The sequence below is a fragment of the Epibacterium sp. MM17-32 genome (genome assembly GCF_022348205.1).
Taxonomy (GTDB): Bacteria; Pseudomonadota; Alphaproteobacteria; order Rhodobacterales; family Rhodobacteraceae; genus Epibacterium.
The window spans coordinates 333514-388952 of the sequence record NZ_JAKRFC010000003.1; the positions used below are offsets into that span (position 1 = coordinate 333514).

58 protein-coding genes, 1 pseudogene and 1 riboswitch (2 of these 60 only partly in view) are annotated in these 55439 nt (G+C 66.1%); of the genes and pseudogenes, 29 read left to right on the forward strand and 30 right to left on the reverse strand.

Features of this window, described 5'->3' with window-relative positions; all coding sequences use genetic code 11:
- The 3 genes in view from MHM88_RS07355 to MHM88_RS07365 are tightly spaced (at most 10 nt apart) and all read right to left on the reverse strand, a layout consistent with a single transcriptional unit that may run on beyond the window.
- A protein-coding gene (locus MHM88_RS07355; protein ID WP_239362007.1) for an efflux RND transporter permease subunit crosses the window boundary here: on the reverse strand, positions 1-318 show its 5' portion. Its footprint begins 2733 nt before the window's first position; the window shows 318 of its 3051 coding nt (coding positions 1-318); the start codon lies at positions 316-318; its stop codon lies beyond the left edge, outside the window.
- 10 nt (positions 319-328) lie between these two features.
- Positions 329-1390 carry an efflux RND transporter periplasmic adaptor subunit gene (locus MHM88_RS07360; RefSeq protein ID WP_239362018.1) on the reverse strand — a complete coding sequence of 354 codons (1062 nt, stop codon included), beginning with the start codon at positions 1388-1390 and terminating at the stop codon, positions 329-331.
- Entirely contained in the window at positions 1387-1869 is a 483-nt protein-coding gene (locus MHM88_RS07365) for a MarR family winged helix-turn-helix transcriptional regulator (protein ID WP_239320570.1), read from the reverse strand. The genes MHM88_RS07360 and MHM88_RS07365 overlap by 4 nt, the downstream gene beginning before the upstream one ends.
- 196 nt (positions 1870-2065) lie before the next feature.
- Between MHM88_RS07365 and MHM88_RS07370 the strand changes: the two genes are divergently transcribed.
- The gene (locus tag MHM88_RS07370) at positions 2066-3205 is read left to right on the forward strand and encodes a beta-ketoacyl-ACP synthase III (RefSeq protein ID WP_239362020.1); all 1140 of its coding nucleotides are present in this window, start codon (positions 2066-2068) and stop codon (positions 3203-3205) included.
- A 453-nt stretch (positions 3206-3658) separates the two neighbouring features.
- Here the strand turns inward: MHM88_RS07370 and MHM88_RS07375 are convergent, their stop codons facing one another.
- Positions 3659-4117 carry a hypothetical protein gene (locus MHM88_RS07375; RefSeq protein ID WP_239320565.1) on the reverse strand — a complete coding sequence of 153 codons (459 nt, stop codon included), beginning with the start codon at positions 4115-4117 and terminating at the stop codon, positions 3659-3661.
- A gap of 580 nt (positions 4118-4697) precedes the next feature.
- Between MHM88_RS07375 and MHM88_RS07380 the strand changes: the two genes are divergently transcribed.
- Positions 4698-5288: a thymidine kinase gene (locus MHM88_RS07380; protein WP_239362022.1), complete on the forward strand. Its 591-nt coding sequence runs from the start codon at positions 4698-4700 to the stop codon at positions 5286-5288.
- Between the two features lie 391 nt (positions 5289-5679).
- On the opposite strand, the gene MHM88_RS07385 is transcribed toward MHM88_RS07380, so the two are convergent.
- The 5 genes from MHM88_RS07385 to MHM88_RS07405 all read right to left on the reverse strand — a co-directional run bounded on the left by MHM88_RS07385 (position 5680) and on the right by MHM88_RS07405 (position 9164).
- Positions 5680-6630 (reverse strand): 2-hydroxyacid dehydrogenase, encoded by a 951-nt coding sequence (locus MHM88_RS07385; RefSeq protein ID WP_370687468.1) that lies wholly within the window; start codon positions 6628-6630, stop codon positions 5680-5682.
- A 17-nt stretch (positions 6631-6647) separates the two neighbouring features.
- Positions 6648-6998 (reverse strand): tRNA-binding protein, encoded by a 351-nt coding sequence (locus MHM88_RS07390; RefSeq protein ID WP_239362027.1) that lies wholly within the window; start codon positions 6996-6998, stop codon positions 6648-6650.
- Positions 6991-7806, reverse strand: coding sequence for a pyrroline-5-carboxylate reductase (gene proC, locus MHM88_RS07395; protein ID WP_239362030.1), 816 nt, complete (start codon positions 7804-7806; stop codon positions 6991-6993). The genes MHM88_RS07390 and proC overlap by 8 nt, the downstream gene beginning before the upstream one ends.
- Before the next feature lie 61 nt (positions 7807-7867).
- Positions 7868-8368, reverse strand: a complete 501-nt coding sequence (locus tag MHM88_RS07400) for a YbjN domain-containing protein (protein ID WP_239320555.1) — start codon at positions 8366-8368, stop codon at positions 7868-7870.
- Positions 8369-8918: 550 nt separating this feature from the next.
- Complete coding sequence (locus MHM88_RS07405; RefSeq protein WP_239320553.1) at positions 8919-9164, reverse strand: accessory factor UbiK family protein; 246 nt, start codon at positions 9162-9164, stop codon at positions 8919-8921.
- A gap of 114 nt (positions 9165-9278) precedes the next feature.
- Between MHM88_RS07405 and lgt the strand changes: the two genes are divergently transcribed.
- The 5 genes from lgt (at position 9279) to MHM88_RS07430 (ending at position 13484) form a co-directional block, all read left to right on the forward strand.
- A complete protein-coding gene (gene lgt, locus MHM88_RS07410) occupies positions 9279-10187 on the forward strand; it encodes a prolipoprotein diacylglyceryl transferase (RefSeq protein ID WP_239362049.1) in 909 nt (302 codons plus the stop codon).
- Complete coding sequence (locus MHM88_RS07415; RefSeq protein WP_239320549.1) at positions 10184-11272, forward strand: class I SAM-dependent methyltransferase; 1089 nt, start codon at positions 10184-10186, stop codon at positions 11270-11272. The genes lgt and MHM88_RS07415 overlap by 4 nt, the downstream gene beginning before the upstream one ends.
- Positions 11269-12036, forward strand: coding sequence for a peptidoglycan editing factor PgeF (pgeF, locus tag MHM88_RS07420; RefSeq protein ID WP_239362072.1), 768 nt, complete (start codon positions 11269-11271; stop codon positions 12034-12036). The genes MHM88_RS07415 and pgeF overlap by 4 nt, the downstream gene beginning before the upstream one ends.
- A 264-nt stretch (positions 12037-12300) precedes the next feature.
- Complete coding sequence (locus MHM88_RS07425; RefSeq protein WP_239362075.1) at positions 12301-12471, forward strand: hypothetical protein; 171 nt, start codon at positions 12301-12303, stop codon at positions 12469-12471.
- Positions 12472-12713: 242 nt separating this feature from the next.
- Complete coding sequence (locus tag MHM88_RS07430) at positions 12714-13484, forward strand: Hint domain-containing protein (RefSeq protein ID WP_239320542.1); 771 nt, start codon at positions 12714-12716, stop codon at positions 13482-13484.
- A 147-nt stretch (positions 13485-13631) separates the two neighbouring features.
- Here MHM88_RS07430 and MHM88_RS07435 read toward each other — a convergent pair whose 3' ends face one another.
- Complete coding sequence (locus MHM88_RS07435) at positions 13632-14132, reverse strand: Lrp/AsnC family transcriptional regulator (RefSeq protein ID WP_239320539.1); 501 nt, start codon at positions 14130-14132, stop codon at positions 13632-13634.
- A gap of 243 nt (positions 14133-14375) precedes the next feature.
- On the opposite strand from MHM88_RS07435, the gene trxB reads away from it, so the two are divergent.
- On the forward strand, positions 14376-15317 hold the full coding sequence (trxB, locus tag MHM88_RS07440) for a thioredoxin-disulfide reductase (protein ID WP_239362077.1): 942 nt from the start codon (positions 14376-14378) through the stop codon (positions 15315-15317).
- Between the two features lie 143 nt (positions 15318-15460).
- Here the strand turns inward: trxB and MHM88_RS07445 are convergent, their stop codons facing one another.
- Positions 15461-16465 (reverse strand): endonuclease/exonuclease/phosphatase family protein, encoded by a 1005-nt coding sequence (locus MHM88_RS07445; protein ID WP_239362078.1) that lies wholly within the window; start codon positions 16463-16465, stop codon positions 15461-15463.
- Between the two features lie 282 nt (positions 16466-16747).
- Here MHM88_RS07445 and MHM88_RS23175 point away from each other — a divergent pair.
- The 6 genes and pseudogenes from MHM88_RS23175 to MHM88_RS07470 form a co-directional block, all read left to right on the forward strand.
- A pseudogene (locus MHM88_RS23175) lies at positions 16748-16819 on the forward strand (hypothetical protein); the annotation flags it as partial.
- 160 nt (positions 16820-16979) lie between these two features.
- Positions 16980-17477: an SDR family NAD(P)-dependent oxidoreductase gene (locus tag MHM88_RS07450; protein WP_305037628.1), complete on the forward strand. Its 498-nt coding sequence runs from the start codon at positions 16980-16982 to the stop codon at positions 17475-17477.
- A 114-nt stretch (positions 17478-17591) separates the two neighbouring features.
- On the forward strand, positions 17592-19274 hold the full coding sequence (locus tag MHM88_RS07455; protein WP_239362079.1) for an adenylate/guanylate cyclase domain-containing protein: 1683 nt from the start codon (positions 17592-17594) through the stop codon (positions 19272-19274).
- 226 nt (positions 19275-19500) lie between these two features.
- Complete coding sequence (locus tag MHM88_RS07460) at positions 19501-21219, forward strand: bifunctional sulfate adenylyltransferase/adenylylsulfate kinase (protein WP_239362081.1); 1719 nt, start codon at positions 19501-19503, stop codon at positions 21217-21219.
- A 130-nt stretch (positions 21220-21349) separates the two neighbouring features.
- A riboswitch (cobalamin riboswitch) is annotated at positions 21350-21556 on the forward strand.
- Positions 21557-21678: 122 nt separating this feature from the next.
- Entirely contained in the window at positions 21679-21990 is a 312-nt protein-coding gene (locus MHM88_RS07465) for a hypothetical protein (protein ID WP_239362101.1), read from the forward strand.
- A gap of 321 nt (positions 21991-22311) precedes the next feature.
- Entirely contained in the window at positions 22312-23796 is a 1485-nt protein-coding gene (locus MHM88_RS07470; protein WP_239320521.1) for an inorganic phosphate transporter, read from the forward strand.
- Between the two features lie 137 nt (positions 23797-23933).
- Here MHM88_RS07470 and MHM88_RS07475 read toward each other — a convergent pair whose 3' ends face one another.
- From MHM88_RS07475 to MHM88_RS07490, 4 genes are all read right to left on the reverse strand, one after another.
- On the reverse strand, positions 23934-24290 hold the full coding sequence (locus tag MHM88_RS07475; RefSeq protein WP_239362103.1) for a GFA family protein: 357 nt from the start codon (positions 24288-24290) through the stop codon (positions 23934-23936).
- A gap of 323 nt (positions 24291-24613) precedes the next feature.
- On the reverse strand, positions 24614-25504 hold the full coding sequence (locus MHM88_RS07480; protein ID WP_239362114.1) for a PhzF family phenazine biosynthesis protein: 891 nt from the start codon (positions 25502-25504) through the stop codon (positions 24614-24616).
- 268 nt (positions 25505-25772) lie between these two features.
- Positions 25773-25997 (reverse strand): DUF1150 family protein, encoded by a 225-nt coding sequence (locus MHM88_RS07485; protein WP_239320514.1) that lies wholly within the window; start codon positions 25995-25997, stop codon positions 25773-25775.
- 3 nt (positions 25998-26000) lie between these two features.
- Positions 26001-26414, reverse strand: coding sequence for an Hsp20 family protein (locus MHM88_RS07490; protein WP_239320512.1), 414 nt, complete (start codon positions 26412-26414; stop codon positions 26001-26003).
- Between the two features lie 241 nt (positions 26415-26655).
- Between MHM88_RS07490 and MHM88_RS07495 the strand changes: the two genes are divergently transcribed.
- Positions 26656-26880 carry a YdcH family protein gene (locus MHM88_RS07495; protein ID WP_239320510.1) on the forward strand — a complete coding sequence of 75 codons (225 nt, stop codon included), beginning with the start codon at positions 26656-26658 and terminating at the stop codon, positions 26878-26880.
- 123 nt (positions 26881-27003) lie between these two features.
- Here MHM88_RS07495 and MHM88_RS07500 read toward each other — a convergent pair whose 3' ends face one another.
- The gene (locus tag MHM88_RS07500) at positions 27004-28206 is read right to left on the reverse strand and encodes a hypothetical protein (protein ID WP_239362117.1); all 1203 of its coding nucleotides are present in this window, start codon (positions 28204-28206) and stop codon (positions 27004-27006) included.
- A gap of 310 nt (positions 28207-28516) precedes the next feature.
- Here MHM88_RS07500 and purE point away from each other — a divergent pair, with 310 nt between their 5' ends.
- Both purE and MHM88_RS07510 read left to right on the forward strand, forming a co-directional pair.
- Entirely contained in the window at positions 28517-29005 is a 489-nt protein-coding gene (purE, locus tag MHM88_RS07505; RefSeq protein WP_239362130.1) for a 5-(carboxyamino)imidazole ribonucleotide mutase, read from the forward strand.
- Positions 28998-30095, forward strand: a complete 1098-nt coding sequence (locus tag MHM88_RS07510) for a 5-(carboxyamino)imidazole ribonucleotide synthase (protein WP_239362135.1) — start codon at positions 28998-29000, stop codon at positions 30093-30095. Before purE ends, MHM88_RS07510 begins: the two co-directional genes overlap by 8 nt.
- Positions 30096-30283: 188 nt before the next feature.
- Here the strand turns inward: MHM88_RS07510 and MHM88_RS07515 are convergent, their stop codons facing one another.
- The 8 genes from MHM88_RS07515 to MHM88_RS07550 form a co-directional block, all read right to left on the reverse strand.
- Positions 30284-31447, reverse strand: coding sequence for an alpha-D-ribose 1-methylphosphonate 5-triphosphate diphosphatase (locus tag MHM88_RS07515; protein ID WP_239362138.1), 1164 nt, complete (start codon positions 31445-31447; stop codon positions 30284-30286).
- Positions 31448-31450: 3 nt separating this feature from the next.
- Complete coding sequence (locus tag MHM88_RS07520; protein WP_239321404.1) at positions 31451-32182, reverse strand: alpha/beta fold hydrolase; 732 nt, start codon at positions 32180-32182, stop codon at positions 31451-31453.
- 85 nt (positions 32183-32267) lie between these two features.
- Complete coding sequence (locus MHM88_RS07525) at positions 32268-33125, reverse strand: DMT family transporter (RefSeq protein ID WP_239362141.1); 858 nt, start codon at positions 33123-33125, stop codon at positions 32268-32270.
- A 380-nt stretch (positions 33126-33505) separates the two neighbouring features.
- Positions 33506-33769 carry a hypothetical protein gene (locus MHM88_RS07530; protein ID WP_239362143.1) on the reverse strand — a complete coding sequence of 88 codons (264 nt, stop codon included), beginning with the start codon at positions 33767-33769 and terminating at the stop codon, positions 33506-33508.
- Positions 33770-34373: 604 nt separating this feature from the next.
- Positions 34374-35243 carry a hypothetical protein gene (locus MHM88_RS07535; RefSeq protein WP_239362145.1) on the reverse strand — a complete coding sequence of 290 codons (870 nt, stop codon included), beginning with the start codon at positions 35241-35243 and terminating at the stop codon, positions 34374-34376.
- Between the two features lie 182 nt (positions 35244-35425).
- Positions 35426-37072 (reverse strand): chaperonin GroEL, encoded by a 1647-nt coding sequence (groL, locus tag MHM88_RS07540; RefSeq protein WP_239320494.1) that lies wholly within the window; start codon positions 37070-37072, stop codon positions 35426-35428.
- Positions 37073-37132: 60 nt separating this feature from the next.
- Complete coding sequence (locus MHM88_RS07545) at positions 37133-37420, reverse strand: co-chaperone GroES (RefSeq protein ID WP_239320493.1); 288 nt, start codon at positions 37418-37420, stop codon at positions 37133-37135.
- 275 nt (positions 37421-37695) lie between these two features.
- Positions 37696-38400, reverse strand: a complete 705-nt coding sequence (locus MHM88_RS07550) for a DUF2161 domain-containing phosphodiesterase (protein WP_239362156.1) — start codon at positions 38398-38400, stop codon at positions 37696-37698.
- 116 nt (positions 38401-38516) lie between these two features.
- Here MHM88_RS07550 and MHM88_RS07555 point away from each other — a divergent pair, with 116 nt between their 5' ends.
- The 4 genes from MHM88_RS07555 (at position 38517) to MHM88_RS07570 (ending at position 42127) form a co-directional block, all read left to right on the forward strand.
- On the forward strand, positions 38517-39560 hold the full coding sequence (locus MHM88_RS07555; RefSeq protein ID WP_239362167.1) for a TraB/GumN family protein: 1044 nt from the start codon (positions 38517-38519) through the stop codon (positions 39558-39560).
- Complete coding sequence (locus MHM88_RS07560) at positions 39557-40579, forward strand: TraB/GumN family protein (protein ID WP_239362170.1); 1023 nt, start codon at positions 39557-39559, stop codon at positions 40577-40579. Before MHM88_RS07555 ends, MHM88_RS07560 begins: the two co-directional genes overlap by 4 nt.
- A gap of 215 nt (positions 40580-40794) precedes the next feature.
- On the forward strand, positions 40795-41715 hold the full coding sequence (locus tag MHM88_RS07565; RefSeq protein ID WP_239362173.1) for a manganese-dependent inorganic pyrophosphatase: 921 nt from the start codon (positions 40795-40797) through the stop codon (positions 41713-41715).
- Between the two features lie 175 nt (positions 41716-41890).
- Complete coding sequence (locus MHM88_RS07570; RefSeq protein ID WP_239320482.1) at positions 41891-42127, forward strand: hypothetical protein; 237 nt, start codon at positions 41891-41893, stop codon at positions 42125-42127.
- A gap of 76 nt (positions 42128-42203) precedes the next feature.
- Here MHM88_RS07570 and MHM88_RS07575 read toward each other — a convergent pair whose 3' ends face one another.
- Both MHM88_RS07575 and MHM88_RS07580 read right to left on the reverse strand, forming a co-directional pair.
- Positions 42204-43037 carry a M48 family metallopeptidase gene (locus MHM88_RS07575; protein WP_239362184.1) on the reverse strand — a complete coding sequence of 278 codons (834 nt, stop codon included), beginning with the start codon at positions 43035-43037 and terminating at the stop codon, positions 42204-42206.
- 126 nt (positions 43038-43163) lie between these two features.
- Positions 43164-43496 carry a DUF1801 domain-containing protein gene (locus MHM88_RS07580; RefSeq protein WP_239362186.1) on the reverse strand — a complete coding sequence of 111 codons (333 nt, stop codon included), beginning with the start codon at positions 43494-43496 and terminating at the stop codon, positions 43164-43166.
- A gap of 233 nt (positions 43497-43729) precedes the next feature.
- Here MHM88_RS07580 and MHM88_RS07585 point away from each other — a divergent pair, with 233 nt between their 5' ends.
- The 5 genes from MHM88_RS07585 to MHM88_RS07605 all read left to right on the forward strand — a co-directional run bounded on the left by MHM88_RS07585 (position 43730) and on the right by MHM88_RS07605 (position 49368).
- The gene (locus MHM88_RS07585) at positions 43730-45724 is read left to right on the forward strand and encodes a DEAD/DEAH box helicase (protein ID WP_239362197.1); all 1995 of its coding nucleotides are present in this window, start codon (positions 43730-43732) and stop codon (positions 45722-45724) included.
- 179 nt (positions 45725-45903) lie between these two features.
- The gene (locus tag MHM88_RS07590; RefSeq protein WP_239362199.1) at positions 45904-46779 is read left to right on the forward strand and encodes a TIGR01459 family HAD-type hydrolase; all 876 of its coding nucleotides are present in this window, start codon (positions 45904-45906) and stop codon (positions 46777-46779) included.
- 210 nt (positions 46780-46989) lie between these two features.
- Positions 46990-47433 (forward strand): MaoC family dehydratase, encoded by a 444-nt coding sequence (locus tag MHM88_RS07595; RefSeq protein ID WP_239320470.1) that lies wholly within the window; start codon positions 46990-46992, stop codon positions 47431-47433.
- Positions 47434-47954: 521 nt separating this feature from the next.
- Entirely contained in the window at positions 47955-48887 is a 933-nt protein-coding gene (locus MHM88_RS07600; RefSeq protein WP_239362201.1) for a bifunctional riboflavin kinase/FAD synthetase, read from the forward strand.
- Positions 48888-48897: 10 nt separating this feature from the next.
- Positions 48898-49368 (forward strand): YcgN family cysteine cluster protein, encoded by a 471-nt coding sequence (locus MHM88_RS07605; RefSeq protein WP_239362212.1) that lies wholly within the window; start codon positions 48898-48900, stop codon positions 49366-49368.
- A gap of 35 nt (positions 49369-49403) precedes the next feature.
- Here MHM88_RS07605 and MHM88_RS07610 read toward each other — a convergent pair whose 3' ends face one another.
- Positions 49404-50240: an alpha/beta fold hydrolase gene (locus tag MHM88_RS07610; protein ID WP_239362221.1), complete on the reverse strand. Its 837-nt coding sequence runs from the start codon at positions 50238-50240 to the stop codon at positions 49404-49406.
- Entirely contained in the window at positions 50237-50851 is a 615-nt protein-coding gene (locus MHM88_RS07615; protein ID WP_239362224.1) for a 2-hydroxychromene-2-carboxylate isomerase, read from the reverse strand. Before MHM88_RS07615 ends, MHM88_RS07610 begins: the two co-directional genes overlap by 4 nt.
- A 104-nt stretch (positions 50852-50955) precedes the next feature.
- Between MHM88_RS07615 and MHM88_RS07620 the strand changes: the two genes are divergently transcribed.
- On the forward strand, positions 50956-51978 hold the full coding sequence (locus MHM88_RS07620; RefSeq protein ID WP_011539399.1) for a ribose-phosphate pyrophosphokinase: 1023 nt from the start codon (positions 50956-50958) through the stop codon (positions 51976-51978).
- Between the two features lie 143 nt (positions 51979-52121).
- Here MHM88_RS07620 and MHM88_RS07625 read toward each other — a convergent pair whose 3' ends face one another.
- Positions 52122-52568, reverse strand: a complete 447-nt coding sequence (locus MHM88_RS07625) for a hypothetical protein (protein WP_239362228.1) — start codon at positions 52566-52568, stop codon at positions 52122-52124.
- 275 nt (positions 52569-52843) lie between these two features.
- On the opposite strand from MHM88_RS07625, the gene MHM88_RS07630 reads away from it, so the two are divergent.
- Positions 52844-52981 (forward strand): hypothetical protein, encoded by a 138-nt coding sequence (locus tag MHM88_RS07630; protein ID WP_239362230.1) that lies wholly within the window; start codon positions 52844-52846, stop codon positions 52979-52981.
- A gap of 190 nt (positions 52982-53171) precedes the next feature.
- Positions 53172-53756 (forward strand): hypothetical protein, encoded by a 585-nt coding sequence (locus tag MHM88_RS07635; protein ID WP_239362232.1) that lies wholly within the window; start codon positions 53172-53174, stop codon positions 53754-53756.
- Between the two features lie 21 nt (positions 53757-53777).
- On the opposite strand, the gene MHM88_RS07640 is transcribed toward MHM88_RS07635, so the two are convergent.
- Positions 53778-55439: the 3' portion of a heavy metal translocating P-type ATPase gene (locus tag MHM88_RS07640; RefSeq protein ID WP_239362234.1), read on the reverse strand. It continues 786 nt past the right edge of the window; the window shows 1662 of its 2448 coding nt (coding positions 787-2448); its start codon lies beyond the right edge, outside the window; it ends in the stop codon at positions 53778-53780.

A 55439-nucleotide genomic window follows, 5' to 3' on the forward strand; every position in this document is an offset into this window, starting at 1 on the left:
CGCCGGCAGTTCGTTGCCGTCATAGGTGTCCTGCATCTCCACCTCGATCACCGACACGCCGGGCCGGTTCATCGAGCTGATTTCCTTCACTTCCTCCATCTTCTGGATGGCGGATTCCAGCGGCTCCGACACCTCCAGCGCCACCTGCTCGGCGGTGGCACCGGGATAGGTGGTTTGGATCACCGCGTTCTTGATGGTAAAGGCCGGGTCTTCCAGCCGTCCCAGGTTGAGAAACCCCCAGATGCCCCCGAACAGGGCAAAGAGCATGATCAGCCACGTGTAAAGAGGCCGTTGAATCGATCCGCGTGCAATATCCATGTCGCGGGCCTCAGTTGCTGAAACCGGTAAAGCGGCGCACCGCCTGACCGTCTTCCAGCGCAGCACCGCCGGTCAGGACAACCTCGTCGCCATCGGCAATCCCCGACAGCACGTCAAACGTGCCAAACTGGTTCGGCTCGATCTCCACCTCGGTCCAGCGCACCGAGCCCTGATCGGCGCCGGTGGGGGTGAAGATCATCACCCCGGTTTCGCCCGCCGGCGTGGTCACGATCGCCGTCGCCGGCAGCGCGATCCGGTGGCGCCCGGTCATCACCCGTACCTTCACCGTGGTCGACGCCCCGGGCAGGATCTGGCGATCTTCCGGCGGGTCCATCCGCAGGGTCACCCGATAGGTCTGCCCCACCGCAGAGGCCTCGGCGGCATATTCCAGGATCTCGGCCGGGTATTCGGTGCTCGACCCCGGAAAGGTTGCCACGATGTCAAATGTGTCGCTCTCGCTGGCGCGCTGGAACAGCAGCTCCGGCACGTCGATTTCCACATGCAGCTCCGACATGTCATGCAGCCGGGCGATCGGCGTTCCGGCCGAAACCGTGGAAAACAGCGCCACCTCGCGGCGGGCCACCAGCGCATCAAAGGGCGCATAAAGCGTCGCATGATCCAGATTGGTCTGGGCGGTGCGCAGGGCCACCTCGGCCAGGCCCGCGGCTGTCTCCGCATCCTCGATCGCCACCTGGCTCACCGTTCCGGCCAGGCGTTCGTTGCGCTCCTTGGCGCGGTCCGCCTGCTGCTTGTTCAGGACCGCCTGCTCCAGCTGCAATTGAAACGTCTCAAGATCCAGCTGTGCGATCAGCTCCCCCTCGGGCACCACATCGCCCTCGGTCACCGGCAGCCGCAGCACCTGGCCGCCGACCTGAAACGCCAGGTCCACGGTCTCCTTCGCCGCCACCTGGCCGAAAAACTGCCGCTCCAGCGGCGATGCGCCCCCGTTTGCGGTCATCAGCTTCACCGGCTTCAGCACCGCCGCCGGTTCGGCCTCCTCCTGCGCGCCGACAGTCTGCGGCAATGCAAGAACCGCCCCCAGCAACACCGCCCGGATTGATCTCAATGTCATGTCTCGTCTCCTTCACAGGGTCCCACAGCGCCCGACTGAACGGCCTTGTTATGTATCTTTTGCGCCAACCCGGCGAGAAGCTTGGCTTCCTCCTCGCTCAGGCCCGATGTCTCGTAGAAGACCGCAGAGGCCCGGGCGACAAGCTGTTGTCGGCGGTTCTGACCGTCTTCCGTCAATTCCAGCAGCCAGGCCCGCCCGTCACGCGCATCCCGCACGCGCCGGATCAACCCCTGCGCCTCCAGCGTCGCCGCCGCAGCGGTCACCACCGAGGGCGCCTTCAACGCCAGCCGCGCCAGTTCCCCCATGCGGCGGGGCCGCGCGAGAATCAGCAGCAGCTGGCATTCGGACCGTCCCAGCTGTTCCCCCAGACTTGCATCAATCAGCCGTTGCTCCAATTGCCAATGCAGCGCAAAGACCCCCATCATGGCCTGCACTTCGGGCGTAAAGAGATCCCAGCTGTCGGAAAAATCTGCATGCATGTCCTGTCTCCTGACCGCGAGATAGTTCAGACCGTGAAGTATTTAAAGGGGAGCTTTCCCGCTTTTTGCTGCAACCTGACCCAAGGGCATGCGCTCCCCCGCCCGCTGCCGCCCTTGACCTTGCACCTTGAAACGGTCCCTATATGCGCCACCTCGAGACAGGAGCCGTCACGGATCCGCCACCTGGGACACAGACATGCATACACCCGCCATCACCGGCACCGGGGTCTTCACCCCCTCCGAGCGCATCACCAATGCGGAACTGGTCACCGCCTTCAACGCCTATGTGGACCTCTACAACGCCGAACACGCCGCAGAGATCGCCGCCGGGGATCGCGCCCCGTTGCAGTATTCCTCGGAGGAGTTCATCGAGAAGGCCTCCGGCATCCAGAGCCGCTACGTGATGGACAAGACCGGCGTGCTCGACCCGGCGGTGATGCATCCACGGCTGCGCCAGCGCAGCGATGACGAACCGGGCATCATGGCGGAAATGGCGCTGGACGCGGCCAGACAGGCGCTTGCCCAGGCCGGGCGCACTGCCGCGGATGTGGATCTGGTGATCTGCGCCGCCTCCAACCTGGAACGCGCCTACCCCGCCGTCGCCATCGAAGTGCAACAGCTGCTGGGCTGCGGCGGCTTTGCCTTCGACATGAATGTCGCCTGCTCCTCGGCCACCTTTGCCATCCAGGCCGCCGCCGACATGGTGCGCGCGGGCTCGATCCGCACCGCGCTGGTGGTCAACCCGGAGATCTGCTCCGGCCATCTGGAATGGCGCGACCGCGATTGCCACTTCATCTTTGGCGATGTGGCCACCGCCACCCTGATCGAGCGGCAGGCCGATGCCACCGGCGCCCATTTCGAGATCCTCTCGACCCGCTGCGCCACGGAGTTTTCCAACAATATCCGCAACAACAACGGTTTCCTGCGCCGCTCCCGCCCCGACGGGGTCACCGACCGCCGCGACATGCAGTTCATGCAGAACGGCCGCAAGGTGTTCAAGGAGGTGCTGCCGATGGTCAGCCAGCACATCGCCGACCACATGGCCGCCGAAGGGGTGGAGGCCGCCGCGCTCAAGCGCCTCTGGCTGCATCAGGCCAACAAGACGATGAATGATTTCATCGGCAAGAAAGTCCTCGGTCGCACCCCCGAGCCGGGCGAACAGCCCAATATTCTGCAGGACTACGCCAATACCTCCTCCGCCGGTTCGATCATCGCCTTTTCCAAATATTCCGACGATCTCGCCCCCGGCGACACCGGCCTGATCTGCTCCTTCGGGGCGGGCTATTCCGTCGGCTCGGTGATCCTGCGCCGCCACGCGGCCGCTGTCTGCGCCTGACGCCACCGCTGCTGCTTCGGAGCCATCCCCGCCTGCGCCCCGACAGCCGGACGTATCAGCGCCGAGGGCACGGCAAATCGCCGAGGCTCCGCGCCCGGCCCCGCCTGCGGGCGACGGGCGTGGATACGGCTATTTTCCTTGCGCCCAAGCGGCGTCCGGCAGACCGGGGGCATGGCCGGGATGGATCTGAAGCTGCTGCTTTGGTGGATCCTTGCCTGCCCATCGCCCCGATTAACACACAAAAAAGCGCGCGCCCGGTCAGGGCGCGCACCGTTTGAAACCCGAAATTTTCAGCCAAAAAAACCGATCCCGGCCCCATCCACCTGGTGCCATGAAACAGTCCCCAATTCCGCAGGATCGCGCCGGATCACGTCCCAAAAATCCACCTCCCGGCACGCCCGCGGGGCCCAACCCCTTGCGCACAACCACCAATGGATCAGCGGGGCTGGCGCGTCAGGTGCTTTCCTCTTCCAGGTGCAGCTTCATATCCAGCAGCACCTGTTGCAGCAGCACCGTTTCCTTCAGCAGGCGCTTGGCCTCGTTCACGGTGATGATGCCATCGGCGATCGCGTCCTGATACTCGCTCATCAACTGCGCAAAACGCCGGCTTAACGCGATCACATCGGTGTTGACCCCACCCGGGCGCGACACGGTACCGGGCTCGCCGGAATAGGACAGCGTGATGTTCTTAAGATCCGCCAGCGCCGAGGTCACATGCGGAAAGGACGACGCCCCTTCCAGCTTTGCAACCGCATCCACGGGAATGAAACGATCCGCATGTTCCACATTGTCGGAATAATAGCGTCCCAATGTGGCCTTCGACTTGCCGGTGATCTGGCAGGCGGCTTCGATCCCCACGTCCTTCACCAGTGCTTCTGTGTGTTTTTTCAGATACGTCCCGATATCCGCCATAATGCTCTTTCACCCAAATCGATGTCCCCGCCTCACTCTGGCGGGGGAACCTCGAGATTAATTTCCCATTAAGTTTGCTTAACTGAATTGGCATACCTTTGCCATACCTGCCGTGACAGCTCAACGTGACGAGTGGCGTGTGTGACCATTGGTGTCCCGGCAGGTGAGAGGGTCGTGCTTGTGAGTGAGGTTTCGATCCTTGTTGCGGTAATTGGTCTGCCCGTTTGGATGCCCCCTCGGTCCGGGTGCGGTTCAGAATAAGGCACTGGGTGCCCTGAGCCCACGCTCTTGCTCTGGGGGCATCGCCACATCCGTCGTGACAGGCCTTTCGCGACAGGCCTCCACCCTGCCCGCCAGTCTCCGCAAGACAAGCGGCGCGCCGGCGCCAGTGCAAGTCCCGGTTCCGCCCCTCTGGCCCGATACCTGCCCAACCTGCGACCACCCCGTTACCTGCGACTTACCTGCGACCAAGAGGTCCCGCCCCGCACAAGGTGGGGGCTGTTGCCACGGCCGGCGCCGGGGAGCATCGACGGCGCATTTTCAGCTTTTCCGAACCCGCGCGACGGGGTAAGCCCGCGCCATGGCCAAGCTCTACTTCAATTACTCCACGATGAATGCCGGCAAATCGACCGTGCTGCTGCAGGCATCCTACAACTATCGCGAGAACAACATGCAGACCTATCTGCTGACCGCGCGCATCGATGATCGCGCCGGCACCGGTCGCATTGCCTCGCGCATCGGCATCAGTGCCGAGGCGGATGTTTTCCTGCCCGAAGACGACCTCTTCGCCCGCGTCTCCCGGCGGCTGGAGGACGGACCGGTGGCCGCGATCTTTGTGGATGAGGCGCAGTTCCTGACCCCCGATCAGGTCTGGCAGCTGGCCCGGGTGGTCGATGACCTGCGGGTGCCGGTGCTGGCCTACGGCCTGCGGGTGGATTTCCAGGGCAAGCTGTTCCCCGGCTCGGCGACGCTGCTGGCGCTTGCGGATGAGATGCGCGAAGTGCGCACTATCTGCCACTGCGGTAAAAAAGCAACCATGGTGGTGCGCCAGGACGATCAGGGCAATGTCCTGACCCAAGGCGATCAGGTGCAGATCGGCGGCAATGAAAGCTATGTGTCGCTCTGCCGCCGCCACTGGCGCGAGGCGATGGGGGATGCGCCGGAGCGCTGACCTCCCGGACCCCGCCCCTGCAGCCCCCTCGAAACACATCGCGTGAGCCCGCTGCACTCCACATAGTCTGATCGCACCGCCGCCGCTCTGCGCACCCCGTGCCCCGGCAAAACGAGATGTCAGGACCAAACAGGGGCTGCTCCCGCCCAAACAGGGATGTGCCGATGGCACTCCCGGTTCGGTTGGGCCTGGCACGCAAGGTGCCAAGGGCACCTTGCGTGCCGCAGCCAGCCCGTTGGGCTGGCTGCCCGGCCCAAGGCCGCCAAGGGGGTGCGGCCCGACGGGCCAAACCACCTGCGGGCGCGGGAGCCTCCCCGTCTTCCCAGGCACAGCTGCCACGCCCCCTTGCCGCAGGGGGCGGCGCACCGCGCTGGATGAGGGGAGCTAGCGCCTAGACCGGATTGGGCAGCGACAGCCCGGCCAGATGTGCCGCCACATTGTCCAGTGCCATATGGCCCATGTCACTGCGCACCTCCTCGGTGGCGGTGCCCAGATGCGGCAGCAAGGTCACAGTGTCCAGCGCGCGCAACGCCTGCGGCACCTCGGGCTCGAACTCGTAAACATCCAGCCCTGCACCGGCGATCCGCTCCGCCTGCAAGGCCGCGATCAGCGCCGCCTCGTCGACGACCTCGCCGCGGGCGATATTGACCAGATGCGCATGGCGCGGCATCGCCGCCAGCACCTGCGCATCAATCAGGTGACGGCTCTCCGCGCCGCCCGGCACCGCAACCACCAGCATGTCAACGGCGGCTGCCAACTCCGGCAGGGACGCGGCACGTCGGGCCGGGTAGTCCGTCGCCTTGTCGCTGCGCGCCACATAGGAAATCTGCATGCCAAAGCCAAAATGCGCCCGCCGCGCGATCGCATCCCCGATCCGCCCGAGCCCGACAACCCCCAGCCGCTTGCCGGTCAGATGCAGCCCCAGCATCTGGGTCGGGTGCCAGCCCGCCCATTGGCCGGAGCGCACCAGCCGCTCGCCCTCCGCCGCGCGCCGCGCACTCATCAGCATCAGCGTCAGCGCAATCTCCGCCGTGGCATCGGTCACCGCCCCGGGCGTATTGGTCACCGCCACCCCCGCAGACCGAGCCGCTGCCACATCGATGTGATTGAACCCAACGCCGAAATTCGCCAGCAACCGGCAGCGCGGCGCGGCTGCGGCGGTAAAGATCTCCGCCCCATAGGCATCCCCCAGGGTCGGCACCACCACATCAAAATCGCGCAGGCTGGCGATCATCTCGTCGCGCCCCATCGGCGTGGTCTGCGTCCGGATCTCCACGTCGAATTCCGCCTGCGCCCGCGCCGTGACCTCCGCCGTCATCGGACGCGTCACCAGCACCCGCATCGCATCCCTGCCCGCCATCAGTGCATCCGTCCCCCGGTCGGCACCTCGGCGGACACGTCGCCATCGGGGCCGATCAACACGATCTCGCCCTTTGCGTCCGGCAGCCCCAGCACCAGCACCTCGGACATGAATGTGCCGATCTGGCGCGGCGGGAAATTCACCACCGCCATCACCTGCTTGCCGACCAACGCCTCGGGCGCGTAATGCGCCGTCACCTGGGCCGAGGTCTTGCGCTCACCGATCTCGTCGCCAAAGTCGATCCACATCTTGATCGCCGGCTTGCGCGCCTCCGGAAAGGCCTCTGCCCGGACCACCGTGCCGACGCGCACATCCACCTTCAGAAAATCGTCAAAGGAAATCTCAGCCACGGGACAGCTCCTCGGACCGCCTGGCCGCCGCCGCCACCGCGCGCTGCAACAGCGGCGGGAAGCCCGTCTCCGCATCCATCAGCACCTCAAGCGCCGCCTGGGTGGTGCCATTGGGGCTGGTTACATTGACCCGCAACTGGGCGGGATCTTCCTCGGCCGCCTCCGCCAGCGCCCCGGCCCCCGCCACGGTCGCCTTGGCCAGCTGCATCGCCAGATCCTCCGACAGGCCCTGCGCCACGCCTGCTGCCGCCAATGTCTCGATCAGGTGGAACACATAGGCCGGGCCGGAGCCGCTGACGCCGGTCACCGCATCCATCTGGTCTTCGCTCTCCAGCCGCACGGTCTGACCCACCGCCTGCAACAGCGCTTCGGCCTGCGCCAGCTGCGCCTCGCCCACATGGGCATTGCCGATGATCGCGGTGATGCCGCGCCCGACCGCAGCCGGCGTGTTGGGCATGGCCCGCACGATCGGCGTGCCGGCGCCCAGCATGTCCTCGAAGGTCTGGATCGACGTGCCGGCGGCCACCGAAATGAACAGCGTCCCACCGCCCCCATAGGATTTCGCCGAGGGCAGCGCCGCGCCCATCATCTGGGGTTTCACCGCCACCAGCACGATGGCAGGCGCTTCCGGTGCGGCGGCATTGATATGCACCCCGGTGCCCTTCAGCCAGTCCGAAGGTTTGGGGTCCATCACATAGACGGCCTCACGCGGCAACCCGCGCTCCAGCCAGCCCGCCAGCATGGCCGATCCCATCTTGCCGCAGCCCAAAAGCACCAGCCCCCGCGCCGCGATCTGTTCCATATCCATGATAACCCCCATCTGTCGTTCAGCTCGTCACCGATCCAAAACCGGTTGATGGGGGCAAGACTTACGCGCGCCCGTAGGCCTCTGCAATGGCGACCTGCATCGCCTCCTTGGCCGGGCGCTCGCCCCAGACCATCAGCTGGATCGCCGGGTAATAGCGTTCGCAGTTGCCCACCGCCGCCTGCACGATCGCATCGACCTGCTCCGGCGTGGCCATCTGCCCGCCCGACAGCACCAGGCCATAGCGATACAGCATCAGCTTGTGCTCCGGCCAGTAGCTGAACGCCCCGGCCCAGCACTGGTCATTCATGTGGTTGATCAGCTCATAGAGCTGCGGCACCTTGGCCGCCGGCGGCTCCATCTCGAAGCTGCACACCAGCCGCAATGTCTCGTCATAATCGGACCAGGCCAGCGTCAGGGAATAGGTGCGCCACTGTCCCTCGACCGCCATGGCGATCTGATCGTCGGCAATCCGGTCGAAATCCCAGTCGTGATGGGAGGCCAGGTTCTCAACGATGTCGATGGGGTGAAGGTCGTCCTGCAACTCGTGCTCGGAAAGTGCCATGATGCCACCTCTCTGGTCTCTAGCTTATGGGAACCCGATGTGCCCCTATTGCTAGCTGTCTGATCTAAGGACCGGGGAGGGTTTCCCCGCTCCCTACTAAATATGGTGATCCTGCGGCCAGCGTCTGGCAACCCTTTATTTGGGGACAACTGCAATAAGTTGTGGATGACTGGAAAAAACGTGCAAAATATCGATGTTGTGCTAGGCTGACACAGGAGCGTTACCCGAGCTGCCTAGACTGGTGGTCCGGAACCGGAGAGGCCGCGCCCGCGCTGCGGATCACGGCCCGGAGGCGCTGCCATATTCCCCCCGCGACAGCCATGTAACCGCGCTGATTCCCCGCCGCGCCCGACCTGCCACCCGGTCAGAAGATCCGCGCGGCGCTCCCGGCACGCGCCACGGCCCGGGGCGGAGCATCCGCTCCGACCCGGGCTGAAACTGAAAAAGGGATGCGTCAACGCATCCCTTTTGCCGCTTGGTACCAGCGCGCGGCGGATCGGCCCGTGCCGGGCGGATGGGCCGACACATGGGCCGTTCGCGCCCGGATGGGTCAGTCGGACTTGGCTTCCAGCGCGTCCAGCCGGGCCTTCAGCGCCGCGTTTTCCTCGCGCGCCTTCTGCGCCATGGCGCGCACCGCGTCGAACTCTTCCCGGGTCACGAAATCGCGATCGGCCAGCCAGCGGTCGATCATGCCCTTCATCGCGGTCTCGGCTTCGTCCTTCGCCCCCTGCGCCACGCCCATGGCGTTGGTCATCAGCTGCGAAATATCGTCCATAATCTTGTTGCGGGTCTGCATGGCCATCTCCCGGTTCATGTCTTACCTCTGTGAGGCTTGCCCCCTATATGGGCGCTTGAGGCAGAAACGGCAAGCCGTTGACAGGACTTGCCCCAAAGAGGCACAGAGACCCCCATGCTGGCTGACATGATCCCCTTCCCGAACCTTTCGCCCGAGATCTTTTCGGTCTCCCTCTTCGGCATGGAGTTCGCGCTGCGCTGGTATGCGCTGGCCTATATCGTCGGCATCCTGATCGCCTGGCACCTGGCCGTGCGCGCGGTCAAACGCCCGGCGCTCTGGCCCGCAGAGGCCGCACCGATGACCCCGCGCCAGGTCGAGGATCTGATGACCTGGATCATCCTCGGCGTGATCCTCGGCGGGCGACTGGGCTATGTGCTGTTCTACCAGCCCTCTGTCTATCTAGAAAATCCCGCACAGATCCTGCGCATCTGGGAGGGCGGCATGGCCTTCCATGGCGGTCTTCTCGGGGTTGTGCTGGCCGCATGGCTCTATGCCCGGGCGCAGAACATCAACAGCTTGCAGATCGCCGATCTGGTCGCCCATACCGTGGCCCCGGGCCTGCTGCTGGGGCGGCTGGCGAATTTCGTCAATGCCGAGCTGTGGGGCCGCGCCACCGACCTGCCCTGGGGGGTCGCCTTTCCGGGGCGCGCCGCGCAGGACTGCGGCCAGGCCCTGGGCGAGATCTGCGCCCGCCACCCCAGCCAGCTCTACGAGGCGGCGCTGGAGGGGCTGATCCTCGGCGCACTGATCCTGTGGCTGGTCTACCGCCACCGCGCCTTTCAGGCCCCCGGCCGCATCCTCGGTACCTTTCTGGCCGGCTATGGCGCTGCCCGCTTTGTTGTGGAGTTCTTCCGCCAGCCCGACGCCCAGTTCGTCTCGGAGGGCAACCCGCTGGGCCTCGCCTGGCAGATCGGCGGCTACGGGCTGACCCAGGGTCAGGCCCTGTCGCTGCCGATGATCGCGCTGGGGCTGTGGTTCCTCCTGCGCGCCCGCCGCGCCCCCGCACCGGAGGCCACCGCATGAGCCTGATGGAAACCCTGCTGCGCCGCATCACCCTCGACGGGCCGATCAGCGTTGCGGATTACATGTCCGAATGCCTGCTGAACCCGGCCCACGGCTATTATACCACCGCCACCGCGATCGGGGCCGAGGGCGATTTCATCACCGCGCCGGAGATCAGCCAGATGTTCGGCGAACTCCTCGGACTGGCACTGGTGCAGGCCTGGCTCGACCAGGGACGCCCCGCGCCCTTCACCCTGGCCGAACTCGGCCCCGGCCGCGGCACCCTGATGGTCGATATGCTGCGCGCCACCCGCGCGGTGCCCGGGTTCCACGACGCCATGGAGCTGGTGCTGATCGAGGCCGCCCCGCGCCTGCGCGAACAGCAGGCGGCAGCGCTCAAGGCCCACGCCCCGCGCTGGCTGCCCTCGGTCGAGGACCTGCCCCAGCAGCCGCTCTATCTGGTGGCCAATGAATTCTTCGACGCGCTGCCGATCCGGCAGTTCCAGCGCGACGGCGACCAGTGGCGCGAACGCCGGGTCGGACGCGCCGAGGCTGGCGAGACCGGCGCAGCCACAGCCCTGACCCTGGGCCTCGGCGCGCCCGCCCCCCAGCCCGCCCTGGCGCATCGGCTCGACGACACCCGCGACGGCGATCTGGTGGAACATTGCGAAATCGCCATGGTCGTCACCGAGGCGATCGCCCAGCGCATCGCAGAGCACGGCGGCGCCGCCCTGGTGGTGGACTACGGCGACTGGCGGTCGCTCGGCGACACCCTGCAAGCGCTGCGCGCCAAGGCCCCCGCCGATCCGCTGGAGCATCCCGGCGCCGCCGATCTCACCGCGCATGTGGATTTCGAAACCCTCTGCCGCGCCGCCCGCGCCTGCGGCTGCGCCCATACGCGGCTGACCCCGCAGGGCGTGTTCCTGGAGCGGCTCGGCATTTCCGAACGCGCCCGCGCCCTGGCCGCCGGGCTGGACGGAGATCCGCTCGACCAGTTGATCGCCGCACATCGACGGTTGACGCACCCGGAGGAAATGGGAAACCTGTTCAAAGTGCTCGGCCTCTATCCCGCCCAATGCCCTCCCCCCGCAGGACTGGAAAAATGACGCTTGAATCTGTCACATCCGATCTTCTGGCCCCCGTCGCGCACGGGTTCTTCACCCGCAAGGGCGGCGCCTCCTCCGGCGTGTTTGCGGGGCTCAACTGCGGCGTCGGATCCTCGGATCAGCGCGAGGCCGTGATGCTGAACCGCGCCCGCGTCGCTGCGGCGATGGCCGCCCCGACCGACGCGCTCCTCGGCATGCATCAGGTGCATTCCGCCGATGTGGCCGTGGTCGACGGGCTGCCCGAAGATCCCGACGCGCCCCGCCCCAGGGCCGATGCCATGGTGACCGCGACCCCCGGCGTGGTGCTGTCGGTGCTGACCGCCGATTGCCAGCCGGTGCTGTTTGCCGATCCCGAAGCCGGCGTCATCGGCGCCGCCCACGCCGGCTGGCGCGGCACCCTCGACGGGGTGCTGGAGGCCACGGTCGAGGCGATGCTGGCCCTGGGCGCCAGCCGTGCCGGGCTGCGCGCGGTGATCGGCCCGACGATTTCGCAGCGCGCCTATGAGGTCGGACCGGACTTCTTTGATGATTTCATGATGCAGGATCCGGCCAATGGCCGATTCTTCGCCCAGGGTCAGGGCGACCGCATGCAGTTCGACCTGCCGGGCCTCGGCCTTGCCCGGCTGCGCGCCGCCGGGATCGACCACTGCGCATGGACCCGCCACTGCACCTACAGCGATCCAGAGCGGTTCTATTCCTATCGCCGCAGCACCCACGCCAAGGAAGCCGACTACGGGCGCCTGATCTCCTGCATCCGGCTCTGACGCAGAGGTGATCGCGCGCCAGCGCTTTGGCGCGCCGGTCGCACCAATCCTGCCATATTTCTGTGCCGTGGCCCCTGCACCACCCCTTCCCCTGCGTCAATCAACGCCATTTTATTCATGAATTTCAGAGCCCTGGACGCTGCTCCGGCAAATTATTAACGGCCTGCGCAGTTTCCACCAGTTGGTCATATTCAAACCGCAATGATCGTCGAAAACAGAATGCGTTAAGATTTGATCCGCCCTCGGGCGCCAGGGAGTTTGAATATGCCGTCGCAGTCACGTTTCGTGAAATCCATCATTGCCACCTCCAAAGCACAGGAGGTCCGCATGCCCTGGACCCGCGGCGCCACGCGCAAGGCGATGATCGCCCGCCGTCGCGCCAAGGCCACCGAAACCGCTGCGACCGCTTCGACCCAGACCGCCAAGGCCGCCTGAGCGGATTTTTCCCGCCGGAGAACCCGGCAGCCCCTGCACCCGGGACAACCACTCGCCCCCGGACCATGCAGGACGCATATCCCGCCCCTGCGCGTGCCGCCCCGTTCGGGGTCCGCTGGTCGATCTGCTGACCAGTCCGGATCCGGGGCCGGTTCTGCGTATTGTCCCGGGCGGGGCACACATCACGCACGAAGACACCGGTGGGGGCCGGACTTCGTGCCACAAGCAAGGAGGCCAGGGCCATGACCTTACCTCAGTCGTTGCAGCGCGCTGCCGCGAATATCGCCAAGACCCAACCGCTGCTGCGGGACCCATCCGCCGCTCCGCGTGCTGACACCAAACCGCAGCTGCGTCGCTACGAGGTGGCCAGCCTGCTGCCGAACGGAAACCTCGCCGAGACCCGGCACATCGCGCCGGCGCTGCCGTTGTTCGAACAGGCCTTCACCGCCTTCACCCGCGGCTCGCTGGTGGAAACGGATTATGGCCCGGTGGCGATCGAGGATCTCTTTCCCGGCGATCAGGTCCTGACCCACAGCGGCACCTACGAGCCGGTGGTCTGGAAGGGCATGACCACGATGGTCCCCGGCCGCAAGACCGCCACCGGGGCCCGGCTGGCGCTTACCAGTTTCATGGCCGACAGCCTCGGCATGGCCAAGCCCAGCTCCTGCGTCGTGACTGGCCCCGCCGCGCGTCTGCTGCGCACCCCGGCGCATCTGCGCCCAGCCGAGGACAAGGGCCCGTTGCTGACCCCGGTGACCGAGTTCCTCGACGGGATGAACATCGTCGAAACCACGCCCCCGGCGCCGGTCGACATGTATCACCTGTGTCTGGCCCGGCATGCGGTGATCCGCGTCGGCGGGCTGGAGTTCGAGACCTATCACCCCGGCCCCGACGCGCTGCGGCTGGTCAGCTACCCGATCAAGACGCTCTATCTGAACATGTTCCCGCAGGTGGACTCGATCGCCGGGTTTGGCCCGCTCGCCTTTGATCGCACCCGGGTCGCGCAGGCCTAGGGCCGCAACGCGCCAACAGGCGGCACAACATGCAAAACGCCCGCTCTGGCATCAGGGACGGGCGTTTTCTGTCTGTGCGGGGTTTTCTGTCTGGGGGCCATCGGATCGCAGCGTATGACCACGCGTATCGCAGACGCGCCGAGGGCGTCAGGCCTCGCGCGCCAGCCGTTCTTCCAGCACGTCAAAGGGCACGCCGGGCTCGTCCTTGGCGCCGCGGATCACCAGCGAGGTCTTGACGCTGGCCACATTCGGCGTGGTCAGCAGATCGCTGGTCAGGAAACGCTGAAAGGTCGACAGATCCGGCGCCACGCATTTCAGGATGAAATCCACCTCGCCGTTCAGCATGTGGCACTCGCGCACCAGCGGCCAGCCGCGGCATTTCTCCTCAAAGGCCGACAGCTCCGCCTCCGCCTGGCTCTCCAGACCCACCATGGCAAAGACCTGGACCTCAAAGCCCAGCTCGCGGTCGTTCACTTCCGCGTGGTAGCCGCGGATCAGCCCGGCCTCCTCCAGCGCCCGCACCCTGCGCAGGCAGGGCGGCGCGGAAATTCCGACGCGCTTGGCCAGTTCGACATTCGTCATCCGGCCATCGGCCTGTAGCTCCGACAGAATCTTGCGGTCGATCGGGTCCAGACGTGTGGTGACCATGGGGTGCATTCTCCTGAAATTTGCACTTCTTATAGCAGGGGCGCGTGCTCACGCAACAATATTTCACAATCTCGCAACATTCTTGTAACCCCGGCGCCCGCTGTGATGGCAGCTGCTTTGGAAACCGGCAGCCGGGCTTGCACAGGATGCAAGAATGAGGGTCTTTAAGCATGCGCGCGTCGCAGTTATATGCAGTCTCCGACGGCGGCAAGACCGCAAGCACATCTGACGTGGGGAAACACCATGAGCGACACGCGCCACACCAAGGTCCTGATCATCGGCTCCGGCCCGGCCGGCTACACCGCCGCCGTTTACGCCAGCCGCGCGATGCTGGAGCCGATTCTGGTGCAGGGCATCGAGCCCGGCGGCCAGCTGACCACCACCACCGAGGTGGAGAACTGGCCCGGCCACACCGAGATCCAGGGCCCCGACCTGATGGTCAACATGGAAGCCCACGCCAAGGCGATGGGCACCGAGATCATCGGCGACATCATCACCTCGCTCGACACGTCCACCCGCCCGTTTGTGGCCAAGGGCGACAGCGGCACCACCTACACGGCGGATGCGGTGATCCTCGCCACCGGCGCGCGCGCCAAATGGCTGGGCCTGCCGTCGGAAGAGAAGTTCAAGGGCTTTGGCGTCTCCGCCTGCGCCACCTGCGACGGGTTCTTCTATCGCGGTCAGGAAATCGTGGTGATCGGCGGCGGCAACACCGCCGTCGAAGAGGCGCTGTTCCTCACCAACTTTGCCTCCAAAGTCACGCTGATCCACCGCCGTGACGAGCTACGCGCCGAAAAGATCCTGATCGACCGGCTGATGAAGAACCCCAAGATCGAGCCGCTGTGGTTCCACGAGCTGGAAGAGGTCGTCGGCACCGATGCCCCCCTCGGCGTCGAGGGCGTGCGGGTGAAACACACCAAGACCGGCGAGATCACCGAGATCCCGGCCAAGGGCGTCTTTGTCGCCATCGGTCACGCGCCTGCCACCGAGCTGGTCAAGGACGTGCTGGAGACCCACAATGGCGGCTATGTGAAGGTCAAGCCCGGCACCACCGAGACCTCGATCCCCGGCATCTTTGCCGCCGGTGACCTCACCGACCACAAGTATCGCCAGGCGGTGACCTCCGCCGGCATGGGCTGCATGGCCGCGCTGGACGCCGAACGGTTCCTAGCCGAGCAGGAGTAACCGCCCGCCCCGGAGTTCTGTCCCGGATCCCGGTTACGAACCCTGCTCAAGATCTTGGCACAAGACCCTGGCCCAAAATCAAAAAACGGCTCCCGGAGAGGTCTCTTCGGGAGCCGTTTTCAATCGCCTGATCGCAACCGCTGTCAGAGCGTCAACCAGATCGGACGGTGATCGCTGGCCCGCTGGGTGCGGGCCGCGCCGCTGCCCTCCAGTTCGCGCTCGTATTCCGCATGCGCAATCCCGGCATCGCGGATGTCCCCGTGCAGACCCGGCGACACCGCAAAATGATCCAGCAGCAAGGGCCGGTCCGGGATGTCGTCGACAAAATCGTCAAACCGCGCCGTGAACAGCGCGGTGGAGGGCACCCGCTCCAGCACCGGATGGCGAAAGATCAGGTCGGGATAGAAGGTGCTGCCCAGCACGATGTCGGCGATATTATGGGTCAGATACTGACGTTCAAAGAAATCCGGCCCCGGACCATCATTCCAGTCGCCGGTGACAATCACCCGTGCCCCGGCATCGGCAGCGACCAGCTGGTCCAGATAGCTGCGCAGGCGGAACCCCTCGGCAGAGATCCGGCGCCGGGCCTTCATCGCGGCGGCGATGAATTCATGCCGCCGCGCCGGGTTGCCAAACAGCGCCTGACCGTTGTGGACATATTTGGACTTGGTGTGCAGCACCACGATCCGCAGCGGCGCGCCCGCCTGGGGGTCAAGGTCGACGACCATGGGAAGCCGCGTGAAATCATAGGGTTGCAACAGGAGGTCGCCATCGACATCGGCCTGCCACACGTTTTCCAGCTCTTGCGTCGGCGCGTCGGTGGCATGGTCGATCGCCGCCACCGCGCCGCCCACCTTGGTCAGCACATAGAGCTTCTGCGCGCCGCCCGCCTTGCCGATCAGCGCCTCGTAGCGCGGCACGCCATTGTCGGACAGATGCGCCTCGATGAAGAGCTGCATTTCCGGCATCGCACTGGGGCCTTCCTGCACGCAGAGCACATCCGGGTCCACATCGCGGATGACATTGGCCACCCGCGCCGCCACCACATGGGCGTCCCCGGCGCTGAGCGACCCGCTGCCCCACTGCGGATCGTGATTGCCAGAAAACCAGTTGTTCATCCACTCGATGTTCCAGTTCATGATTTTCATCACAGCCCTCCCGATGACCCGCGTGCCCCATCGGCACCCGCCCATGCAGCCCTGAGTTGATGACACCCGTATAACAGAGCAATAGCGGCCACCGTTAATTGTCCGTCACATACCGGCACGCCTCCGCCCAGAGGAACGCGCGCGCCGGCAGGGTTCATCCGCGCACAGTCGTCTCCGGTCGCGATCATGACGGAAACCCACAGGTCGGATCGCCCCGCCCTGCTAGCACGGCCCCTGCGTCGTGGCGGTCTGCGCGCAGAGTTTCACGACAGGAGGGACCCGATGCGTTTCAACGGAAAAACAGCGCTTTTGACCGGCGGCAGAACCGGAATTGGCCGCGCCATTGCCCAACGGCTGGCCGCGGAGGGAGCCCGGGTCATGACCGCGCAACGGGGCGACGACGAGGAGTTCGACAGCATCCGGGCGGATTTCACTGATCCCGAGAGCCCGCAACAGGTGATCGACGCAGTGATCGCGCACCGGCCAGCTGGACATTCTGGTCAACAATGTCGGCATGATGCAGGAGGCCCGGATCGAGGACATGACCTTCGCCGATTGGCAGCGCAATCTCGCGCTCAATCTCTCGGCCCCGTTTCTGACCATCAAGGCGGCGCTGCCGCACCTGCGTCGCAGCCAGGGTGTGATCGTCAACACCGGATCGATCGAGGGCATCGGCACCAATCCCAACCACGCGGCCTATTCCGCAACCAAGGCCGGGTTGCACGGGCTCACCCGCGCAGTGGCGGTGGATCATGGTGCCGAGGGCATTCGCTGCAATGCGGTGGCGCCGGGCTGGATCGACTCCGACCTCAACCGGACCATGATCGCCGCCGCCCCGGACCCCGACGCCTTTGCCCGCGACCTGCGCCACATCCACCCGGTGGACCGGATCGGGCGTCCCGAGGATGTCGCCGGAATGGTGGCGTTTCTCGCCTCGGCGGAGGCCGGTTTCATCACCGGACAGGTCTATGCGGTCGATGGCGGACGCATGGCGAAACTCAGCCTGCCGTGATCCGGCGCCCGTGCCGATCCTGCATGCGGCGCCCCCGCCTTGCCGATCCCGCAGGTGACAGCCCGTCGCGGATCGCCTAAACCGGGTGAAACACCTCATGGGGAACGTTCACACGTGGCGCAGGCACTCTGGCAGGGCAACTGGATTCAACGCAGTCGGCTGGTCTCGGGGCTGGTGCTGTTCACCTTTGCCTTCTTCCACTTCCTCAATGTCGCCGCCGGGCTGGTGTCGCCGGATCTGCTGGAGGCGGTGCAGGAGGCGCGCGAGGCGGTGACCAAATCCCTGCCCGGCCAGATCGTGCTCTATGCATCATTGCTGGTGCACGCCGGGCTGGCGCTGTGGCAGGTGGCGATGCGGCGGACCCTGCGCATGAGCCTCACCCAGTGGCTGCAACTGACCCTCGGGGTCTTGATCCCGCTGCAACTGATCCAGCATGTGGTGCACACCAACTACGCCGCCCGCATCTACGGGCTGGAGGACGAGATGTCCTCGATCATTCTCATGCTCTGGACCGGGCCGGAGGCGCTGCACCAGTATCTGCTGCTGCTGGCGGTCTGGGTGCACGGCTGCATCGGCCTGCACATGTGGCTGCGGCTGACCCGCTGGTGGCAGCATGCGGTGCCCTACATGATCGGCGTCGCGGTGCTGGTCCCGGCGCTGGCGCTGGCCGGTCTGGTGACCGAAGGGCGGCGCATGTGGGACTTTTTTGCCGAGGATGGTTTTGCCGCCCAGATCATGGCCGATTACAACTGGCCCGACGCCGCCGAACTGGCGCAACTGGCCCATGCAACCAACGTCGGCGTCTTTGTGTTCTTCGGCCTGCTCGGGCTGGCCATGGGCTGTTTCGCACTGCGCCGCCTGATCCAGCGCAGCCGCTCGGTGCGGATCACCTATGAGGACGGCCCCGAGATCACCGCCGACCGGGGGCTGACGCTGCTGGAGATGTCGCAGATGAAAGGCATCGCGCATCCCTCGCTCTGCGGCGGCAAGGGCCGCTGCACCACCTGCCGGGTCGCCGTGACCGACGGGCTCGACAGCCTGCCGGACCCCAGCCCCGCCGAGGCCCGCAGCCTCCGGGCGGTGAACGCCGCCGACAACATGCGGCTGGCCTGCCAGATCCGCCCCACCTCGGCGCTGACGGTTAAACGGGTCTATTCCCCCAAGGGCCGCCGCCAGGTCCATGCCGCCGGTGGCGAGGAAAAGACCATCGCGGTGCTGTTCCTCGACATCCGCGGCTTTACCGCGCGCTCGGCGGGGCTCTTGCCCTATGACGTGGTGTTTCTGCTCAACCGGTTCTTTGACGCCATCGTGCCCGAGGTCACCCGCACCGGCGGCACCGTCGACAAATACATGGGCGACGGCATGCTGGCGCTGTTCGAAACCCGCGATGCGGCCTCCTCTGCCGAGGCGGCGCTGGCGGCGGCGGCCAATATCGGCGTCGCCCTGGCGCGGTTCAACCGGGTTCTGGCCTCCGAAGGCGAGGATCCGGTGCGCATCGGCATGGGGCTGCACCTGGGCACCGTGGTGCTGGGCGAGATCGGCGCCGCCGGGCTGGCACCGCGCACCCTGATCGGCGCCACCGTCAATGCCGCCAGCCGGCTGGAGGCCAAGACCAAGGACCTCGGCGTCGAGATCCTGGTCTCGCGCGAGGTCTTCGACGCGGCCGGAGTGGCGGAGGTGCCGCTGGCCTTTGAGACCTTCACCCTGCGCGGCGTCGACGGCCCGGTGACCGCCCTGCCCCTGCCGCGCGCCTCCAGTCTCGACAGCCTGATTGCCGGCCAGCCCGCCGCCTCGTGACACAGCTGGCGCGCGCCCGCGGACCATCCGGCCTGCGCAGCTTTGCAAAAGGCTGAAATCTGTTCCGTTCCCGGCGCCAATTGCGGACCAGCGATCCAATCTCGGCGGAAAAAGCCCATGATTTCCTTTTTCTCTGGCACCGCTAGACTTCGGACATGCGGAAAGGGTATTGCCCGCCCCGAGCGCTGCAGCGTGCAGCGGTGATGCCAGACGAAAGAGACGCCCCATGACCATGTTGAGCAATTTGGCTCCGATCCCGGAGCTCTATGTATCTTATGACTCCGCGCAGAAACTGAAGGTCGAAGCCGCTGAACTGACCAGCCATGACCTTTCCCCGCGCCAGATTTGCGATCTAGAACTTTTGATGAACGGCGGGTTCAACCCGCTCAAGGGCTTCCTCTCCGAAGAGGACTACAACGGCGTTGTCGAGAACATGCGCCTGGCGGATGGCCAGCTGTGGCCGATGCCGATCACCCTGGACGTCTCCGAGGACTTCGCCTCCTCCATCGAAATCGGCCAGGACATCGCCCTGCGCGACCAGGAAGGCGTGATCCTCGCCACCATGACCGTCACCGACCGTTGGGAGCCGAACAAGGCCCGCGAGGCGGAAAAGGTCTTTGGCGCCGATGACGAGGCGCATCCGGCGGTGAACTACCTGCACAACCAGGCGGGCAAGATCTACCTCGGCGGCCCCGTGACCGGCATCCAGCAGCCCGTCCACTACGACTTCCGCGCCCGCCGCGACACCCCGAACGAGCTGCGCGCCTATTTCCGCAAGCTGGGCTGGCGCAAGGTCGTGGCCTTCCAGACCCGCAACCCGCTGCACCGCGCCCACCAGGAGCTGACCTTCCGCGCCGCGCGTGAAGCCCAGGCCAACCTGCTGATCCACCCCGTCGTCGGCATGACCAAACCGGGCGATGTGGACCACTTCACCCGCGTGCGTTGCTACGAGGCGGTGCTGGACAAATACCCGGCAGCCACCACCTCCATGAGCCTCCTGAACCTGGCGATGCGCATGGCCGGCCCGCGGGAGGCCGTCTGGCACGGGCTGATCCGCAAGAACCACGGCTGCACCCATTTCATCGTTGGCCGCGACCACGCCGGCCCCGGCAAGAACTCCGCCGGCGAAGATTTCTACGGCCCCTATGACGCGCAGGACCTGTTCCGCGCCCATCAGGAGGAAATCGGCATCGAAATGGTCGACTTCAAGCACATGGTCTATGTGCAGGAGCGCGCCCAGTACGAGCCCAACGACGAGATCGCCGACAAGGATGACGTGACCATCCTCAACATCTCCGGCACCGAGCTGCGTCGCCGCCTGGCCGAAGGTCTGGAAATCCCCGAGTGGTTCTCCTTCCCCGAGGTGGTGGCCGAGCTGCGCAAGACCAAGCCGCCGCGTTCGCAGCAGGGTTTCACCGTGTTCTTCACCGGCTTCTCCGGCTCCGGCAAATCCACCATCGCCAACGCGCTGATGGTCAAGCTGATGGAGATGGGCGGCCGTCCGGTGACGCTCTTGGATGGCGACATCGTGCGCAAGAACCTCAGCTCCGAGCTGGGCTTCTCGAAAGAGCACCGCGATCTCAACATCAAGCGCATCGGCTATGTCGCCTCCGAGATCACCAAGAACGGCGGTATCGCCATCTGTGCCCCGATCGCGCCCTATGCGGCCACCCGCCGCCACGTGCGCGAGGAAATCGAACAGTACGGCGCCTTTGTCGAGGTGCATGTCGCCACCTCGATCGAGGAATGCGAACGCCGCGACCGCAAGGGTCTCTACAAGCTGGCGCGTGAGGGCAAGATCAAGGAATTCACGGGCATTTCCGACCCTTACGACGTGCCGCAGAACCCGGAGCTGAGCGTCGAAACCGAGAATGTCGAGGTCGACAACTGCGCCCATCAGGTGCTGCTCAAGCTGGAAAGCATGGGCCTCATCAACGGCAACTGATCCTGCCGCGCCCTGACCAATCGCAAACGGCCCGCCCTTCCCGGCGGGCCGTTTTTCTATTCTGCCTCGCCAGTTCCCGGGGCCAGCCTCCCGGGGGCGTGAATTCCGACTGGACAGGCCACGCGGTTCCTGCAATCCTTTCCGCGATGGTGCCCGGATCGACAGGTCCGGCTGAAAAGGGAATACGGTGCAGGCGCCTTGCCTAAATCCGTGACTGCCCCCGCAACTGTAAGCGGCGAGCCTCTCCAAAGACGCCACTGGACCTCGGGTCCGGGAAGGTACGGAGACGGGCTGCGACCCGCGAGTCAGGAGACCTGCCATCTCGGGTGCGACGCGGTCGCGCCTCAGTCACTTTTTACCCGGGCGGGGTGCCCTGGGACGGAGAGACCGACATGGCCCGCACTGGACCTGACACATCGCCGTTGCCCGTTTGGCCCGCCCCTTTGCGCGGAGGGCGTGATGATTCTTGAACTGACCATCCGACAACTTGACGTGGGCCCCCTGCCCGCCCAAGAGGCAGACCGCATGGCCCAGCTGGGCTACATGCAATGGCTGGGCGCGCTCAATGGCCGGGCGAGCTACCACCGCGAAGCGCAACATGCGCTGGACCTAGCCGTCCCCTTTGCCGAGGTGTCGCCGGCGGTTGCCGCCTTCTGTGACCTGCTGCGGGCCTCGCTGCATATGCCGCCGCAGCCGCTGACGTTGACGCTGCCGCCGCGCACCCGGCGTGGGGGCGCCGCCGCCCGGCGCAGCCGCCGCATGCCGCAGTGATCTCCTGACCCACCGGCCCGCGCGCCCGCCGCCCCCCGGACCAAGTCCCCGCCTGCACGGGCAAGCCAGAGGCGCCGCTGTTGCACAGAGATGAAGAATCACGTCAGGCACCGGCGCCTGATGTGTCTTGCCGCAGCGCGCTACGGCTTGCGGCCCGGCGCCAACTGGCTGTCCCGCCCCGGCATCTCCCGTCTCAGCACCTGCACGCGCGCGCCGCCGGCACTCTGGTCTGCGGCGCGGTCCGGTCGACTGTTTGCCGCCATTGCCGGACTGTCACAAAACCGTTACAGACGCGACGCGCAGATACAGAGGAGAGGACAGGTGTCCAAGACCGATCTAGAGCCGCGTCACCTTGAAACGCTGGACCGCGACCTCGATCGCCTGTCCTCGCTGGAACAGGCCACCGCATTTGTGGGCCGATCCAACGTCGGGTTGGGGATCGCCTTCGTGTTCATCCTGATCGTCGCCGCGGCGACCGGTCTGATCGTGGGGGATGCGGACAATACCGTCATCGTCGTCATCGCCGCCGCTTTCGGGGCCTATATGGCGCTGAACATCGGCGCCAATGACGTGGCCAACAACATGGGCCCCGCGGTGGGCGCCAATGCGATGTCGATGGGCTTTGCCATTGTCGTCGCCGCGATCTTCGAAAGCGCCGGGGCGCTGATCGCGGGGGGCGACGTGGTCTCGACCATCGCCAAGGGCATCATCGCACCCAGCAGCATGGCCAGCTCCACCATCTTTATCGCCGCGATGATGGCGGCGCTGCTGGCCTCGGCGCTCTGGGTCAACCTCGCCACCTGGATCGGGGCCCCGGTCTCCACCACCCATGCGGTGGTCGGGGGCGTCATGGGCGCGGGCATTGCCGCTGCCGGGTTTGCCGCCGTGAACTGGCCCAAGATGGGGGCGATCGCCGCCAGCTGGGTGATCTCGCCGATGCTGGGCGGTCTGATCGCCGCCGCCTTCCTGTGGTTCATCAAGTCCCGCATCATCTACCGCGACGACAAGATCGCCGCCGCCCGCACCTGGGTGCCGGTGCTGGTGGGCATCATGGGCGGCGCCTTTGCCGCCTATCTCTCGGTCAAGGGGCTGAAACGGATCGTCAAGATCGAGCTGACCGACGCGCTGCTGATCGGGGTCGGTGTGGCACTGGCGATCTGGCTGGTGATGATCCCGGTGATCCGCCGCCAGTCGCGGGGGCTGGAGAACCGCAACAAGTCGCTGAAGGTGCTGTTTGCGATCCCGCTGATCGTCTCCGCGGCGCTGCTCAGCTTTGCCCATGGCGCCAATGACGTCGCCAATGCGGTGGGGCCGCTGGCGGCGATCGTGCAGGCCTCGACCTCCGGCGATTTCACCCAGGCCGTCTCGATCCCCTTCTGGGTGATGATCATCGGCGCCTTCGGGATCTCCTTCGGCCTGTTCCTGTTCGGCCCCAAGCTGATCCGCATGGTCGGCAGCCAGATCACCAAGCTGAACCCGATGCGCGCATATTGCGTGGCGCTGTCGGCGGCGATCACGGTGATCGTGGCCAGCTGGCTCGGCCTGCCGGTCAGCTCCACCCATATCGCCATCGGCGGTGTGTTCGGGGTCGGTTTCTTCCGCGAATGGGACACCGAGCGCCGAATGCGCAAGGCCAAGACCGCGGCCCCGGACGCCCCCCGCATCGGCGCTGCCGAGCGCCGGCGCCGCAAGCTGGTGCGCCGGTCGCATTTCATGACCATCGTCGCGGCCTGGGTCATCACCGTTCCGGCCGCCGCCACCCTGTCCGGCGGGCTGTTCCTGCTGATCTCCCGCCTGCTGGGCTGACCCGCCCCCCGGACGGATCTGAAACACGCGGCCCGCCCCTGCCGGCGGGCCGTTTTGCATGTCTGGCCGCGGGTGACCGGCGGCGGCGGCGCTGGTATCGCCAGGGCAGGCCCGCAGCCGCCCCCAGAGCCGCCGCCTCACGACATCACCGGGTGCCCTTCGAACTGCTCGGCGGAATCACAAATCGGCAACCAGGCGGGCTTCTCGGCGACGAACTCGTGAAAGCGATTGCGCAGGTCGAGGTCGCCATCCAGCGCATGGGCCGAAATCGGGAAGCTCTCCTCCTGCGACAGGATCTCCCCCAGCGAGGTGCCGCACCGCCGGCAGAAGCACCGCCCGTAGGTATAAGGGGCCTCTGGCTGATAGAGCGCCACATCCTCGCGCCCCTGCACCCAGCTGAGATTGTCCCGCCGGATGAACACCATCACCGCCGCGCCCAGCTTGCGGCAGCGGCTGCAATGACAGGTGCCCATCATGGATGGGGGCGCGCTCAAGGTGAACCTCACGGCCCCGCAGCAACAACTTCCGTCAATCATGTTTCCCTCCCGCAGCCCGGACGCTGTCCTATTCAAGATGCAGGAACATAGCATGAACACAAATCGTATTTCAAGGCATTCACGGGGCGTTTGGACGGAGGTGTTTCGCTCCGGTCTGCGACCGGAGCGACCAGCGCGGCGCGCGCCCTTCGGGCGCGCGCCGCGCCGGGCCCAACCAGAGGCCGGGTCCCGCCAGGGGCATGGCATATGGGCGGGAGCGCCCCCGCCACTGAGGGCTCGTATGCCGCAGGTGGTCGTTGCCGGGCGTGCGCGTCGGCGGCTCAGCCTGTCAGGGCCTCGGGCAGGACCACGCTCCCACGCATCAGCACAAAGCCGGTGCCCCCGACGCGCACGCCCTTGATCGCATCAACCGGACCAACCCGAGAGACCACTGCCTGCCCGGGACGTCCCATCAGATGTCCCTGTTCGGCGACAAACCGCGCGGGCTCCATCAGCCCGTGGTGCCACAGGTAGGCCGCCATGGCGCCCGTGGCCGAACCGGTGAACGGATCTTCCGGCGGGCTCGGCGGCAGCATCAACAGACGCGAAAACGTGTCCCCGCCAGCGGTCGCGCCTTCCAGCGTGACCAGGAAGGGCTCCATCACATCGCTGCCATCCGCACCGAGGGCCGCTCCCAGCGCCTGCATCGCCGTCGCATCGAGCCGGGCGGCCTTGAGCGCGGCGTGATCCTTCAGCACCGTGATGCAGAACGGCAGCCCGGTCGAAACCAGCTGCGGCTGGCCGACGATCTCCGCCACCGGCCGCGAAATCGCCGCCGCCACCAGCGCCGGATCCGGGCGCGGCCCGAACGTCGGCGCCACCTGCTGCATCACGATCTGATCGCCCTCCAGCACCACCGGCACGATGCCCGCGCCGGTCTCCAGCGTCAGCCGGTCGCCCGTGATCAGGCCACGGTCGCGCATCGCCGCCACCGTCGCAATCGTGGGATGCCCGGCAAAGGGGATCTCCCGGCTGGCAAGGAAATAGCGCACCCGGATGTCCGCCACCTCCGACGGGCCGGTAAAGGTGCATTCCACCAGCGATGTCTCGCGCACATAGGCGCAGGCCACCGCCGCGGGCAGATGCGCGCCGCCATGCACCACCGCGCAGCCATTGCCGCCAAACGGACGGTCGGTGAAGGCGTCGACCCAATCGAACTGAAACTCCGGCATCTCCTGCTCCCCTCTGAGGCCCCTGCCCCCGGTGCGCGGCTGCGCCCGGGGGCAATCCGGCGCAGGCAAGCAGCTTGGGGGGCAAAGCTCAAGCCCGCCGCCCTGTGCCGATACAAATCTCCCAGCCCGCATGCACCGACCCGACCCGTACCGCGCGCCCCGCAGCCGGACCCGGAATGCAAAAGACCCCGCACCTCTGGCAGAGGTCCGGGGTCCGGTCATCTCTTTTGCGGTGGCCGGTCACTGCGGCCACGCACGCCTGTCGGGGTCAGTGCACCGCGACGGGCGCATAGTCGTGCTGACGCGCCAGCACAAAGGCCATCTTGCGGTCCGCGACCAACGCCAGTTGCTCGCCGGCCTCGTCATGGACCGCGTAGAGCTGCTTGCGCCCGGGCACCGAGGCCTGCACATCCTTGGGCAGATCGGCGACGGCGACGGTCTTGACATAGACGGTGCGACCGCCGGTTTGCGCCATGTCCACTGGTGTCTGCATGATTTACCCCTTCTTGATGTTGATGGTTTGCACAACGGTTTCGGGCCGCGACCGGGTCAGGTCCACATGCAGCAGACCATTTTCCATCACCGCCTCGCCGACCTCGACGCCATCGGCCAGCACGAACATGCGCTGGAACTGGCGGGCGGCAATGCCGCGATGCAGGAAGATACGCCCGTCGGTATCGTCACGCTGCCGTCCCCGAATCACGAGTTGGCGATCCTCGACCGTGATCGCCAGATCCTCCTCGGCAAATCCCGCCACCGCGAGCGTGATACGGTAGGAATCATCGGAGGTCTGTTCGATGTTATAGGGGGGGTAGCCTTCGTTGCCGGATTTGGCAGAGCGCTCCAGCAGGCGTTCCAGCTGCTCGAACCCCAGCATATGCGGGTATGAGCCCAAGGTAAGTTTCGACACTGTATTCTCGTCCTTAATTCTAAAGCGACGGTTTCTTTCGGTCCCAATCTGGCAACCGCTGTGATATAGAATATGGGATGTATCTGCCGTTTCACAAGTCCCGGGTTTCGCTTTCGGCGCACAGAGACCTCTGGCCTTGTGCCCGGACTGAGCCTAAACTGCCTATCGTTTCCCTGTTCTTAACACGCCTGTCCTTTGTGCCCCGCGCCTGTCCCTCGATCCACCTGAGCAAGAGACCCACATGAACGAGCAGACCGATCTGTCCATGGCCACCGAAGATGTCCTGCGGGTGGAGCTTGAAGTGTTCCGCCGCGAGCATCGGGATCTGGACGAGGCGATCCAGGCGCTGGAGGAAAAAGGCACCGCAGATCCGCTGACGATCCGGCGGCTGAAAAAACAGAAGCTTGTGCTGAAGGACAAGATCTCCCTGATCGAAGACCGCCTGCTGCCCGACATCATCGCCTGATCCCCGGCGCAGTTGTCCGGGGCTGTGGTCTAGGACTGTGGTCGGGGGCGTCGCCGTTGACATGTTGCGATATGCAGGCGCGCTCCCGCCTCCGTCTGCGCGGGGAGGCAGCCCTGTGTCTGACTATTCCACACCGGCCCCAAACACCACAATCACCGCGCCCAACGCCGCCAGCGCGGCAAAGGCCAGCGCGCGCCGGCCCGCCCCCGCGTGCCACGCCCGGCGGGCGGCGATCAGCGATTGCAGCGCGTAGTAAAAGGCAAAGGCCCGCGAGGCATAGCCGATGATCTCGAACACGCTCAGCCCCCAGGTCATCAGCAGCCCCGCCGCCGCCAGCATCGCATAGACCCCATGTGCCGGGACCCGCCCGCCGGTGACCTCGGCCACCAGCCCGCCTGCGCCGCCGGTATCGGCCACCGCGGCCGAGAACTGCGCACTCAGCGCCGCCGCGATCAGCAGCATCGGCAGCACCGGCGCCACCTGCGCGGTAAAGGCGATGATCGCGGTCTCGCTCAGCGCCGCCTGCCCCGGCTGGTAGAGAAAGGTCAGGAACAGGATGTAGACCATGTAGATCGCCGCCGAGAGCCCCTGCGCATAGCGCATCGACCGGATACGCGTGCCGGCGTCATATTCCGCCCCCATGTATCGGGTGATCTCGAACCCCTGCACCGTCACCAGCAGACCAAACACCAGCGTCACCGCCTGCCAGCCAACCGTTTCCGGCAGGTGCAGCACCAGCGCGCCAGCCCCGGCCTGATCCGCGAACCGCCAGCCGAGCGCGACCAGAAGCCCCGCAATGATTGCCAGTTTGACCCCGACCGAGACCTCCTCCAGCCGCTCCAGCGCGCCAAAGCCCCGGGTCCAGCCCACCAGCAGAATCAGCAGGAACACGCCCGAGGTGACCAACCGCCCCTGCTCCGCGCCCTGCTGTGCCGTCTGATCCGTCAGGCTGACCGCAAAGGAGCCCAGCAGGTTCAGGTAATAGGCCACCGACACGAAATAGGCGAAGGCCAGCGCCAGCGCGCCGAGCTGCTCCAGCCGGTGATCCAGCCGGTCCTGCGGCGTGCCGCTGTCGAGCCAGGCGATATTGTGGCGCATCACCGCGCCATAGCCGTAGGCCAGCGCGCAGAGCAGCGCCATCACCGCCGGGGCCCAAACCCCGAAATGGGTGTCGAGAATCGGTCCCAGCACCAGAAAGCCGCTGCCGATGATCGAGGCCAGCGGCGTCACCGTGGCGCGCCAGATTCGCGCCCCCGCCACCCGCGGCAGCATCAGGACCAGGCCGACCAGCACGCAGACCAGCACGATGGAGGCATTGAGGATCATGGCGTCTTTCCGATGTCGATGTCTTGTCGCGGCGCGGGCCGCAGCCCAGCGCCGCGCGCGCCAACATGGCCCGAAACCGGCGCCAAAGACCAGAGGGCAGCGTCGGTTGTGCCATTCCCGCGTTGGGCGCGTGCCCTGGCCCGATGCCGTGCCCCGGCTTCCGTCCTGCAACCTGTGCCCATCGCCTGCTCGCCAGATCCCCGTCCCGGCGGGCGCCGAGGGGCGCCTGCGGCAAATCTGCTGCCGCAGCGCATTGCCATTTCAGGCAATTTCGCTAAGGTGCCGGCTCCTTCCACCGCAGAGGCAAGACATGGCCGATATCAAAGTAGGGATCATCATGGGGAGCCAGTCCGACTGGCCCACGATGAAGGAAGCCGCAAACATCCTGGATGAACTGGGCGTGGCCTATGAGACGCGCATCGTCTCCGCCCATCGCACCCCGGACCGGCTCTGGGACTATGGCAAGACCGCCGCCGACCGGGGCCTGCATGTGATTATCGCCGGGGCCGGCGGGGCGGCGCATCTGCCCGGCATGATGGCATCCAAGACCCGCGTGCCGGTGGTCGGCGTGCCGGTGCAGACCCGCGCGCTGTCCGGTGTCGACAGCCTCTATTCCATCGTCCAGATGCCCAAGGGATTTCCGGTTGCCACCATGGCGATCGGCGCCGCCGGTGCCGCCAATGCCGGGCTGATGGCCGCCGGCATCCTGGCCACCGGCGATACCGCCCTTGCCGCCCGGCTTGATGCCTGGCGCGATGCCCTTGCCGCCTCCATCCCCGAGGAGCCCCGTGATGACTGATCTCGACCTGATCCTGGAACCCGGTGCCGTGATCGGCATCCTTGGCGGCGGCCAGCTGGGCCGCATGCTCTCGGTCGCCGCCTCGCGGCTGGGGTTCACCACCCATATCTTCGAGCCCTCCGCCAACCCGCCCGCGGGTCATGTGGCCGACCGGGTCACCACCGCCGGTTACGAGGACGAGGCCGCCCTGCGCGCCTTTGCCGAGACGGTGGATGTCATCACCTACGAGTTCGAGAACATCCCCACATCGGCGCTCGACATCCTTGAGGAGCTGAAGCCGATCCGCCCGGGCCGCGAGGCGCTGCGGGTGTCGCAGGACCGGCTGACCGAGAAGACCTTCCTGACGGATCTCGGCCTGGCCACCGCCCCCTTTGCGGAGGTCAACGATGCCGCCGACCTCGACGCGGCGCTGGAACAGGTCGGCACGCCGTCGATCCTCAAGACCCGTCGTTTTGGCTATGACGGCAAGGGCCAGGCCCGGATCATGGCCCCCGAAGAGGCCGCCGAGGCGCTTGCCGCCATGCAGGGCGCACCGGCGGTGCTGGAGGGGTTTGTGCCCTTCAGCCACGAGGTCTCGGTGATCGCGGCGCGCAGCCTCAACGGCAAGGTCGCCTGCTATGACCCCGGCGAGAACGTGCATCTGGAAGGCATCCTCAGCACCACCACGGTGCCCGCCAACCTCAACACCAGCCAGAGCATGGACGCAGTGCTGATGGCGGGCCGGATCCTGAACGCGCTGGATTATGTCGGCGTGCTGGGGGTGGAGATCTTTGTCACCGCCCACGGGCTGGTGGTGAACGAGATCGCGCCGCGGGTGCACAACTCCGGCCACTGGACGCAGGAAGGCTGCACCATCGACCAGTTCGAGCAGCACATCCGCGCCATCACCGGCTGGACCATCGGCAACGGCGCCCGTTATGCGGATGTGGTGATGGAGAACCTGATCGGCGCGGATGTGGAGCGTATCGCCGACCTCGCCCGTGACCCCGATTGCGCGATCCACCTCTATGGCAAGGCCGAGGCCAAGCCGGGGCGCAAGATGGGCCACGTCAACCGCGTGATCCACACCGAAGGCCGCGACGGCTACTGACCTCTGCGCATGTGATGTCATGCGGCCCCGAACGGGCCGGATGACCGCGCCGCAAGGAGGGCCCACCGGGCCTGACGCGCGGCGCTCCCCTGCCCGCCGCAGGCGAACGCGGCAAGGGCCGGACTGGGGGCTCTGCCCCCAAACCCCCGAGATATTTCTGAAAAGATGAAAGGAAATCCCCGGCTGTCTCAGCCGAGGAAACGGGCCGCGATGTCGCCGCTCATATGGCTGACACGCCCGCCGGACAGGGTGGCCGCCACCTGATCGGCCGCATCCAGGATCACCAGGTCCGCGCGCTTGCCCTCCGAGAGCACGCCGCGGTCCGACAGGCCCAGCACCCGGGCCGGCCCCGACGAGAGCAGCGCCCAGGCGGCCTCCAGCGACAACACGCCGGTTTTTGCCAGCATCAGCGCCGCCCGGCGGGGGCTGGGGTAATGGTAGTCCGAGGCCAGCGCATCGCACAGCCCCATCGCGATCAGCTCCACCGCCGAGGCATTGCCCTTGTGGCTGCCGCCGCGCACCACATTGGGGGCACCGAGGATCACGTGATCCTCCGCCGACCGGGCGGCCTCTGCGGCCTCTGCGGTTTCCGGAAATTCGGAGATCCGCGCCCGCCGCTGCCGCCAGGCGCTGCGGTCCTGCGCGCTGTGATCGTCGTGGCTGCCGATCCGCACCCCCTGGGCCTGCAACGTCACGCAGAGCGCATCCAGCGCCGGGGCGACCTCTGCCCGGCGCCGGTGCAGCTCCAGCAGCATCTCGAAGTGTTTCTCCGGGTTGCGCCCGGCCTTCAGCGCCTGCCCGGTCAGCCGGGGCGGCTTCTTGCCCGCGGCAAGACGGTCATGCGGCAGGTGGTCGTTGAACACCACGTAGGACACGCCCCAGTCGGCGATGCGGGCGGGCAGCGTGGCATAGGCCTCCAGCAGATGGATCTCGAACCGCAGCTGCGGGATCAGGTCGGTGACCAGCTGGTCGCGCACCTCGGCAATCCCGGCAAAGACCTGATCGGCGAACTCCGGCCCGCGCAAGCCGCCCTCCCAGGAATAGAACTGCGCCAGCACGCCGGTGGTGATGCCATTGGCAGCCAGTTCGGCCTCGGTGGCGCGAATGCCCTCGGCCATCTGCTTCATCGCGCCGCGCCGGGGCGCCACGTGGCGCTCGAAGCCATCGCCGTGCAGGTCGATGATCCCGGGGAGGATGCGATAGCCCGACAGGTCCACCTCGCGCGCGCCGTCGGCCGCATCGTTCCGCAACCGCCCCCCGGCGAGGCTCAGAACGCCCCCCCGGTCAAGCCCGTCCGGCCGCAACACATCCGCGCCGACCAGCCGCAGCGCCACCGTTCCATTCCCGCTCATGCGTCAGTCCACCCCGTTCAGGCCGCCATCCCAGTTGCGTCCCAATACCCCATCGAGCCAGCCAAGCGAAGGCTCAAACCGCTCCCGCTCCAGGAACTGCACCACCTGGGCGATCACCCGCGGATTGTTCATCAGATAGGTGTGGGTCACCGGCAGGATCAGCTGGCTCTTCATGCCCTCGACCCGGGTGCTGGCGACCGAGACCTTGCCGTCATCCGGGCCCGGGATCAGCGCCGAGAACACCGGGTTCAGCGACTGGCTGCCCGCGATCACCCCGACCGGATAGGTGACCGGCGGCAGGCGCCTCGGCAGGCTGGCGGGGCCGGTGCCCAGCTCCTGCCCGGCGGGCCCGTGCAACAAGTCGAACACCGCCCAGTCGCCCATCTCGTCGACCAGTTCGCTGCCCTGGTTCGGCGGCGCCAGCATCACCACCCGCCCCAGCGTCACCGGCTGCGTATGCGACAACCAATAGCGCACCAGGATCCCGCCCATGGAGTGGGTCACCAGATGTACCGGCGTGCGCGTGCAGGCGTCAAAGGCGCGCGGCAGCACCGCATCGGCAAGCCGCTCCACCGCATGTTCCGTCGACGGATAGCCGGGGCGCACCACCTCGTAGCCGCGGGCGGTCAGCGCCTCTTCCATCAGTAGAAAGGAGGTCTCGGTGCGCGCCAGCCCATGCAGCAGGATCACGCAGCCCTTCTGCGCCGTCTCGGCACGCAGCGGCAGAGCGGTCATCAGCAGCACAAGGACAGGGACAAGGACACAGCGGATCATTGTGCTGACATAGGCGGTCCGGCGCGCGCAGGAAAGGGGTTTGACGCTACGCCACCCGGGCCCGGCGGGCGGGCGGACACAGGATCACCACCGCGATCCCGCCCAGCACCGCCAGCGTGCCGATCATCAGCCGCAGGCTCAGCGCCTCGCCCAGGATCAGCGCCCCCGCAAGGATCGCGATCACCGGCACCGAGAGCTGCACCGTCGCCGCCACCGGAGCCGGGATCTGCGGCAGCACCCGATACCACAGCGCATAGCCCAGACCCGAGGTCACCGCGCCGGAGATCACCGCCAGCAGGCAACCAAACGGCGTTACCACGCTGCCGCCGCCCCAGATCCAGACCGCGGGCAGGATCATCAGGCTCGCGAGCGCGAAATTCACCGCCGTCGCCGGCAGCGGTGCCCGTGCTCCGCGCCCGATCAGGCTGTAGATGCCCCAGCCCAGCCCGCCGGCTGCCATGGTCAGCACCGCCCAGAGCGGCGCCTGCACCGTGCCGCCGGGCCAGACCACATAGGCCAGCCCCAAGAGCGCCAGAGCCGCACCGCACAGTTGCAGCGCCGACACCGGCTGGCGGTGCAGCAGGCTCCAGGCGAACATCGACACCTGCACCACCCCGAACAGCACCAGCGCCCCCAGACCGGCATCCAACGCCACGTAAGCCACGGAAAACCCGACCATATAAAGCGTCAGCGCCGCGCCCCCCGCCAGCGACCGCCGCCAGCCCTCGGCCGGGCGTTGCCCCTGCCACAGGCACAACAGCCACAGCATACCCGCCCCGGAGGCCAGCCGCAGCAGGCCAAATCCGGTGGCATCCATATGCCCCGGCCCGATCGCCCAGCGCCCGAGGATGGAATTCGCCGCAAAGGCGACCATGACAATACAGGTAAGGGCAATCAGCCGCATATGGGGTCTCCGCAGGCAAGAGGGGGCGTGTCGGGGCACCCAGCCCGCTGCCGCGCGCGCTGTCAAGCGGCTGTCGCATCGTGGCGGAACACAATCCTGTCGATTGCCCCTGGCCGCCGCCTGTCAGCCCTTGAAGACCTGTTCCCGGTGCCATTTCAGATAGTGCGGATGCGGCTGCCAGACCTGCTGCGCCGGCACCCGCAGTCGGCCTTCGGGCGCGGACATCCGGGGTCATGCGGGGTCAATGGCGCTGACGTTTGCCGGTTTATCCTGCCAGGTCAAGCACATCGCGGTATTTGCGCGACGGGTCCGCGCACCCGGTGGGAGAGCACGGCGGATGCCGGGCCGGAGGCACGCTCCGGCCCGGCACCGCCTCCGGCTTACATCAGGGGCGGGGGATACCACTGCGGTGGGTCCACGCGCTCATAGCCGCTGGGCAGGCCGATGTCGTTGCGAATGTGGTCGCTCAGACCGCTTTGCAAGGTCCCGGCGCGCGGCGCGCGACGGATCAGCACCAGCCGCAGCGCCAGCCCGAGGCGACGCAGCAGGCTCAGCGAGCGGAAATGCTCCTCCACCACCAGACGGCTGAGGGTCGGGCTGGTGGGCAGGGGCGATGACAGGTTTTCGGGTCCAATCGGGGTCATGATGTCTTTCCATTCCGGGGGAATGGTCCTGTTCTCAATGGGTTGAAATATTGACAGACCGACATCGCCCGGACTGGCGGGATCAGGCACACCTCCCCTGTTGGCCAGGAAGGGCGGGACGACGGGGCCGAGCAGGACAGCGCGCAGGATGGGGCGCGCAGACATGCGGTCCGGACGAGAGATCTGTCAGAGGGTGGAAATCGTGTTCAGCTCAGACGGAGCCGAAATCGAATGGCAAACGGCCTCAGCAGTGCTGAGAGTCTCCCTTGGCACCGGCACCGGCAAAAGATCCGGCTGGACGGCCGGTGATGAGGCGCAACTGCATCAGTACAATGGTCATATTGTGCCTCCTTCTGTCTTTGGTTGAACACGAGCGTGTCGTAACACAGGTTCAAAAATTTTCGACAGCAAAAAATTGTCTCAACACAATGAGCTGTGGCAATTCGGATACAAAATCCCCGCGCCCGCCGCTGGGCGACAGCCAGACACCCGGACCGCAGGGCGCGGTCCGGACGGGGTCGGGCTGGGTGGGGCTGGGCCGGGCAGGTCCTGGTCTGGCGACACCAAGTCCGCGCGGGGTGGAGACCGGATCGGCCCCGGCGGGTCAGTCGGTGGCCAGCTTGAATTTCTTGAACAGTTTGACCATGCCCTTGAGGTCGGTCTTGCCGGCGAGACTGTCCTTGGGTTCCAGTTTCATCAGCGCCTTATGTGCCGCCAGCAGCATCTTTTGGTCCGCCAGCACCAGCGCCTCGGCCATCCGGGTGGCCGCGGCGCGCAGGGTCTTGTCCTTCGGGTTGGTAAAGCCGCAGAGCTGCAGCTTCCGGGCATCGACATTCACCTGTTTGCCGAGGTCTGCGGGGGCGTCGGCGCTGGACAGTTTCTGGCGGTTGACCAGCGCCTTGACCAGGGTCTTGGCGTCGCATCTGAGGCCGTTGTCCTGGATCACAAGGCGGCAATAGGCGGCGACCTTCTTCTGGTCCTTGGCGGTGATCGCCAGCATCAGCTGCTCCAGATCATAGGCGTTGACCACGCCCAGACGTTTCGCCGCCGCCTTGGTGTCGCCCATGACCATCTGCATGCGCTGGAACAGCTTCAGCTTGTGATAGTCCTCAAACAGCTTACTCTTGAAGAATGTGGGCAGCTCCTTGCCGTTCATGAACTGCACGCAATGCAGGCGCAATTGCTGCACGATGGGCGTCCATTGGGTGGCATCCTGATTGCGGGGCGCCTGCATCGCCGCCTGCGCATCCTGCACGATCATCTTCGGCAGCCCCTTGATCTGGTGATCGCCGCCGGGACGGATGTAGAGGTTGTAGGCTTGGAGCCCCTTCCGTGGCGGGTTGAGCAGGAAATGAAACATGTTCTTGCGGTCCCCCTTCGGCAAGGCGTCGAGGAAGAACCGGGAAAACTCATCGTCCTTCAGCACCTCGTCAATGGTCTTCGGGTGCACAACGCCGTCGATCTTCTGGGGCATGGAATATCCTTTCTGTCAAATCTGTCCTGCGCGTCTTGCGCGGTCTGATCTGTAAACACCCCTGCCCCGCCACCTATTCGCCCCGCCGACGGAAAAAACGCACAGAAACCACAGAAAAAGGGCCGCCCGAGGGCGACCCTTTCGACCCCGAAGGGTCTTCATCCAGGACTGGATGGCGTGACTTACATCATGCCGCCCATGCCGCCCATGTCGGGCATGCCGCCGCCTGCGGGGGCTGCGCCTTCCTTGGCCGGCTTGTCCGCAACCATGGCTTCGGTGGTGATCAGCAGGCCTGCGATCGAGGCTGCGTCTTCCAGCGCGGTGCGGGTCACCTTGGCCGGGTCGATCACGCCGAAGGAGAACATGTCGCCATATTCTTCGGTCTGCGCGTTGAAGCCGAAGTTCTTGTCATCGGATTCACGGATCTTGCCAGCAACCACGGCGCCGTCGACGCCTGCGTTTTCAGCGATCTGGCGCAGCGGTGCTTCGAGCGCGCGGCGCACGATTGCGATACCTGCGTTCTGATCTGCGTTCACACCGGTCAGACCTTCGAGAGCCTTGCCGGCCTGAACCAGCGCAACACCGCCACCGACGATCACGCCTTCCTGCACAGCTGCGCGGGTTGCGTTCAGAGCATCGTCCACACGGTCCTTGCGCTCTTTCACTTCGGTTTCGGTCATGCCGCCGACGCGGATCACGGCAACACCGCCTGCCAGTTTGGCAACGCGCTCTTGCAGCTTTTCACGGTCGTAGTCGGAGGTGGTCTCTTCGATCTGGGCGCGGATCTGGGCAACGCGTGCTTCGATCTCTGCCTTCTCGCCTGCACCGTCGACGATGGTGGTCTCGTCCTTGGTGATCTGGACCTTCTTGGCGGTGCCGAGCATGTCCATGGTGACGGACTCGAGCTTCATGCCGAGGTCTTCGGAGATCACCTGGCCGCCGGTCAGGATCGCGATGTCCTGCAGCATGGCCTTGCGGCGGTCGCCGAAGCCCGGTGCCTTGACAGCTGCGATTTTCAGGCCGCCGCGCAGTTTGTTGACCACGAGGGTTGCCAGCGCTTCGCCTTCGACGTCCTCAGCAATGATGAGGAGCGGCTTCTGGGACTGGATCACCTGCTCAAGGAGCGGAACCATCGGCTGCAGGGAGGAGAGTTTCTTCTCGTGCAGCAGGATGAGGCAGTCTTCGAGTTCTGCGGTCATCTTGTCGGCGTTGGTCACGAAGTAGGGCGACAGGTAGCCGCGGTCGAACTGCATGCCTTCGACAACATCGGTCTCGGTTTCCAGACCTTTGTTTTCTTCAACGGTGATGACGCCGTCGTTGCCGACTTTCTGCATCGCGTCCGCGATCTGGCGGCCGATTTCAGCTTCGCCGTTGGCGGAGATGGTGCCAACCTGTGCAACTTCGTCAGAATCTTTGACTTCGCGCGCCATGGCTTTGATCGACTCGACAACTTTGTCGGTGGCCAGATCGATGCCGCGCTTCAGGTCCATCGGGTTCAGACCGGCGGCGACCTGCTTCAGGCCTTCGCGGACGATGGATTGGGCCAGAACGGTGGCGGTGGTGGTGCCGTCGCCGGCTTCGTCGTTGGTGCGGGAAGCAACTTCCTTCACCATCTGGGCGCCCATGTTCTCGAACTTGTCTTCCAGTTCGATTTCCTTCGCCACGGACACGCCGTCCTTGGTGATGCGCGGGGAACCGAAGGATTTCTCCAGAACCACGTTGCGGCCTTTGGGGCCCAGGGTCACTTTAACCGCGTCGGCGAGGATGTTGACGCCGTTGAGCATACGGTTGCGGGCATCGGTGTCGAATTTGACGTCCTTAGCAGCCATTTTTCAGTCTCCTTGAGAATACTGTCGTTATGCGATGTGGGATGTGCCGGAGCGTCAGGCTCAGACGATCACACCCATGATGTCGCTTTCTTTCATCATCAGCAGCTCTTCGCCGTCGACGGTGACTTCGGTGCCGGACCATTTGCCGAACAGGATGCGGTCACCCTCATTCACGGCCATCGCGATCAGCTCGCCGCTGTCCTTGCGCGCGCCTTCGCCACACGCGACAACAACGCCCTCGGACGGTTTTTCCTTGGCGCTGTCGGGAATGATCAGACCACCTGCGGTTTTTTCTTCGCTTTCGGTACGGCGAACCAGCACACGGTCATGAAGCGGTTTCAATGCCATCTTTGCAGCTCCTCAAAAGGCTCAAAGTGTTTCCTTTCCCCACGCCCGTCATGGGCCGCGGAGACGTTAGCACTCACCTCAGTCGAGTGCTAACTGCGGGATAGTTAGGCAGAGGCTTTTTCCGAGTCAACTGCGACGGCAGAGAAATTTTGAGGAAATTTTCGCGGCACCCGGCGGCGGGCGGAACCTGGCCGCCGAACGTCCGGCGGTGGGCCGCGGTCGGAGCGAGGGGCCAGCCCCTCGCGCTCCCCGAGATATTTATAAAAAGCTGAAGATCAAGGCGGGGCTGCACCGTCCGCGGCCCGCGCAGGGGCGGGCAGCTGCGGGGCGGGCCAGGCGTGGCGTTCGGTTGCACCGGTCTCGGTCAGGGTATAGATCCCCTGCCCCGCCCGTTCGAACCAGCCGTAGTGGTTGGAATACATCACCTGGGTGGCGCGGGAGACCCCGGTCGCCCGGGCGATTTCGGCGCCCCGCGCGGCGCCATGTTCCGCCAGGTAGGCCGCGCAGATCAGGGCATCCTGGCGATAGCCCGTGACGATGCCGCCCCGGGTGGTGCCGCCGGTGTTCGGGTCGCCCTTGATGCGGCTGAACTCCCGCAGGAGCCGGGCGGTCTTCGCCTTCGATTTGCGCGGCGCGTAGGGGCCGGGATCGCATTGCACCTCGGTGCGGCCATCCGCGCGCACGGTGATGAGGCCGAGCCCGAGGCGGCGGCAGAGGGCGAGGTTGTCCTTGAGCGCCCGGCGGGCGGTCTTGCCGGTGGGGCGCGGCACGGCGATATAGACCGTATCCGAGACCGACAGCCGGGCGATCGCCTGATGGAAGAGGCCCAGCGAGAAGCGCAGTTTCAGTTCCACCACCAGCGGCGGCTCTTGGCCGCGGATCGCCACCACATCGGCGGCGCCCACCTCGCCCTTGACCGTATAGCCCTGTGCTTCGAGCAGCGCTTTGACCGGGGCGTAGAGATCCTGTTCACGTTCCATCACCGCCATGCTTGCCCCGGCCGTGAGGCAATGGCAATGTGCGGCAACGGTAAAATTTCGAGCGGTGTGTCATGATCGGATTATTCTCTCGTCTCCGCCCACTGCGGGCGGCCCGGATGCGGTCTGTCCCGCGGCGCGGCGCATGGACTGGCGGCGGCGGCCTGCGACAGCCCGTGCGCGCACTGGTCCTGGCGGGGCTGACCTGTCTGGCCGGGGCGCCGCTCTGGGCTGCCTGCACCGGCACCGATCTGCGCGAGACCGCCGCACCGGCGCTGCGTGCCGAGGTGGCGGCGGAGCTGGCCGCAACCCCCTATGCCGAAGGGCTGAGCTGGATCGCCACGAGGGGCGAGCGCCGCCTGCACATCATCGGCACCATGCATCTGAACGACCCCCGCCACGACCGGCTGGTGCAGCATATGACCCCGGCGATCGAGGCCGCCGACGCGGTGCTGCTGGAGGTCAACCCCGCCGACAAATCGCGGCTGAACCGCACCCTGGGCACCACCCCGTCGATGGTTTTCATCACCGAAGGGCCCAGCCTCATTGACCGCATGCCCGCCGACGACTGGCAACAGATCGCGGATCAGGCGCAGGCCGCCGGCATCCCCGCCTTCATGGCGGCCAAGATGCGCCCCTGGTTCCTGTCGATGTCGCTGTCGGTGCCACGCTGCGCCCGCAGCATCCGCGACGTCACCGAGGGGCTCGACGCCAAGCTGATGCAGGTGGCCGAGGCTGCGGAGGTGCCGATGCTGTCGCTGGAGGATCCGCTGCGGCTGTTCCGCCTGCTCGACGCCGCCCCGCTGGAGGAGCAAGTGGCCGAGCTGCGCAGCTATATCGCCATGATGGGAGTGGGGCCGGATGACTTCTACACCATGGTGGAGAGCTATTTTGACGGCGCGGTGCAGGAATACACCCTGTTGCAGCTGGAACAGTTCCTGCGCGCCGACAGCCCCCTGCCCCGGGCCGAACGGGAGGCGCAGGTGGCGGAGCTGCTGGAGCTGCTTCTGTATCAGCGCAACCGGGACTGGATCCCGGTGATCGAGGCCACCGAGGGCCGCCGGCTGGTGGTGGCGGTGGGGGCGGCGCATCTGCCCGGTGACGACGGTGTGCTGGCGCTGCTGGAGGCCGCCGGCTACCGCATCGAGCAGGTGCCGCTGTGAGACGCGCCCTGGCCGGCGCGCTGCGCCGCGGTCTTTGCGCCCTGGCGGTCGCGGCGTTGCCCCTCTGGGCCGGGGCCGATCCGGCCAGCGCCGCCTGCGACGGCATCGACCTGCGCCCGCATCTGACGCCCGACGCCCGCGCGCGGCTGGAAGCGGAGCTTGCCAAGGTGCCCTTTGCGCTTGGCAACCACTGGATCGCCACCCGCGACGGCCAGCGCATCGACATCATCGGCACCCAGCACAGCGGCGATGCGCGCATGTTTGCGATCATGCGCCCGTTGCGCCCGCTGATCCGCGCCGCCGATGCGGTGTTCCTCGAAGTGACCGAAGCGCAGATGCTGGCCGCCGACAGCGACCAGAGCGCCTTTGCCCGCTATTTCCTGCTGCCCCCGGGCCAGCGCCTTGACCGGATGATGTCCGCTGCCGACTGGCAGCGCCTGACCGCCCGGCTGGCGAGCCATGGCATCACCGCCGAGGCCGCAGCCCGCATGCAGCCGTGGTATCTCTCCGATTTCCTCACCGGCACCGATTGCCGCAAGCGCGGCTTTGGCGCCCGGCGGGGACTCGACGACCGCATCGAACGCAGCGCCCGAACCGCCGGCACCCCGACGCTGGGCCTGGAAGAGCCGGAGGCGGGATTGGCCGCACTGGCCTCGATGCCGCTCAGCGATCAGGTGCAGATGCTGCGCTACGACCTGCGCAGCGAGACCCGGCATCAGGACCTCTATGTCACCCTCTCCGAAGCCTATTTCGACAACAGGCTGACCGAGGGCCGCATCGTTATGCTCTGGATGAGCTACCGTGATCTCGACGTGCCCCGGCGCGAGGTGCACCGACTGCTGGCCAGCTTTGACCGGGTGGTGCTGGAGCGGCGCAACCGCGCCTGGGTGCAGCGCCTGCGCGCCCGGCAGGAACCGCGCCTGATGGTGGCCGTTGGCGCCGCGCATCTGGCGGGAGACAGCGGGGTGTTGAACCTGTTGCAGCAGGCGGGCTACCAGCTGCGCCGGGCGCCGGACTGACGCCCACCAAGCCCGGCAGGACCGGCCGGCCCGCCCTCGCCGGTGGTCCTATCAAAGGCCAGAGAACCGGCGCGCATAGCGTCCCGCCCCCGGTCTGCACCCAGCGCCAAGCCATGCATTGCGCAGGACCCGGCCACGCGGCTGACGCGGGGTGACAAACCATGCCTCCCTGTTATAAGGCGCGGCAACAGACTTCGACAGACAGGATTGACCCCATGACCATTCAAGTTTTCGGCCACAAATCCCCCGACACCGATTCCACCGGCTCCGCGATCATCTGGGCCTGGTACCTGAACGAAGTGAAGGGCGAGGCCGCCACCCCCGTCCTCTTGGGCGCGCCGAACACCGAGGCCGCCTTCATGCTGAAGCGCTGGGGCTTTGAACAGCCCGAGATCATCGCCGATGTCGAGGCCGACGCGCCGGTGGTAATCGTGGACACCAACAACCCCGCCGAGCTGCCCGCCTCGATCAACAGCGCCGACATCCGCGCCATCATCGACCACCACAAGCTGGTCGGCGGCCTGGAAACCAAGGGTCCGATCGACATCACCGTGCGCCCGCTGGCCTGCACCGCCACCATCATGCACGACCTGATGGGCACCGACATCGACCGCATGCCCGACGACATCAAGGGCGCGGCGCTGACCTGCATCCTGTCCGACACGCTGGAGTTCCGCTCGCCCACCACCACCCCGCATGACCGCGCCGTGGCCGAGAAATTCGCCAAGGATCTGGACCTCGACCTGTCCGATTATGCCGCCGAGATGTTTGCCGCCAAATCCGACGTCTCCGCCTTTTCCGACGCCGAGCTGATCCGCATGGACTCCAAGGAATACGAGGTCGACGGCACCAAATTCCGCGTCTCCGTGCTGGAAACCACCGCGCCGGAGATCCCGCTGGGCCGCAAGGACAGCCTGATGGAGACCTTCCAGACCGTGCAGGCCGAGGATGGCGTCGATCAGGTGCTGCTGTTCGTGGTCGACATCCTGAAGGAAGAAGCCACCCTGCTGGTGCCCAATGATCTGGTCAAGACCGTGGCCGAGAAGAGCTTTGACGCCACCGTCGCGGGCGACACCGTGGTGCTGCCGGGCGTGATGTCGCGCAAGAAACAGATCATCCCCAACCTCAAGCTGTGATCCGGGCCCCACGCCGGGGCTGACACCTGCATTCGAAACGCCCCCTTTTGCGCAAAAGGGGGCGTTTTTTGCTCTTCCGGCTGCTCTGATGGACCCGGCTCCACGCCTTTTGCGCCGGTTAAGAGGATCTAAAGCCCTGCTATTCTACCCTGGGGGCAAGGATGGAGTATGCGTGATGAGTCGTATGTTGCTAGATAATGCCAAGCTGGTCGCCTTTGTGGCGGGGCTGGTGCTGATCCTGACGGTGGAACGCGAAACCCTGGTGCTGGTCTATCTGGCCGGCGGGTTCCTGTGGTTCATCGTCTGGCTGCTGGCCGGAGAACACACCGTGGTGGAGCGCGACAATCGCCGCGCCCATGCCCGGATGATCGACCTCGGTCCACTCAGCGGCAAATACTCGCAACCGGATTGAGCGCGGTGGCCGCGACCCCGCGATCCCTGCGGTTCCGCCCCGTCCCGGGGCTGGTGCAGGCGCGGGCGCGGGCCTTTTACTGCGCCCGGCGCAGATCCTGTTGCGCGTCGATCTCCGCCTTTGTGGCCAGCACCGTGGCCACGCGTTTCTCGTCCGGCGGATGGGTCCCCCAGAACGAATAACCGCCGCCACTGCCCCGGGACGGTTCCGCCCGGGCAAAGAACTTGGCCCCCTCGACCGGGTCATAGCCTGCGGCATCGGCGATCCGGGTGCCCAGGGTGTCGCTTTCCAGCTCATAGGCCTTGCTGTAGGCGATCGAGCCCGCAGCCGCGCCAACGCCCAGCCCCAGCTCCACCGCGCCGCCGTCATAATCCCCGGCAGCGGCCGTTGCGACCCCGGCAATAGCGCCCACCAGCAAGGCGCCCGCCAACACCTGTTGCTGCTGCTTTTCGATATGGCGCCCGATCAGGTGGCCGTATTCATGCGCCAGCACAAAGGCGACCTCGTCATCGCTGGCGGTGTCGCGGATCAAGGGCAGCGAGATGCGGATCAGCGGCTGTTTGCCCTGATAGGTGAAATAGGCGTTGCGCTCTTTCATGTCGCGGTCGATGGCAATGTCGACGTCACAGTTGAACCCGGGCCGATCCGCCGTCAGCTGCTGACAGGTACTGCGCCCGGTGCGCGCAATGCGCGGCGCCACCCGGGCAAACCGCGCCTCTGCCGCCGCCGCCGACAGGGCCGCCGGCCGGGGGGCATTGCGCGCCGCCGCGAACATCGCCCGCGCCTGATCGGCATGGGCGCCGCTGCTGTCGGGCAGTTGGTAGGTGGTGCCGCAGGCGCTGGCGAGCAAAAGCGCCCCGCCCACCGCAAGACTGCGCATCGCAACGCGGGAAAACCGCAGGATTGTCATCGCCGTATCGCTCCAAACCGGACTGCTGTGTCAGGGCCGCAGATTAGCAGCCTCCGCGCCCGTCACAAGAGGCCGCTAGCGCTGTCAACCCGGCACCGGCACCCCAGCACGATCAGCCCGGCGCTGTCAGCCCGGCACCGACAGGGCCTGGGCCAGGAACCCGCGCGTGTCCTGCGCTGCCACATCCGCAGAAGTGCGGAATTTCAGGTGCCGGCGCGCCTTGCCCTTGCCCTGCAGCCGCCCGGCGGGATCGTCGAATCGCGCGCCTTCGGAAAACTCCAGCGAGACATGCCCGGTATAGACAAAGATGCCGCCAACAAAGCGGTCGCTGTCCGGGTCCGGCGCAATCACAACGCCGCCGTATTTCGGCAGGTATCGCGCGTCCGGCGCAAGATCGGCAACGATCAGGCGGAGCGCGGCGTCGATCGCCTCAGCCTCCGCGACGGTCAGCGTGGTCATTTCTGCTCTCCCTGCTGCGGGCCTCGATGTGGCGGCAGCATGCGTCTGCGCCCCGGCAGCGTCAAGCCGCGCGGCCCCGCCCGCGCCGCAGACAGCGCGGCCCGTGCAAGGCAGCCATGCGCCGCTGCGGTGCGACTGGCGCTATACAAACCCGCATCCTTGCGTTATACGCGCGATCTTGACCCAACGGGCGCAGGACCGCGCCCTCTTTGTGATACGAACGGATCCCCCTCTTGATACCCACCTTGCAGCAGGCGCTGGAGCGCCGTGGTTACACCTCTCTCACGCCTGTGCAGGAGGCGGTTTCAGACCCGGCGCTGGCGGGGGCGGATCTTCTGGTGTCCGCGCAGACCGGTTCGGGCAAGACGGTGGGCTTTGGCCTGGCGATCGCCCCCACCATCCTCGACGATGACGGCCAGTTCCCGCGCGCCACAACCCCGCTGGCGCTGGTGATCGCCCCGACCCGCGAACTGGCGTTGCAGGTCAAGCGCGAGCTGAGCTGGCTCTATGCCGAGGCGGGCGCGGTGCTGGCCTCCTGCGTCGGGGGCATGGACATGCGCGACGAACGCCGCGCGCTGGAACGCGGCGCCCATATCGTGGTCGCCACGCCGGGCCGCTTGCGCGACCACATCACCCGCGGCTCCATCGACCTCAGCGGTGTTGCCGCCGTGGTGCTGGACGAGGCCGACGAGATGCTGGACCTGGGCTTTCGCGAGGATCTGGAGTTCATCCTCGAAGAAACCCCGGAAGAACGCCAGACGCTGCTGTTCTCCGCCACCGTGTCCAAGCCGATCGCCACCCTGGCACAGACCTATCAGACCGATGCGCAGCGGATCTCGACGATCGACAAATCCGAGCAGCACAGCGATATTTCCTATCTGAGCCATGTGGTTGCGCCGCATGACATCGAGAATGCCATCATCAACGTGCTGCGCTATCACGAGGCCCCCAATGCCATCGTCTTTGCCAATACCCGCGCCGCGGTGAACCGGCTGCTGACGCGGCTGTCGAACCGCGGATTTCAGGTGGTGGCCCTGTCCGGCGAGCTGTCGCAATCCGAACGCGCCGGCGCCCTGCAAGCGATGCGCGACGGGCGCGCCCGGATCTGCGTCGCCACCGATGTGGCCGCCCGGGGCATCGACCTGCCCAACCTCGATCTGGTGGTGCATGCCGACCTGCCGTCAAGCCACGAGACCCTGCTGCACCGGTCTGGCCGCACCGGCCGCGCGGGCCGCAAGGGCGCCAGCGCCCTGATGGTCACGCCGCGCTCCGTGCGCAAGGCCGAGCGCCTGCTGCGCGACGCCAAACTCTCGGCCGACTGGGTCGATGCGCCCTCCGCCGACGAGGTCCGCGGCCGCGATCTGGAGCGGATGCTGTCCGATACCGTCTGGACCGAAGAGGCCCCCGAAAGCCAGCAGGAGACACTGGCCAAACTGGTCGAGAGCTTCTCGCCCGAGCAGCTGGCCGCCGGCTATCTGCGGCTCTGGTCCGCCGCCCGCTCCGCCCCGGAAGAGCTGACCGATGTGGCGGCGATGGACCGCCGCAAGAAGAAAGAGGACCGCGCGCCCTTTGGCCCCTCGGTCTGGTTTGCCATCGACGGCGGCCGCGATGCCGGTGCCGATCCGCGCCGCCTGCTGCCGATGCTGTGCAAGGCCGGTGGCATCGACAAATCCGCCATCGGCGCCATCCGCATCGTTGGCGACAAGAGCTATGCCGAGATTGCCGAGGACAAGGTCGAGGGCTTCATGGCGACGCTCGGCGGCGAAATGGCGCTGGATGACGGCTCCGCACTGGAGCGGCTGAACGAGGCCCCGAACCTGCCCGAGCGCAGCAAGCCTCCGTTCCGCAAGGGCGGTGGCCGTGGCGGCTTTGGCGGCGGCAAGCCGGGCTACAAGGGCGGCGATCGTGGTGACTACAAGGGCGGCGGTGACCGCAAGGGCGCAGGCGACGACAAGGGCCCGCGCAAGCCCTACCGCGGGCGGGATCGCGATGACGCCACCGACCGCCCCGTGAAACCCCGCCCCGCCAAGCCGCGCCCCGCCGGTGACAAACCCGCCTTTGACAAACCGCGTGGCGACAAGCCCCGCAGCGACAAGCCGAAATTCGACAAACCCAAGGGCCCGCCACCGCCCAAGGGCAAACCGAACAGCAAGAAGAACAAGGCCCGCCGGGGTGCGGATGCGTCCAACACCTCCAAGCGCTTTACCCCGCCGGGGCGCAAGGGCTGAGGGCCCCCGCCCGATCTGAAACGGAAAACAGCGTCCTCGCCCCGGGGGCGCTGTTTTGCCATCCGGTTGACCATCCGTGACCGCCTGACCACGCGATGGGCACCATCCGCCTGCCCCTAGCCAAACGCCGCCGCCTCTGCCATAGGAAGGGCACTCCCAACCCTGCATGAGGCCCCGCCATGAGCCAGATCATCTCCGCCCTTTCCGAGGTCTCCGACCGCTACAAGGCCCTGTTCGTGGATCTCTGGGGCTGCGTCCACAACGGCATCACCGCCTATCCCGACGCGGTTGCGGCACTGCAGGCCTATCGCAAGGCCGACGGCGTGGTGGTGCTGGTGACCAATTCGCCCAAACCCCGCGCCGGTGTGGCCGAGCAGCTGAGCCAGTTCGGCGTGCCCGATGACGCCTATGACACCATTGCCACCTCCGGCGATTCCGCCCGCGCGGCGATGTTCACCGGGGCGGTGGGCACCAAGGTCTATTTCATGGGCGAATGGCAGCGCGATGCGGGCTTTTTCGAACCGATGAAGGTGATCCACGACCCCGTCGAGATCACACGCGTGCCCCTGAAGGAGGCCGAAGGCATCGTCTGCTGCGGCCCCTTCGACACCCTGGCCGATCCGGAAGTGAACCGGGCGGAGTTCCTCTACGCCAAGCAGATGGGAATGAAGCTGCTCTGCGCCAATCCCGACATCATCGTCGACCGCGGCGAGGTGCGCGAATGGTGCGCCGGGGCGCTGGCGAAACTCTACACCGACATGGGCGGCGAGAGCCTCTATTTCGGCAAGCCCCACCCGCCGATCTACGACCTGGCGCGGCGCCGCCTGAGCGAGATCGGCCATGACATCGCCGACCGCGAGATCCTGGCGATCGGCGATGGCCCGCACACGGATATCTCCGGCGGCATGGGCGAAGGCGTCGATACGCTGTTCATCACCGGCGGCCTCGCGGCCAAGGACACCAAGACCGACCGGCAGCCCGACCCGGCCGCGCTGGAGGCCTATCTGGCGCAGGAACAGGTCGCCCCGACCTACAGCATCGGCTTTCTGCGCTAACCCCGGCGCCACCGTGCCAATCGGGCCCGTCTTCTCCGCCAGGAGAGGGCGGGCCTTTTGCTGTCGCCCGCCAGGGCGTCCGCCGGGATGGCTGCGCCACATGGATCCGAGGGGCGGGCTTGACTTTCTGCGGTTGCGAGGTAATAAAATTACCACTAGAGCACACACGCGGTCCATTTGTTGCGCCGCCACACTTCCAAAGAGGCCAGGATGTTGGACAATTTCCCCCGCGGCACCATCTGCATCGAAGACATCGAGATGGGCATGACCCGCTACCTGCGCAAACAGATCACCGACCGCGACATCGAGCTGTTTGCCGAGGTCTCCACCGACCGCAACCCGGTGCATCTGGATGACGGCTATGCGCAGGACACTATCTTTGAAGGCCGCATCGCCCACGGCATGCTGACCGCCGGGCTGATCTCGGCGGTGATCGGCGAGCAACTGCCCGGCCATGGCACCATCTACATGAGCCAGAACCTGAAATTCCTCGCCCCCGTGCGCCCCGGCGACCTGGTGCTGGCCGAGGTCGAGGTGACCGACATCCAGATCGACAAGCGCCGGGTGAAACTGGACTGCCGCTGCATCGTCGAGGGCCAAAAGGTTCTGGTGGGCGAGGCCATGGTGATGGCCCCCTCGCGCAAGTTCGACTGACACAAGCCAGCACGTCTGACCGCCACGGGAGCCCTCCCGGACGGGGGACCGACGATGAAGCCGGGTCATTTTCTTGTTCGGAGCCGGTGATCTGTCCAATTCAGGACGGGTCGCGGTACCGCTTTGGCACGGAAGGGGGACAGGCCGCGCACGGCCTGCTGATCCTGCATCTGCAACACCATCCCCTTTTTATCGGGGCCGGTCTTCCTCTGGCGCGGTGCTGCCCACAGCCGTCCCGCGCCCCCATCGTCTGATCGATCCCGGCCAGTCTAGCCCGATCAAATGAGATCCCGGTGAAACGGGCGCACGGCGGCAGTGCAACGCCCCTTCAGACCGGGGTCGACTGCCGCGACAATGAAGCCTCCGGCGGGGATATTTATGAGAAGTTGAAACGGAGGGGACCGGCTCTCTCTCTGGCTCTGGCCCGTAAGCCGTGGAATTCACGCGCCTGTCGGGCGACATGGCCCACCTCCGGCCACAGCGCCCTTGCGCCGCGTCGCGCCGGGAGCTAGGGAAGCGCCATGCGCATCATCCGGGACTATCAATTTGTCGAAGAGCAGGATCGCGGGGCCACCGTCGCGATCGGCAATTTCGATGGCGTTCACCGCGGCCATCGCTCGGTCATTGATCTGGCGCGGCAGGCCGCACCGGAGGCCCCCCTGGGGGTGATGACCTTTGAGCCGCACCCGCGCGAGTTCTTTGCCCCCGATGCCCCGCCCTTTCGCCTGATGTCGGCAGAGGCGCGCGCGCATCGGCTGGAAAAGATCGGCGTTGAAAAGCTCTATCAGCTGAATTTCAACCACGCGCTGTCGTCGCTGACGCCCGAGGAGTTTGCCCGCAAGGTGATCTTTGAAGGTCTGGGGCTGGCGCATGTGGTGGTGGGTGCCGATTTCTGCTTTGGCAAGGGCCGCGCAGGCACTGCTGCCGATCTCCAGCGCTTCGGCCAAGAGATGGGCTTTGGCGTCACCATCGCGCCTTTGATGGAATATTCCGAACACACGGTGTCCTCCACCGCGATCCGCACTGCCCTGAGCGAAGGCCGCCCGCGCGACGCCGCCGCCATGCTGGGCCATTGGCACCGCATCGAAGGCGAAGTGATCGGCGGCGAGCAGCGCGGCCGCGAGCTTGGCTTTCCCACCGCCAATCAGTCCATCGACGGTTTGCACCCGCCTGCTTTTGGCGTCTATGCGGTGCTGGTGGATGTGCTCGACGGCCCCCATAAGGGCAGCTACCACGGTGCCGCCTCCGTCGGGGTGCGGCCGATGTTTGACGGCGATCAGCCCAACATCGAGACCTATCTCTTTGACTTCAAGGGCAACCTCTATGGCGCACATCTGTCCGTCGGGCTGGTGGACTATCTGCGCCCCGAGATGACTTTTGACGGGCTGGAGCCCTTCATCGCCCAGATGCAGGCCGATTGCGATCAGGCCCGCGCCATCCTCAAAACGCTCTGAGAGGGCCGACATGACCAATCAGATCGACCGGGACGGGCTTGCGCCCAGGTTCTGGGAACAGAAACCGCTCAAGAAACTCTCGCCGCGCGAATGGGAAGCGCTGTGTGACGGCTGCGGCAAATGCTGCCTCAACAAGCTGGAAGACGAAGACAGTGGCGAGGTGGCGCTGACGCGCGTGGCCTGCCGCCTGCTGGACGATCAGAGCTGCCAATGCGCCCATTATGAGACGCGGCACAGTTTCATTCCCGAATGCATCGTGCTGAAGCCCGAAAACCTTGATACCCACGCCTATTGGATGCCGCAGACCTGCGCCTATCGCCGCCTGTGGGAGGGCAAACCCCTGCCCGACTGGCACCCGCTGGTGACGGGGGATCCGGACAGCGTGCACCGCGCCGGGGTCTCGGTGCGCGGCATGACGGTGTCGGAATTCGACACGCCGCTGGAGGAATGGGAAGACTATATCATCGAGGAACCCGTCTAGGGGGCTGACCGCCCCAAAAGCCGATCAGCAGAGGCTCATCCCTCGGGCCAGAAAGCCCCGATCACCTCGGCCACCGCCTCGGGGTGGGTCACTGGCACCATATGGCCCGCGCCCTCGATGACCGCGATCTGCGCCTCCGGCATCCGCGCCGACAGTGCAGATGTCACCGCAGACATGATCGGCTGGGTCGCGCCGCCCTGCATCACCAGCACCGGCATCGGCAGCGCTTCCAGCGCGCCCGGCGCCAGCAGCCCCGCCGCGTCCTCATAGACCTGACTGTCGCACTCCATCACCGCCGGAAAAGACCGCACCATCGCCGCGCGGGCACGCTCCGGCAGGTCCGGCCATTTGGGATGTCCCGTGCCCCACGCACGGTTAAAAAGCCGCGTGGCATGGTCCACATCGCCCGCCTCGTAGGAGGTCCGCACCGCCATGTGATCGGCGCGCATCTGCGCCAGGGCCGCGGGGTTGTGCGCCTGGGTCGCGGCAAACAGGACCGGCTCGATCATCACAAGGCTGCGCACCAGATCCGGGCGGGCCTGTGCCATCGCCAGCGCCACCGTGGCGCCGAAGGAATGCCCGACCAGATCGACAGGGCCACCGACGCGCGCGGCCTCCGCCTCCAGCAGGCGCTCCCCGGCCTCGGCATTGCGCTGCTGCAACAGGCCCTGCCCGTCCCAATCGGGGCTCTTGCCATGCGAGAGCATGTCAAAGGCCTCGAACCTCACCTGATCTTCGCCCAGCGCCGCCACCAGCCCCCGCCAGGCGCCCGAATGCGCCAGCGAGCAATGCACCGCCACGACGGGACGCGGGCCGGTGCCGAAGGAGCGGTGATAGACCTGTTGCGGCAGCCCCGCGAGATCCAGGCTCACGCCCCCTGCCCCCCAAGATGCCAGTCGAGATCGTCCAGCCGGTCCTGCCCCCAGAACTTCGCCCCATCCGCGGTCACATAAAACGGCGCGCCAAAGACACCGGCGTTGACAGCATCCTCGAGGTTCTGCGCATAGATCTCCGCGCCGGTCAGAAGGCCGCTGTCCGCCAGCGCGGGGTCGAAACCGGCGCTTTGCAGCAGGGATTTCACCACATCGTCCTGAGCGATATCGCGCTCCTCGGCCCAGACCGCCCGCAGGGTGCCATGCACCAGCGCGCCCAGATCACCGCCGCCGGCCTTCTGCGCCGCGATGATGGCATAGGACGAGGGCGCGGCATTGGTGGGCCAATGCGCAGGCGCCAGGTTGAGCGGCAGGCCGCTGCGTCTGGACTGGCGCTCCAGCTCGATCAACCGGTAGTCCTGCCGCGCCGGATGGCGGTCCTTGGGCGGGGTGCCGCCGGTGCGCGCAAACAGCGTCATGATGTCAAACGGCTTGTAGGTCACCGACGCCCCGTGCCGGGCGGCGATCTCCTCCAGACGCTGCCCGGCCAGGTAGCTGAATGGCGACAGAGTCGAGAAATAATAGTCGATTGCGGGGGCGGAGGCGGACATGGGATGAATTCCTCGTGCTTAGAACTAGGCCCGAGACTATGTGCGTGTTAAGCGGGGTTCAATATCACGAATCTGTCACATTGCTGCCTGGGGAAAAACAGCCAATGCCGACCTTGAACGAACCCAAGTTGATCTCTGGGAACGCAAACCTGCCTCTCGCCAAATCCATTTCGCGCCGCATGAGCATGCACCGGGGGGTCGATCAGGACCTGGTGAACGCTCGGGTCGAACGGTTCAACGATGGCGAGATCTTTGTCGAAGTCTACGAGAACGTGCGCGGCGAGGATATGTTCATCATCCAGCCGACCTCGAACCCGGCCAACGACAATCTGATGGAGCTGCTGATCATCGCCGACGCGCTGCGCCGCTCCTCGGCTCAGCGCATCACGGCGGTCATTCCATACTTCGGCTATGCCCGCCAGGACCGCCGCACCAAGGCCCGCACGCCGATCTCGGCCAAGATGGTCGCCAACATGCTGACCGGTGCCGGCATCGAGCGGGTGCTGACCATGGACCTGCACGCCGCGCAGATCCAGGGCTTTTTCGACATTCCGGTGGACAACCTCTATGCCAGCCCGATCTTCGCGCTGGACGTGAAGGCGCAGTTCAAGGACCAGATGGACGACCTGATGGTGGTCTCGCCCGACGTGGGCGGCGTGGCGCGTGCTCGCGAGCTGGCCAAGCGCATCAACGCGCCGCTGTCGATCGTCGACAAGCGCCGCGAAAAGGCCGGCGAGATTGCCGAGATGACCGTCATCGGCGACGTGAAGGACAAGATCTGTCTGATCGTCGATGACATCTGCGACACCGCCGGCACCCTGTGCAAGGCGGCGCAGATCCTGCTCGACAACGGCGCCAAGGAAGTGCACGCCTACATCAGCCACGGGGTCATGTCCGGTCCGGCGGTGGAGCGCGTGACCAATTCGGTGATGAAATCGCTGGTGCTGACGGATTCGATCCAGCCCACCCAGCCGATCCTCGACGCGCCCAATATCCGCATCGTGCCCACCGCACCGCTGTTCACCCAGGCGATCCTGAACATCTGGCACGGCACCTCGGTGTCCTCGCTGTTTGAGGACAAGACCCTGATCCCGATCTACGAGTCGCTCTACAACAGCCAGAGCTAAGATCCCTCAGATCTCATCAAAACACCCCGCGAGATGTCGTGGGGTGTTTTTCTGCGGACAGCCCTCAAAGTGTAACCTGCCATACCTGCGTCTGTCCGCTGCGCGCGCTAAGGGCGGGGGTGAGCCCGAACCTACTAGGCCGACTAGTCTAGTGGAGTGTCCAGAATCTTTGGGCGACGCCTACCAAGTTTGTCGAGCGTTTCTGAACGTTTGCTTTGGCTTCCAACGTATTCGCGAGAGGATCGACGCCCAGTGCGATCTTCAATCGTAACGACAAAACGGATACCGTCGGTATCCGCTATGAACCGCACCAAAAACGCTTTGTAGTCCGACACATCGACATTGTGCTTCTCGCAGAACCCAGGAAAAGCGCTTTTAAACAAGGGTAAGGCGTGCTCGACTTCTCCTTTTGGGAGGGCGCCCTGTAGTTTTCCTGTTAGAAAATCCGCGACCAAATACCCGTTGTTATTAGATGCAGCCTCAGCAAAGACGTCCACCTGAATGACTTGAAGAGGCACGATAAAACTTAAACCGCCTGCTATTGACTCAGCGTAATTGTGAGCGACACCGTGAAGCTTGTTGTGTTTCATACAAAGCAGGTTAGTCAGAAAACAAACGGTAGCAAAGTCCCACACAGCTGACGGTCAGCTGAGTGCGAGCCTGTTGGCAACGCCTATTTCCGCATTGAGGTGATCCTTCTGCCGCATATGCCGGACCGGTTTGGTATTCTCCCGGAAAAACCCAATTGGGCCGCATGATGCCCCCCCTCCAAACACGGCACGCACATGCCACAACATCGCGCAGAACGCGGTTTGAAGCGCCCACAACGCCTGATAGGGTCTTCTCCCCATACGAAAGCTGCCCCATGAGACCAGTCGTCCTCCTGCGCCTTGCCGCCCTGGTCTTCACCACCGTGACCTGCGTGGTGCTGGGCGACGCCGCCGGCAAGCCGCTGACCGCAAGGAGGTCGAACCGGTGGTGGTGGCCTGGTCGCGTTTCCTGATTGCGGCGCTGGTGCTGCTGCCGTTCAGCGGATTTGCGTAAAATTGTCGATAAAATACCTGTCTTCGGCGTCGGCCCATGCCTCCGGCTCTGCCAGCAGTTGTCAGACCCGCCCTCATATGCTGTTCTCTGGATGCATGAGGCGGCGGTGTGACGCGCGACCGCACAGTTTCAGATCGAGGAGACCCCTGATGATGCTCGGACACCGGTTTCTTTGCCGCGCCGGCCTCTCTTGTGGCGCCTCTTACGCCCTGCCTGCCCGATTTGTCCTGTCTCTCCTGGCCAGCCTCGCCGGAGTGTCGAGCGCGGCGGCCGAAGAGCAGCGCTTTGCCGCCTATATCACGGGATACGGGTTCTGGGACAACACGCCGCCGGGCACGGCCGTCATCTCGCACCCGGTCAAGCACCGGCGCGCGGGCGGCACTGGCACCCATGACGATCCGATCACCCTGGCGGTGGGGCATGCGCTCCATGGGCCGCACGAGACCCTCGATTTTCCGCCCGGCACGATGCTCTACCTGCCCCGGCTCAGGAAATATGCGGTGGTCGAAGACACCTGCGGCGATGGCCCGCGGCCTCAGGACGGCCCCTGTCACACCGGCGCCCGCGGCCATATCTGGCTCGACCTCTATGTCGGGGGGCAGACCGTCACCCCCGCGCAGGCCGAGCAGTGTCAGTACAGGATCACCGCGGTGCAGATGGTATACCTGAACCCGGCGCCGCATTACGAGGTTCACCCCGGCGAGGTGATCGGCTCCGGCTGTGCGGTGTTCTAGGGGCGGACCCTCGCCCCTGGCCTATCCCGCCCGCCGCAGCCGCAACGCATTGGTCAGCACCGACACCGACGACAGCGCCATCGCCCCGGCGGCAAACACCGGCGAGAGCAATATGCCGAATGCCGGATAGAGCGCGCCCGCCGCCAGCGGGATCAGCGCCGCGTTGTAGACAAAGGCCCAACCGAGGTTCTGGCGGATGTTCACCAGCGTCCTGTGCGAGATATTGATCGCCGTCACCACGCCGCCGAGATCACCCGACATCAGCACCACATCGCCGGCCTCGATCGCCACATCGGTGCCGGTGCCAATGGCGATGCCCACATCCGCCTGCGCCAAGGCCGGTGCGTCGTTGATGCCGTCCCCGACAAAGCCCAGCTTGCGCCCGCGCGAGGCGAGATCCTTGAGCGCGGCCACTTTGCCCTCAGGCGCGACCCCTGCGACCACATGGGAGATGCCAAGATCGCGGGCAATCGCCTCTGCCGTGGCGGGGGCGTCGCCGGAGATCATCGCCACATCCTTGCCCATCGCCCGCAGCGCTTTGATGGCTGCGGCACTGGTCGGTTTGATCGGGTCTGCCACCGCAAGCAACGCCGCAAGCTGGCCGTCGATGGCGGTGTAGAGCACGCTTTCCCCCCGGTTGGCGCGCTCGAGCGCCTCTGCCGCCAGCGCATCGACGCTGATCCCGGCCTCGGACATCAGTCGCGCGCTGCCGATATGGATCACGCGCCCGGCAACCTTGGCGGTGACACCGCGGGCTGTGTGGCTTTGGAAATCACTGACCTCCGCGAGGGTCAGGCCCTCGTCCTGGGCGGCTGTCACCAGCGCGCGGGCGATGGGATGCTCGGAGCGTGCCTCTACCGCGGCCACCGCGCCCAGCACCTCGGCGCGGTCAAACCCTGCGGTCGGGTGCAGCGCCACCAGTGACGGGCGACCCTCGGTCAGGGTGCCGGTCTTGTCAAAGGCGATGATGTCGACCTCATTGAGGGATTGCAGCGCATCGCCCTTGCGAAACAGCACGCCAAGCTCTGCCGCGCGCCCCGTCCCGACCATGATCGAGGTCGGCGTTGCCAGACCCATGGCGCAGGGACAGGCGATGATCAGCACCGACACCCCGGCCACCAAGGCGTTCGTCAATGTGGGCTCAGGCCCCACCATCAGCCAGATCGCCACCGTCAGCAGCGCCAGCCCCATCACCACCGGCACAAAGCGCAGGGTGACCTTGTCCACGAGGCTCTGGATCGGCAGTTTGGCACCCTGGGCGTCCTCCACCATGCGGATGATCTGCGCCAGCGTGGTCTCTGCCCCGGTGCGGGTCACGCTGACGGTAAGACTGCCCTCGCCATTCACAGTCCCGCCGGTGACCGCAGCGCCTGCGGATTTTTCCACCGGGATCGGCTCGCCCGAAATCATGCTCTCATCCACATGGGCGCTGCCCTCCAGCACCTCGCCATCGGTGGGGATGCGTTCGCCGGGACGCACAAGGATGCGATCACCGGGCGCAAGGGCGTCCACATCCACATCCTCGGGCTGGCCATCCTTGGTCAGTCGCCGCGCATGACGGGCCTGCAAGCCCACCAGCGCCTGAATGGCGGCCCCGGTGCGGCCCTTGGCGCGGGCCTCGAGCCAGCGGCCGATCAGGATCAGGGTCACGATCATCGCTGCCGCCTCGAAATAGACGGCGCG

Excerpts from the sequence above, each read along its gene's own strand:
- MHM88_RS07360 (WP_239362018.1), bottom strand. The coding sequence starts at position 1,390 with ATGACATTGAGATCAATCCGGGCGGTGTTGCTGGGGGCGGTTCTTGCA.
- MHM88_RS07365 (WP_239320570.1), bottom strand. The coding sequence starts at position 1,869 with ATGCATGCAGATTTTTCCGACAGCTGGGATCTCTTTACGCCCGAAGTG.
- MHM88_RS07370 (WP_239362020.1), top strand. The coding sequence starts at position 2,066 with ATGCATACACCCGCCATCACCGGCACCGGGGTCTTCACCCCCTCCGAG.
- MHM88_RS07375 (WP_239320565.1), bottom strand. The coding sequence starts at position 4,117 with ATGGCGGATATCGGGACGTATCTGAAAAAACACACAGAAGCACTGGTG.
- MHM88_RS07380 (WP_239362022.1), top strand. The coding sequence starts at position 4,698 with ATGGCCAAGCTCTACTTCAATTACTCCACGATGAATGCCGGCAAATCG.
- MHM88_RS07385 (WP_370687468.1), bottom strand. The coding sequence starts at position 6,630 with ATGCGGGTGCTGGTGACGCGTCCGATGACGGCGGAGGTCACGGCGCGG.
- proC (WP_239362030.1), bottom strand. The coding sequence starts at position 7,806 with ATGGATATGGAACAGATCGCGGCGCGGGGGCTGGTGCTTTTGGGCTGC.
- MHM88_RS07400 (WP_239320555.1), bottom strand. The coding sequence starts at position 8,368 with ATGGCACTTTCCGAGCACGAGTTGCAGGACGACCTTCACCCCATCGAC.
- MHM88_RS07405 (WP_239320553.1), bottom strand. The coding sequence starts at position 9,164 with ATGCAGACCCGCAACAAGATTATGGACGATATTTCGCAGCTGATGACC.
- lgt (WP_239362049.1), top strand. The coding sequence starts at position 9,279 with ATGCTGGCTGACATGATCCCCTTCCCGAACCTTTCGCCCGAGATCTTT.
- MHM88_RS07415 (WP_239320549.1), top strand. The coding sequence starts at position 10,184 with ATGAGCCTGATGGAAACCCTGCTGCGCCGCATCACCCTCGACGGGCCG.
- pgeF (WP_239362072.1), top strand. The coding sequence starts at position 11,269 with ATGACGCTTGAATCTGTCACATCCGATCTTCTGGCCCCCGTCGCGCAC.
- MHM88_RS07425 (WP_239362075.1), top strand. The coding sequence starts at position 12,301 with ATGCCGTCGCAGTCACGTTTCGTGAAATCCATCATTGCCACCTCCAAA.
- MHM88_RS07430 (WP_239320542.1), top strand. The coding sequence starts at position 12,714 with ATGACCTTACCTCAGTCGTTGCAGCGCGCTGCCGCGAATATCGCCAAG.
- MHM88_RS07435 (WP_239320539.1), bottom strand. The coding sequence starts at position 14,132 with ATGGTCACCACACGTCTGGACCCGATCGACCGCAAGATTCTGTCGGAG.
- trxB (WP_239362077.1), top strand. The coding sequence starts at position 14,376 with ATGAGCGACACGCGCCACACCAAGGTCCTGATCATCGGCTCCGGCCCG.
- MHM88_RS07445 (WP_239362078.1), bottom strand. The coding sequence starts at position 16,465 with ATGAAAATCATGAACTGGAACATCGAGTGGATGAACAACTGGTTTTCT.
- MHM88_RS07450 (WP_305037628.1), top strand. The coding sequence starts at position 16,980 with ATGATGCAGGAGGCCCGGATCGAGGACATGACCTTCGCCGATTGGCAG.
- MHM88_RS07460 (WP_239362081.1), top strand. The coding sequence starts at position 19,501 with ATGACCATGTTGAGCAATTTGGCTCCGATCCCGGAGCTCTATGTATCT.
- MHM88_RS07465 (WP_239362101.1), top strand. The coding sequence starts at position 21,679 with ATGATTCTTGAACTGACCATCCGACAACTTGACGTGGGCCCCCTGCCC.
- MHM88_RS07480 (WP_239362114.1), bottom strand. The coding sequence starts at position 25,504 with ATGCCGGAGTTTCAGTTCGATTGGGTCGACGCCTTCACCGACCGTCCG.
- MHM88_RS07485 (WP_239320514.1), bottom strand. The coding sequence starts at position 25,997 with ATGCAGACACCAGTGGACATGGCGCAAACCGGCGGTCGCACCGTCTAT.
- MHM88_RS07495 (WP_239320510.1), top strand. The coding sequence starts at position 26,656 with ATGAACGAGCAGACCGATCTGTCCATGGCCACCGAAGATGTCCTGCGG.
- MHM88_RS07500 (WP_239362117.1), bottom strand. The coding sequence starts at position 28,206 with ATGATCCTCAATGCCTCCATCGTGCTGGTCTGCGTGCTGGTCGGCCTG.
- purE (WP_239362130.1), top strand. The coding sequence starts at position 28,517 with ATGGCCGATATCAAAGTAGGGATCATCATGGGGAGCCAGTCCGACTGG.
- MHM88_RS07510 (WP_239362135.1), top strand. The coding sequence starts at position 28,998 with ATGACTGATCTCGACCTGATCCTGGAACCCGGTGCCGTGATCGGCATC.
- MHM88_RS07515 (WP_239362138.1), bottom strand. The coding sequence starts at position 31,447 with ATGAGCGGGAATGGAACGGTGGCGCTGCGGCTGGTCGGCGCGGATGTG.
- MHM88_RS07520 (WP_239321404.1), bottom strand. The coding sequence starts at position 32,182 with ATGACCGCTCTGCCGCTGCGTGCCGAGACGGCGCAGAAGGGCTGCGTG.
- MHM88_RS07525 (WP_239362141.1), bottom strand. The coding sequence starts at position 33,125 with ATGCGGCTGATTGCCCTTACCTGTATTGTCATGGTCGCCTTTGCGGCG.
- MHM88_RS07530 (WP_239362143.1), bottom strand. The coding sequence starts at position 33,769 with ATGACCCCGATTGGACCCGAAAACCTGTCATCGCCCCTGCCCACCAGC.
- MHM88_RS07535 (WP_239362145.1), bottom strand. The coding sequence starts at position 35,243 with ATGCCCCAGAAGATCGACGGCGTTGTGCACCCGAAGACCATTGACGAG.
- groL (WP_239320494.1), bottom strand. The coding sequence starts at position 37,072 with ATGGCTGCTAAGGACGTCAAATTCGACACCGATGCCCGCAACCGTATG.
- MHM88_RS07545 (WP_239320493.1), bottom strand. The coding sequence starts at position 37,420 with ATGGCATTGAAACCGCTTCATGACCGTGTGCTGGTTCGCCGTACCGAA.
- MHM88_RS07550 (WP_239362156.1), bottom strand. The coding sequence starts at position 38,400 with ATGGAACGTGAACAGGATCTCTACGCCCCGGTCAAAGCGCTGCTCGAA.
- MHM88_RS07555 (WP_239362167.1), top strand. The coding sequence starts at position 38,517 with ATGCGGTCTGTCCCGCGGCGCGGCGCATGGACTGGCGGCGGCGGCCTG.
- MHM88_RS07565 (WP_239362173.1), top strand. The coding sequence starts at position 40,795 with ATGACCATTCAAGTTTTCGGCCACAAATCCCCCGACACCGATTCCACC.
- MHM88_RS07570 (WP_239320482.1), top strand. The coding sequence starts at position 41,891 with ATGAGTCGTATGTTGCTAGATAATGCCAAGCTGGTCGCCTTTGTGGCG.
- MHM88_RS07575 (WP_239362184.1), bottom strand. The coding sequence starts at position 43,037 with ATGACAATCCTGCGGTTTTCCCGCGTTGCGATGCGCAGTCTTGCGGTG.
- MHM88_RS07580 (WP_239362186.1), bottom strand. The coding sequence starts at position 43,496 with ATGACCACGCTGACCGTCGCGGAGGCTGAGGCGATCGACGCCGCGCTC.
- MHM88_RS07590 (WP_239362199.1), top strand. The coding sequence starts at position 45,904 with ATGAGCCAGATCATCTCCGCCCTTTCCGAGGTCTCCGACCGCTACAAG.
- MHM88_RS07595 (WP_239320470.1), top strand. The coding sequence starts at position 46,990 with ATGTTGGACAATTTCCCCCGCGGCACCATCTGCATCGAAGACATCGAG.
- MHM88_RS07600 (WP_239362201.1), top strand. The coding sequence starts at position 47,955 with ATGCGCATCATCCGGGACTATCAATTTGTCGAAGAGCAGGATCGCGGG.
- MHM88_RS07605 (WP_239362212.1), top strand. The coding sequence starts at position 48,898 with ATGACCAATCAGATCGACCGGGACGGGCTTGCGCCCAGGTTCTGGGAA.
- MHM88_RS07615 (WP_239362224.1), bottom strand. The coding sequence starts at position 50,851 with ATGTCCGCCTCCGCCCCCGCAATCGACTATTATTTCTCGACTCTGTCG.
- MHM88_RS07620 (WP_011539399.1), top strand. The coding sequence starts at position 50,956 with ATGCCGACCTTGAACGAACCCAAGTTGATCTCTGGGAACGCAAACCTG.
- MHM88_RS07625 (WP_239362228.1), bottom strand. The coding sequence starts at position 52,568 with ATGAAACACAACAAGCTTCACGGTGTCGCTCACAATTACGCTGAGTCA.
- MHM88_RS07630 (WP_239362230.1), top strand. The coding sequence starts at position 52,844 with ATGAGACCAGTCGTCCTCCTGCGCCTTGCCGCCCTGGTCTTCACCACC.
- MHM88_RS07635 (WP_239362232.1), top strand. The coding sequence starts at position 53,172 with ATGATGCTCGGACACCGGTTTCTTTGCCGCGCCGGCCTCTCTTGTGGC.